The sequence below is a fragment of the Rossellomorea sp. DUT-2 genome, assembly GCF_052665285.1.
In genome coordinates, this window is sequence record NZ_JBQPEO010000002.1 from 573,278 (window position 1) to 630,579 (window position 57,302).

Consider the following 57,302-nt stretch of genomic DNA (forward strand, 5'->3'; position numbering starts at 1 on the left):
TCTAATCCCCTTCTGAGACCAATTCTTAAGAATGGCTTCAACATATCCCCATTTCTTAGTCCCTTGCTCTACAGCAATCTTCATGGCCTCCATTACCAATTCCTCACAGAGATCATCACACCAAGACACAATTTTTTGCGGTATATAACCTCCTAAAATCCCAAACCCTTCTTGCTCGTAAAACTGAAACGGATTGAGCGATGCAGGTGCATCATCTACTACATCTTCTTTTAGTTTCGTTTTGTTTTGTTTATGTTTAGGTATGGTCAACTGTTGGTCATCGGATTGGTATCCATATTGGTATCCGGATTGGGTATCGGATTGGTATAGCGATTGATCAACTGAGTTGACCAATGACTTTACCTTATAGATGGGAGCCTTCCCTTTCTTTCCTTTTTCGTACTCAATCAATTCATTTTCGATAAGCTTTATTCGAGCATTAACCAGCCCTTGTTTAGAAAGGCCAGTTAATTTCTCTACTGTGGAGTTGGGCGCATTGAATCGTTCTTTCCAGCCAGCCATATTGTTTATAGCCATCAGTGTGTGCCATAACGCAATTGCGCTGGTATTAAGATCGTTCAGTAGCAACCAATCCTTAAAAGCTTTGAGTTCCTTTAGATAATTCAAGTCATCACCTCTATGCTTGTCTTACGTATGAAATTGCTGCTGAAATGGATTCCCTATCTTCTTGGTTCGTTGCGTCTGACAAAGCATTCTCAAGCCATGTGAGCGTATTGTTTTTTGTAACATCCGTTTGATAAGGTCTGAAGACAATACCTCCATGATCCAGAAACATTTCTAGTGGGGTGCCACTATTCAATCCCTGTGTTTTTCTAATCTCCTTTGGAATAACCACTCTACCCAATTCATCAATCTTTCTCACGATTCCAGTTGCCTTCATAGTGCCTCTTCCTTCCATACACATATTGCTTTGGGTATACTCATCTTTCTCTATTCTCGTGATAACCGGATGTTCAAGCATTTGTTTCACCTCCTAATATTGGTAATGCACGAAAGTTGCTTTCACATTCATTCACGTTATATAATTCTTTTTGCGCATAAAATAGTGAGATGCAGTAAGCTTTGGTGCCAGCCTTAGCTTCCTGCTTTTTTTGTTTTGTTTCTAAGTAAAAGTGTTTTTTCAAATGAGGAAAGCTTTAACCATTCACCTGCTTTAATTTTCAAGTCCTTCACCCCTTTCTAGCTTCGATTCATCATGACGTTCACAAATGTTTGAGTAATATGATGTAATTCATCGTGCTTTACTTTCTTCTCTGCCAATCTATCAAGCTCTTTAATCGAGTTAAGTAGATCTACCGCTGATAACATGGCTTCTTTGTATTTTCCTTCTTCCATTCTTTCCTCAATTGCCTGAATCGAATTCCAGGAGCATCTTTGATGTTGCACTGCCTTACGTAAATCTTCATTTTTAAATGTTTGAGTGATCACTTTTGTAACCTCCGTGCTTTTAGGGTTAATCTCCATTGTTTGAAAATCTGTATCATCGAGAATTGATATTCTTTAGATATTAGAGCGACAAGGTTGATCATACTGGCTGCAGCATCTAATACTTCAAACGCAACCTTTTTCATTTCCTCTCGCTCTGTATCGCTTTGAGATCTTACTGGTTTGTACCAACATGCTTTTTCGAGATGTTCTAGAGCTTCAAGTGATTCCTTTTTGACCAGAAGCATCATAGCTGTTGGATGATGTTCAATGAACTCTCCGTTTAGATAGGGTATAGATACATCCCCAGCTGATTCGTTCCATCTAACGAAATAGTATTCTTCATCGTCGATTGCTTCAGCTGTTAGAGCTCTTAAATCTCTAGGGAAACGCTGTCTCCCCGTTTCGTACTTTGCAATGCTTTCTCTTGAAATCGGAAGCTTTAACGATAGTTGGTGTTGTGTTATACCTTTGCGCCTTCTCGCACTAGCAAGCTCCTCCCCTTCCATGACTTTCATAAGGGTTGCTCCTTCCTTTACCTATATATGGATTTCAATGTTCGGGCTGAGTTCATAAAATGAAGTTAACTTGCTTTTTCAGATTTTTGTTTGCGTTCTTCAATGATTCTTGGAACTGATGTTTTTAAGAAGTAGCTTAGGATTTTTTTGATTGTTTCATCTGATGGTTGGTTCATTTAGATCACCTTCTTAACATTACACGAATTGTGACATTCATCTTCAAAAAAAATCGTCCATTCTAAATCAAGTACTTTCGAAATCTTTTTAGCATTCGGAACAGATGCATTTCTTTCTCCACTTTCAATCATTGCATACGTGGATCTAGCTATTTTTGCTTTGGCAGCAACGCTTTGTTGAGTCATTGATTTTTTCTTTCTAATATCTATTAACCATTGCCTTGTAATGTGCTCACCCCCCTTGATGTCACGTTATGTGTAATTTAAGTATATGTCACATATTGTGTAGTGTCAATATAATATTACACTTTTTGTGTATTTTATTTTTTGTCACGAAATGCGACGCTATAATTAACGTTATAAGACGAATATGGACGAAAAAATAGGTTGGAGGAGTTCCAATGTTAAAAAATAAACTAATTGAACTTCGAAAAGATAAGAAGCTACGCCAAGAAGATATCGCAAAAATATTGGGGATTGCCCGAACTACTTATGCTATGTATGAGCAAGGGAATCGTGAGCCTGATTTTGATACATTAAATAAAATCGCTGACTTTTTTGAGGTTACAGTTGATTACTTACTTGGACGTGATCAGAAAAATAAAACTAAAGAAGATACTCTTGAGGAAGTCAACAAACTCGTTAAGGAGTATGGCATAGAGCAATTTGGTTTCTTTGATATTGAAAAGTGGAAGGATCTTTCTTCTGAGGATATTGAGGAGATTAAGAAGCATTTTGAGTATGTTGTGTTCCAGGCAAAACAAAGAAATAAAGAGGACTAAAATAGCCACACAAAAATGCTCAGAGAAGATTCTCCGAGCTTTTTTCAGTAGAATTCAATTAAATCCCCCTTTCGTATTATAAGGTCAGCCAGATATTTCTGGTTGACCATTTTTTATATCATATGATTACGGTAGCCGGGGTAGAACGGAAGCCCCCGTGAAGTGCGACATAAACTGAAAATGTTGTCGAACTTTTTGTTTTATATTTTATTTATTACGGTAAACGGTAGTGGTACTATTATTTTACATTTTTCTATATTTTTGAAAACAGGAAGCTTTTCGAAAGATTGGGACGCAAAGCTACAGGTCTAAGGTTATAAACAGCAATGACGGCTGAGTTACCTAGAATAGTACATATTTTAGGAGGGTAAAATGTTGACTACTGAAAATACTTGTGAAAATAAACTAGACAAAGAATGGATTGAACTCATTATTGAGGCTCGTAACCTAGGAATTTCTATCGATGAAATTAGAGAATTTCTAAATAGATCATCTCGTACTCTATGAGGTCTAGATGTTTTATATTTGCTTCGCTCTATGGATCACATACTCAATAAAAATTTAATTTTGTCGGTGAGGTTGCTACAATTCTAGAGGAAATTAAGAAGCATTTTGAGTATGTTGTGTTCCAGGCAAAACAAAGGAATAAAGAGGACTAAAATAATTGCACCAAAAGAAGCTCAGAGATATTTCTCTGAGCTAAGGAATATTTTCTATTAGTAGAATAAAGAATAATTCACACATTTTAATGGTCCAGAATGGAGTCCATTATAAAAAGAATATCGTCAAATATCCTTTTATTATAAATATTTTATTAGCTTCGTTTAATAATCGTACAATTTAAATTCATTTTCTATTAAAAAACTCATCAATTTCCTTTTTAAATGAATCGAATTTATCATTGTACTCCTTCATCGATAACCCTACTGGCATATAAATAGTGAAATACCTATCGTACCCATCTTGCCAAGCTGTTCCAGTACTTTCTCCAACTTGAACCCATGTTAAGTTGTTGTGTTCAACATATTTACTGCCAGTTTCAAAACAAGGCATCTTAATTGCCAATTTTTGCTCATACATAAAAGGGAAACCTGAAGAATTGCCAACAATCTTTCCTTTAAATTTATATTTTATATATACCCCTTTTATGATCGTCTCAGCAAGCTTGTTGGGGATACGTGACCAATTTACAGTCTTATGTGAAGAACCCTCTTGCAATTCCCTTAGACTTTCAATAGTTTTACGAGTAGTTAATGCAATTTCACCTTTATTTTTATTATATTTTTTATAAAAATTTAATACTATTACCGCTGCCATTAAATAATCATTACCTAATGAATTTAATTGTCTATTAAATAATTTCGCATGTAGCTCAGTCAATTCCTGATGGACTACTCTAATAGCATTATCTACATCTAACTCTTTTTCTGTCATACTTTCTAGTTCTTTTTTAAATGATCGTTGCATACCATTATGTTCAGTAATAAAATGTTCTTTGCTTAATATAATTTTCGTTCCTTTAAATGATCTACTAATACTTGATACAGGCTCACCAGCATGTTGGGCATAATTCCTTAAATTGTAAATAAACCTATACTCAAAACACCTATCATATATTTCAGATAAAGCTAAATCAAAGAATTCCCCATAGCTTTTTTCCTTATTTCTACTTAAAAAAGTTCTCCAGCGATCAATAAAACCTTTATAAGCACTCAAATAATTATTTAACTGTCTTATAATTTTATTTGTAGACCCTTTTTCGTCTTCTACACACTTTATGTATTCATTAAATTCCTCGGTGATTGGTTGCATAAAATTTATTTCTTTCCACAGAGAATTAAGTTTTTCGCATGCAACATTAATTTCGTTTCCTTCAATTTTTTCTATTTCTTTTAATATAGTAACTGTACCTTCATTTATTTCCAAAACCCACATCTGATTCATTTCATCCTCCTTATATAAAATTTATTATAATTAATAGGTTGTATAAAGTTCTTATTGGAAATTTAGATAGTCTAGGTTATTTTAGCAAAAACACTACTAATCTACTTTTAACCTGTAAAAAATATAGGTCAAATCATATAAGATAAAAGACTACTTGATTTCAGTAGACCTTTTATAAACCTGAATGTAGTTCACTTATATATTATTGTTTTAGTTCCTTTAAATTCAGTGTCATTCGCACCTGGGAAGGCTGCTTTCCATAATTCAAATACATTATGATTAGATGCCTTACCATTTTTATATAATTTAACGATATGAAATCCATATTCGTCCCCACACCTTTTAAGTGTTCTTTTAGATCGGTGTGAATACACCTTTCCGGATTCGGAGATATCATATAGTCCTTCATAACCTATAATCGGTTTATACAATTCCTTTCTCATAATTCTCCTCCAGTATCTTAGTTTAGAAAAGCCCCTATTCTCCACTGATTCCATTGATTTTTCTTCTTGCTTCTCCCCGGAACAACACAGTAGTCATTAATAATTGTTTCTTGTCCAATAAACTCTATCGGCAACTCATTATAGTTACTTAAGACAAATGAGGCGATAAACCTACGTGCTTCTTGAATGCCATTTACTAATTGGTTCAACTGGATTGATTTTCCGTTATAAACTTTATCTACAGAATAATTCATTGATAATTTACTTCCGGTAATAATGAAATGTAACTCGTTTTCCTTGTTTATATGACTAATAATTTGTTTTGGCATACCAGAGGACCGCCTTTTTGATTTAAAGCTAGGGATTACTTCAATAAAAGATTGGACTAAATAGGAGAGCACCGAGTCACTTAACTCGATTTTTTGCAAACTATCCTTAACATCATTCCAGTTGTATTCGAGAACTTCAGTATCTTTGCTGGATAATAATTTCTTATGTGCTGATATTTGCCCCTTATCCAACATTCCTCTTATTTTAAATTCAAATAGTAAATTAAAATTCTCACCGCAAATCCATGCATCAGGTATAGATCCTGAGTTATCTTCTAAATCAGAGGAAGAAAAGCTGTTTTTATATGGTGCGATTCCAATTACATACTCTAGTAATTTTGGGTCTTGAGGACAAAATTTCTTTCTTACCTTGGCAAAAGTGTTATTAAAATTTAAGTTATCGGATTCATCCTTCAGTAGATTTTTCAAAAAAGGCTCTATGATTTGATAGTTATTGTAACTGAGAATGCTCATTAAAATATGAGTATAATGATCTTCTTCTTGTCCTTGGTATTTAAAAAGATTCATGTACTCCTCCGTGTTAAATCAGATATACGTTAAATATAGCACAAAATAACTACTAATCTAATAATTACCTGTAAAAATATAGGATAACTTATTCTAGTACATACAAAAAACCTCCCTCAAGAATGAGAGAGGTTAAATTTTAATTACTGACCATACCAAACCTTATTATTCTGTATCTGAGTATTATGTGCTGGATGCCAGTAATCGACAGAATAAGAATAATCATAGTTCATAATACAACGAATTCCACTTCCTTGTGCATCATGACCTAACCCGTAGTTATGAGAGAACTCATGTTGAGCTGCTTTAGATGTGTTTGTCACTCCTTGGTCTAAGTTAACGCTGAATGCCGTTCCTGGATCTGAAGAATAAACGTAAGCAATTCCTCCAGCATCAAAGTTAGCATCCTTTGAGAAACCTACTACAAAGTCGTAACTGTAACCTGACCAATCCCTGCTTAGGTCTGCTAAAATTTGTGAGCTGTTTCCACCTTGTGAAGTCCAATTCCCTACTGCTTGTACTTGGAAATCAATACCGTGATCTCTAATGAATGCATCATCTGCGTTTTCGACGATTTGTTGCACTCTGCTTTGCCAGTCACTATATGTAGCACGGTACTCTTCGTCTGCTACTGCAAGAACTGTTACAGTTCTATTGGCTGCAGCTGCTGCTTTTTGAACAGATTGCTTTTCTTTTGAAAGTGTACTTTTGGTAGTCGATGATTTTTTCACTTTCCCTTTTTCATCTAACTCTACTACTTTAGTAGACTTCTCGATTTTAGCAGGACCTTTATCAGGTGCATATTCCTTGGCCTTTGGTAATGAATCGATGTAAGTAGTTGATGGGGCAGCGTGGTCATGATCGTGATGGTCTAGGTCTGTTGGCTGTACCTTTGCTAATCCAATGGCAGGTGCGACACAAATTGATAAAGCTAGAGTAGTGGAAGCAATTTTTTTCAAGTTCATAGAGAACCCTCCTTTTTTGGTATAACTAACAAATTCGGGGGATTCTTCCTAATACCTTTTAATTAGAGGTTGAGAAAGTTCGGGTTAAAAGCCCTATGAGTATTCGAGGTATTTCTACTAATTTGGTGAAAATTTTCGTTGTTTCACTAATATCTTCAGAATTAAATTAGTGAATAATAATCAGTTTGAAATATCTATCATCAAATCTAATAATTTCCTCTAATTAATAACTACCATTTTCTTTATTTTAAGCCAATATTGAAAATTTTCGTGATAATATTATTTATATATTATTGTTTCGGAGGTTTTAATTTGCTTTTCCCCGTAATTGAAGGACCTGTTTCTAACAAAAAACATGCTATTAAAAACTCTAAAGTGACCGAATGCGGGATTCCTTATCCTGATTTTTATGAAGATGATAAAGAGGCGATGAAGGCAATTTATTTTAGAGAAGTTAATGAACTTTCATGTCAGATGTGTAAAGAAAAAATAGAAAACCTTTTAGAAAATTAATTTTACAGGACTAATAAACTACTTTATTACCCCTTTCCATATTGGAAGGGGTTTAAAATCGTTGAAAATACGAACGTATGTTTGTATAATATTACCGAGGTGAGCAAAATGTACCAATTATCATACAGGACCACCGGGTTAGAAGATTGGGTTTCTCGGTTCTATTCTAGGATCGGAATAACAAATCCAGATTCAATTAGTGAGGAACGAATATCTAGGTTCCTAGGCATTTATGTAAAGAAGAAACCTATCCCGAGCAGCTTCCATGTAATCGGTAGATATCAAGACATCGTAATTGATAGTAGAGAACCCATTGAAAAGCACAGGGAGATTTTCTTCCATGAATTATGCCATATCCTTAGACACTCTGGTGTTCAAACAATTATGCCTGCTTCGTTTAGAGAGCTCCAGGAATGGGATGCACATCATTTTACTCAGTATGCATCTATCCCCTATCACATGATTAAATACATTCCTATCAATGATCGAGATGTGATTAAAAAAATGTCTGATATGTTCTTGGTATCTCCAGAACTATGTGAAGAACGATTAGAACAAATTATTCGAAGGAATCAAATTCAAAGAAGCATTTACTAAATTACCAATCTCTCTATTTTTTTGTTCTTAATTTACAAGTATTTTAGTTTTAAAGGAAGTGGTTATATGAAAGCAGCAGTATATGTCCGTGTTAGTACCACTGAACAAGCATCCGAGGGCTACTCTATTCGAGCACAGACAGACCGTTTAAAAGCTTACTGTGTATCCCAGGGATGGGATATATTCGAAATCTATATCGATGATGGCTACAGTGCTAAAGATACGAACAGGCCAAACCTGGAAAGAATGATAAAACATATTGAGCAAAACTTGATTGATTGTGTCTTAGTTTATCGACTGGATCGTTTGACTAGATCCGTACGGGATCTATATAACATTTTAGAAACATTCGATAAATACGATTGCAAGTTCAAATCAGCAACCGAAGTATATGATACGACCACTGCAATGGGTAGAATGTTCATAACCATAGTGGCTGCATTAGCCCAATGGGAACGAGAAAACACCGGGGAAAGAATTCGCATGGGTATGGAACAAAAAGCACGTGAGGGAAACTGGGTAATTAATCGATCTCCATATGGTTACGATTTAGATAAAGAAAACAAGACGCTTACCATCAATAAAGAAGAAGCTCTTATTGTAAAAGATATATTTGATTACTACCTTAAAGGGAAAAGTACAATTAAAATTGCTGTAGAATTAAATCGGTTAAATATCCGAACAAGGAACGATGCAATTTGGAGTGGTTTTAGAGTGAACTATATCCTTTCCAACCCTCTATACATTGGAACTATGAGATATAACTTTAGAGTAAACAAGGAAAATTATTTTGAAGTGGAAAATACTCATCCTCCTATCATTTCGAAAGAAACTTTTGAGAATGTTCAGAGGATTAAAGATAGTAGAAGTACATCACATCCAAGGGCAGCTACAAGTAAATTTATTTTTTCGGGTGTAGCAAAATGTGCACGCTGTGGATCCCCTCTATCCGGTAAACATGGTTATTCGAAAAGAGGAAATAAAGAATATCGTTCTCGAGGCTATATCTGCAACAGGAAAGTTGTTGGAGAATGTAATCAACGATCTATGGCAGAACGTTATATAGAAACTCAGTTCATTAAGTATCTAGACTCATTAAGAATTAATCCAGGTATAGTAGAAGACATTACTTATGAAGATGAGATTGATGATAGCCAAGATAGAATGGACTTATTAAATAAAGAATTAAATGAAATTGATAAACGGAAGAAAAAGTGGCAATATGCTTGGGTAAACGAAATGATTAGTGATGAAGATTTTTCTGTTCGAATGGGAGAAGAAAAAACTAAAGAGGAAGATGTAAATAAGCAGCTATCTTCTCTTCAACCAGCTGGGGAAAAAATGAACACTGAAGACCTTTCAGAAATTCTCCTAGACTTAAAGTCAAACTGGAATCAGCTTGATGCATTGGAGAAAAAAATGTTGCTTCAGATGTTCACCAAAAAGATTGTGGTTGACCGGGTTAGTAATCAGTTGAAACCTGATTGTTTGGAGATTAGAGAGGTTGAGTTTTATTAAATTTAAATGCTCAAAACACCTAGAAATGTCTAGGTGTTTTGTTATTTTCTTCTTCCATTATACCTCCCTATTGGGAGGTTTCACACTTATTCAACAGGCCTGTCCTTAAATTGAGAACTTGAACTCAAAATATTTATATTTTTTGTTAGACATATCTGTAGAATTTTTTAACGCTCTCCAGTTTTACCGAGTTTTATCATTGCATGGGTCAGATAACTGAATATTGCAAGCAGAAGGCTAAAAAATAAGATTAGAACAAGCCATTTCGTAGCGACATCATCATAAGTGTTTTCCAGATATGGAAGCAGAGTGCTCGGGTAGCATATTCCTACAACTGTCGCATAGCCAAGGACTATCAAACCACTCATAACATACCTTGGTCTTCCATAACCTTCGAGAATCTTCTCTTGTTCTTCTTTTTGTATCTTCAAGATGTTCACTTCATCCTTCAGCTGGTCCCGTTCTTTTTCTTTGTCTCCGTAATTGTTAGTAGGTTGTAAATTCCTCTTATAAAAATTTGCTGGTTCATAATTCTGTAAATAATCTATCGGTGACTTAGGTTCCGATAAGATATCTATGATGACTTCAAAAATACGTTTGTACCAAAGTATTCTGTCAGGGTATTTCAACTCTCCATGCTGCAAATTAAATTCTTGAAAAGTCGACACAGGGTGTTTTTCATCTACACTGTCGAACATTTCTTGTTTGATCTCTTTCAATTGCTCAAAATACGGCCTCAGTTCATCAATCGTCAAACGATCATATTCTATTTCGTGAACAATATCCTCAAGTTCTTTCCCTTGGATCATTAATTCGATACTATCATCATCGATTACAAAATCGTTTAAATCATCTTCGAACAGATACTTTTCCAACCCATCAATCAACTCGTTTTTAGTACCAATATCATTGTTAATTTCACGAAGCCTTCGTTTTATTCCGCTATGCTCACTGGAAATCGAGATGACTCGACTCACAAGAAATCCACCAATGATAGCCACAAGTGCAGCAGTAGATGAGATAATCGTCGTTAATAAACTAGTTAAATCCATTTTTGTCTCCTTTCTATTGAAATTTTAACCAAGGATAATATAAATATCTCTTTGCCTAAACAAGTTAAAAACATTACAAATAATAAAGGCATTAAGTATATTAAAGTTCATTTATCTCCGTTATATTTTCAGGTGAAACAAAACCATCTTCATTTAAGAAAACCATAAAATTTTTATCAGGATCCCAATATCCTGTCTTTTTAAATAAAACATACTCGATTGCCTTTAGTACATACTCCGAAGGATTAAAATAATTGATATCCTCAAAGTTCACAAGGAGTGACAGTTTCATCGGTTTAGCACTTGCTTTCCATTTTTCAATTAATTCAGGCATATGAATAATTTTGCTAATATCCCATATGAATTCTGGACATTCTCTTATATGTCTTACATTTGAATTATTTTCAGCATCTTCCTTAATCAAGAAACCATTTATACATTTATCTGAATTAAAACGATGAAAAAGCATCTCATCCTTAAAGCTTTTTCCCATAAAATGAATTAAAGGTGGTGCCCCTTCCTCATATTGAATACTAATACCAGAATCAGCAAAAAAAGAAGAAAAAATATCATTTTTAATTATAGATTCTATATTTAAGATTCCATTTTGTTGAAAACTACTTTCATCTATCCCAGAAGTAAGGTGGAACATAAATAATTTATCAGGAAGAATATCATCTTTACGTAAATTAAAATATTTTAATACGTCTTCTATATAAATATTATTATATTTCCATAATTTATCTATATTGCTAATTCTGTCCTTATTGCTATCAATAAACATAACCAGAGTTTCTTCGTTAGTTCCAAATAAATCAGATAAAGATTTTAAAGTTGTTTCAACTGATGAACAATCTAGTATTCTCAATTTTTTTCTCCTTAATTAGTTTTTTAAATACGATAATAAACCATCAATGTGTACCCAATTTTTTCAAACCCTTTTATAATAATTGCAATCATCCAATAATTCCTATTTTTCAGCAATACCCTTCATCCATTAAATCGGCCTTTAGTCGAAGATACTTCTAGGTTACATATACATATTTAACCTTAAATATCTGCATGGTTCTTTTAATATGACTGAGTGACCAGTTAAGCTCGCCCTTATTGCAATCTCCGCCGTTTCCCGATCGCGGATCTCCCCCACCATGATAATATCCGGGTCGTGTCGTAAAATCGCTTTCAAGCCGGTGGAATACGTTATCCCGGCTTTTTCATTCACTTGTATTTGTACCATATCCTCATACATCTTCTCCACGGGATCTTCCAGTGTGATCACATTGCGATTCAAGGCTGCCGAACAGTGGTGAACAAGGGAATACAAAGTCGTTGTTTTCCCACTGCCGGTCGGTCCTGTGAATAAAATGAGACCATGAGAATACATCAGTAGTGCGAGTAATTTTTTTGCAGATGAAGGATACAGGGACATTTTATCGATTGGTATTTGATATTTTTGGGGGAGTATTCGAATGACGAGACTTTCTTTTAAATGAGTGGTTGGTAAGGTAGATATTCTGAGAGATAGAGGTGTATTACGAACGGTAAGACTGAAGGAGCCACTTTGCGGCTTTCGTTTTTCTCCAATGTCCATGGAAGCCATGAACTTTAAATGGGCTATCAATCGTTCTGCCTGATCCGGATCAATCGTCTGGAACGGTACTAATACCCCGAGCTTTCTAAACTGAATCAAGTAATCTTTCGTTCTGGGTATGACATGAACATCTGTCGCATCACTGCTGAATGCTTCTCCAATCATCACTTCCGATAGGGATTCTACTGAGTGAAATATACATGTGCACCACCTTTCTGTTTTTCTAACTTAAGATATACGACATTAATTTACAATATCCTTCTTTTTCTTTTAAATTTTTCTCGCCAAATACTTAAGGATAATTGAAATCATTTCTTCCACGACTAAATTCAAACCCAGTCATTCACACAATCACCCCACGCCCATATACATAAAAAGAATAGAAATCATAAAATCGAAAGCGGTGACAATATCCCATGAGTAAATACATGGATTACACCTCTCCGGAAGCTCAATTCTTTTTTGATGTTAATAAAAATCCCTTATTTAAAAAAGACAATCAAAATCTAATAAATATCTTAGGGGTAAATCAGTTGAATACGTTGGATAACTCTTCCCTGCTTGATATCTATTTAAGTAAACATAATTTCGTGGAACCACACTACCATCAGAACGCAGCTGAACTAGTTTATTGCATTTCTGGTGGAGCTGTTGTTTCCATGCTCAATCCATATACTAAGGAAGTCTTGAATTTCCGTATTTCACCTGGACAGGTGGCAAATGTTCCACAAGGCTGGTGGCATTATGAGGAAGCAACGAAAGATCAAACTCACCTTTTAGCCATATTTAATGCATCTACCCCTGAGGTGATATTGGGCTCTGACATCTTAAAATTCACCCCTTCAAGCGTCATGGCTTACAATTATTGTATGGATGAATCCGAGTGGATCAAAACGACAGAAAAAGTGAAGCCAAGTACTTACATCGGTCCTGGCTGCTTAGAACCAGAAAGGCATTTATCTCAACGACAATCCCATTTCACCTATTCCCCTTACCATTATCAATATCAGCCAAACCCTTGTTATTATCGTCAGTGTATTCCAAAAACCTTTTAAAAATCCTGGAGGAACTTTTTTAAAATACAAATGAATAGAATGGCAAAATACAACCATACTATATTTTGTAAAGACGACAATGGGCTATAGCCAAGCGGTAAGGCATCGCACTTTGACTGCGACATGCGTTGGTTCGAATCCAGCTAGCCCAGTATTAAAAGCGGAGGCGGCTTGCTTAGCCCCGACAAGCACAACTGGGAAGTCCCAAAAGGCGTTTTTTGCCTTATGGGACTTTTCAGTTGTGACCTCGAGGGGCTAGCCGCCGGAGCTAGATATTAGAAAAGCGGAAGCGGCTTGTTCAGAGGCGACAAGCATTGAAAACGGCAGGCACTTTTCAAAAAGTGCCTGCCGTTTTCAATCCATCCTATTTTTCATTATGCATTCAGCTGCTTTTCTTCAACGGTCTGTTCTTGTTCGCAAGGCTTTGTAATCCTTCTGGATTGTATCCGACCACCAGCTTTTTACCGTCTGTTAATAAAGGTCTGCGAAGAAGTTTTGGCTCTTCAATAATTAATTTAATCACTTCTGATAGAGGTAAATCGTTCACATCTTTGCCTAAGTCTTTGAAGGTTTGGCTTCTTGTAGCCAATATTTCATCAAGTCCATCGGTGGTCAGGGATAGTAGCTCCATTAGTTCTCTATGGGTAGGTGTCTCTCTGAATAGATGTCTTTCATCAAAATCAACGGAATGGGCAGTTAGCCATTTTTTGGCTTTTCGGCAAGAGGTACAGCTTGGATAAGTAAAAAATGTCAGGTTATTCACTTTCATGACCTCCTTAAATTTGAGCTTGCATGTTCATAATACGTTAAACATATTGTACATTAGTTGTATAACCTTTGTATAGTAATATCCCTTGGAAAATTGTGAACTTTTTATAAACAATGAATGAATCAAGCTATAATAGGCTTTCCATTCATATCCATTCTTTTTCTTGAGGCTTATAATAGAGTTATTAACCACAAAATTGAGGTGTTCCTTGAATGGATATGACACTGAAGGTTACAAGCGTCCTGTCAGACCCGACCCGGTATTCCATTTACTTGTACATTAGTGAGAGAAAACATGAGCTTTCAGTTCAAGACATCGCCGAAAAGTTTCATATTCACCCGAATGTTGCCCGTCTACACCTATCAAAACTGGAAGAGATTCGAGTCTTACAATCAGAATATGTCAAGACCGGCAAAGGCGGCAGGCCAGGCAAACGATATATTCCTTCTGAAGAAGTCGTCCAGTTATCCTTTCCTCCTCGTGACTTCCGTTTACTTAGCGATCTCACCATTGCCTCATTAGCAAAGCTCGGAGAAGAAGGGTTCAGGGTTTTGGTGGAGACAGGATATGAGTACGGTAAAAGCTTGGTGGACCACTACCTTGAAAGCCGTAACCTATCCTTAGTTGGAGTAACACAAGCTGAAAAGGTGCATGTTTTATCACAAATAGCCAAATCGATCGGCTTTACTTTAGATGAGTCAATCAGTGATGCGGACCCCATCAGGTTCCACTATGATCATTGCCCTTTTAATGAAAATGCTCAGCTGGAACCCGTGTTCATATGTGGTTTACACAACGCGTTATTAAAAGGTATGTTTGAAACTCTATACTCTGTGGAAGAATTTAAACAAGAAGAAAATATGATAAATGACTGTTCCACGTGTAGATATCACGTAATCGTCACAAACTAAAAGCAAACGGATATTTACTTTTATGGTAGTATTCATTTATAATATTGAATGATGGACTTAGGGTGCAAAGGAGGGTTACATATGGATCGTATGTTTAGAGTTCTTGGATTTTGGACTGGTATATTTGCTGTAATGTTCTATCTTGGTGATATGACCACGACATCATTAATCTTTTTAGGCCAAACAGGATTCTTCATTATGCTTAGCTATTTAAAACTGTCCGAACGTATGTATATTTACATTTTCGGTGCTTACTTAACAGTGTTCTTTGCTGGATTTACTTATTGGACGACCTTTATGATGACTCCGGGTGCAGGAGGACACTAAAAAAAATTCCCTTTAGCCATAAGCTAAAGGGAATTTTTTTGTGCAATTTAGAACCCATTTAAAAATGGATTTGAATCCATCTCACCTTCAATCGATGTTTCCGGACCGTGACCAGGTAGAACCGTCGTAGTCTCAGGTAACGTTAACAACTTTTCATGAATGCTTGCCAGCAGCTCTTTATGATTTCCTCCAGGCAAATCGGAACGCCCGATACTACCCATAAATAACGTATCTCCTGCTAATACAATTCCACTTTCTTGTACATAATAAGAAATACTACCAGGTGAATGACCAGGCGTTTCAAATAACTGCAACTGAAAATCACCAATGGTCAGATGTTTTTCATTTGTTAATATGTAATCAGCAGGCTTAAGTCGGATCAGGTCACCCATCATGAACAATTGTGACCCGTTTAATGCAGGATCCAGTAACCACTTAGCTTCTTTCTCGTGGACATATACCGGAATGCTATAATTGTCACGTACTTGATCAACTGCTCCAATATGATCAAAATGAGCATGAGTAAGGAGAATGGCTAACGGAGTTAACGAATGATTCTCTAACCACTGAATCAGCTTCTCCCCTTCTCCACCCGGATCCACGACCAGGCATTCATTTTTTGTGTTCCATAGAATATAGCAGTTGGTTTGTAAGGGTCCTAACGGAATTTGTTTCCACTGCAACGTCTCCACCTCCAAATGTGATACTATTATTGTAGCAGAACTTATCACATCATAAAAACATGGTGGATAGAGCGCCATAGAAGTGTCAAATTTTTGACCTCGACAAACAGAGGAAAAAAATATAAAATGTTAATGAGTGCATTTATGTACATATGGTTATCAGGTAGTAAAACGCATTTTAATGAAAGGGGTCATATAAATGGGTCTTGTAATTATTACAGCATTGGTTACATTATTAGCTTTGTTTGCGGTAGTAAGCACTTTCAAAAACAAGAATGCTATGGGAATTCTTTTCTCACTGGCAACATTAGGCGTTTTTGGTTGGTTTACAATTATGACTGTCCTTCACTCTGGTTACCCAGGTGGGCATTAATTAAACAAATGAATCATCATAAAAAAGCCTTCCGTTTCATAACGGAAGGCTTTTTTACTTTTAATTAGGGTACCCGAAGGTTATGTAGGCACTAAAAAGTACCCTATAGACCTTTAAAATGGGTACGTTATAATAGAAATAAGTTTAAGACGATCTGGATAATAGCCAACATAGCGGTCTATCCTATATGGAAAGAGTGGTTCAGGAACGGAGGTTTATTCATGAAAAAATATAATATCCCTGTAGAGGCTTCCTTAGAAGTCATCGGAGGCAAGTGGAAAGTTGTGATTCTCTGTCATTTGATCAAAAGCAAGCGAAGAACCAGTGAATTGAAGAAACTAATGCCTGGAATCACTCAGAAAATGCTGACGCAGCAGCTGAGAGAGCTCGAAGCAGATGGAGTCATCAATAGAATTATTTACAATCAAGTTCCCCCGAAAGTAGAATACGAATTAACGGAGTATGGATGGTCGTTAAAAGGACCTTTAGATATGCTCTGTGCATGGGGAGAACAGCATATTGAAAAAACCTATCCTGACAAAAGCGAAGTGTTGGTGGATAGTGAGGAAGCATAGTTCAGCAAACAATGGGGTGAGTATCTTTAAGATACCCACCCCTTATTTGTTGATTATTGTTCTAGTTGACGCTGTACAGAAGAGAGTTTCCCTTCCATTGTCGACTTCTTATCACGGCGATCATCGATTCGAATATTTGTTGCTACACGTTTGATCCCCTGTTGGAAAGGTGATTCATGAATGTCTTGTATGACCTGAAACAAAACGGGAAGATCCCCCTCGATGATGGTATTCATCGGAGTTAGTTGAAAACGGATTTCCCCTTTTCCCTCATACTCTTTAAGTATTCTATGTAAATCCGCTACATAGGAACTTACACTTGGTGATTCCGTCCCAATTGGAATGACTGTTACATCAACGATTGCCATTATAGATCTGCTCCTTCTTCTTTCAGTAGTTGAATGATGGTTGAGTCCGTCAAATCGATTACTTTCTCAAGTTGATTTCCATATAAACAATAGTCCCCATTTGGTGAACACTGAATAGGTTCTAATGGCAGATCCTCAAAGAGAACATTTTCTCCTCCAGAAACCGTATCCCATTCTTCTAATGAGAATGTCCCAGAGTAAGTATCAAAGGAACCCGGTTCATTTGCCACGAAAGTAATCAACTGACCCTTCCCTTCTATCATATCATAATGAGGAATTAACCAATCAGAATAACGGCTCAACAGATCTACTGTAAATTCTGACTGAACCTCACCATTTGCAGTAATGAATTGATACGTAAACGGACCTTCTTCTTCCCGAGAAAAGATAGATAAAAGAGAATCCTTAAATTGATTGAAGTGGACGCTTGTATCCACAATCATTTCCTGCCCACCACCCTGAATATTCTGGGATATGAGTGGAGCCGCAACGCTGATTTCTTCCTTATTCCAATCTTGAAAAAGAATGGAGGATTTCGATTGCCACTGAACAAATGGCTGCTCTACTTCAATAGAATCCATTGATCCCTCTTCTACATCAATATGAAAGACTTGAAAGCTCCAATCTTCGCTGAAGCTGGTCATGAGCAAAGCATTTTCATCAAACTGGTTCCAAGAATGAGTCAGTTCGTAGGATGGGATGTTTTCCTGAAATAGCACCTCTCCTGCCCTGTCTATTATCGTCACCCGGGCTGAATACGAGGCAGGTGCAGAATGTATGAGTATTTTTTTCTTATCGGGTGAGATGCTTGCACTCACAAATGACGAAGGAATACTATAGATTTTCTTATTGCTTCCATCATAGAGATTATAAATATATAAAGAGGATAGATCATCATCATTTTGTACGGATAGAATCTCTGAATCTGAAAGCCAGCCTATGTTTTCTACAAAACTGTCTTGAGCAAGAATTCCTGCAACGACTTCCTTGTTTTTAGTCTTCTCTTTCACGGGGGGAGAAGTTTGAGTTTGTTCAGTTTGACAAGCTGACAGCCACAGAATACTTAACAGAAAAAACAGCAATACATTTACCTTTTTCTTATTCATAATCCTTCTCCCTCCCTCCATTCTTTTCATACTAATTAGTACGTTTCAAAGCAGAAAATGTTTCAAAATTATTAAAAAAACATTACAAAAATTCAAAAAAGTGATGACCAGATGTTCACTCGCACACCATTTGGGTCACCACGATCGGTTATTCTTTAAATAGGATGATGACTTATTTTACTCCTGATTTTCACTTTGTACAATAGTTATTTATGGAACCTGTCAAAAGATTTTTCGATTCATTTTTTATGATAAGTCGAATTTCATACAGTCTTGTCGGGGCTGAACGAGCCGCCTCCGCTTTTGTTTCATCCAGCTCCGGCGGCTAGCCCCTCGAGGTCATAAGGCAAACCTGCCAAGAAGGCAAAGAACGCCTTCCCGGCAGGTTCGCCTTATGCTTGTCGGGGCTGAGCGAGCCGCCTCCGCTTTTGTTAGTACCATCGATAGATGGATACAAGGAAGATTCCGAGCATGTCTTGGTAGATTTCGTTGAATTGAGAGAGGGGCAGAGGATTTATTCCTTTTCCTAACTCGATGGTAAACCCCGCTTTCTTGAAATCTTTAATGAACCAATCCTTGTAACCCGCGTAGCTATCTATATACCTGACAGATTCATACCCGCTTACTCTGTTAAAATCTTCTGAAAGCCTAGAAGCTTCCGGCGGCTCCAAGCCCTCATAGCCCCAGTAGAATTCCTTCCCTTGAGTGTGGAGGGCAAGCAGCCGGTCGAACTTTTCCTGTCGGGCCAGTTTTACCATAGCGACTGCTTCAGGTTCTGAAAGAGGCTTATATCCTGGGAAATCTCTCGGAGCTGGTGCTTTTTCTTCTTTTCTTTCTTTCTCTACCTCCCATTTGGCTGGGAATTGGTTATTCAGGTCTACTCCTCTTATATTAGCTTTCCAGCCAGTAAAGTCGGAACTTCCCCGATTGATTTCGATTAATTCTTTTCGCTTGTCTTTCGGCGGTCCATTCAAGACGAGATCTACCCCATCCGGATTAACCATAGGTACAAACGATATCGTCACCTCCCCATATATAGGAAGGGTTTGAATTCCTCTCATGAGATTTCCATTCGTTAACGATAATAAATAGTCATTTATGAACGTCATTAGGATGGAGGTGGTTATCCATTCATTTGCATGAAAAGATGCATTTATGTGAACCTTTTTCTTTCCTGTTCCAACTCTCATTTCAATGAGGTCTTTACCAAGCACACTTTCGCCGACCGAGTTTAATTTGATGAACGGATAAACCTCTTTTAATTTTTTCACATCTTCTTCGAAAGTTTCTGAGCTATAGGCTTGTTTCCCATTGACTATTGGATATACCACTCTTGCTGGTAGAAAAATGCTTGACCCTATTTGTAAATGGTTAGGATTAACTCCTTCGTTCAGTAGGAGTAAAGCGTCTACTCCTATATTCCGCTTCTCGGCAAGCGTCCAAAAGGTATCTCCTTGATTTATGGTATGACTTTCTTTTCTGAATCCAGGGAGTTCTATCTCTGTCCCAATCTTCAATCCATTCGGATCAACGGAAGGGTTCGAATCAATAATTAATTGGATTGGAATATAAAACAGCTGGCTATAGTACCAAAGAGAATCGCCATTACGAACTTTCACTTTCATGAAGGAACCTCCCTATACATATGTCCTTACTTACATGTATGAATGGTTCTATAATTCATGACAAAAAAAGCTTGCGAATCTCTTCGCAAGCTCTTTTTTACTTATTCATCATGGTCTTCGTTTTCACCATAAAAGCGGAGAAGGTCTCCGTTAATGATCTTATCGGAGTATTCCAGTTCCTCATTTACACGCTCTTTGTATGGCTCACAGTATTTCATATCCGTTGTTTCTTCGGATTCTTTATTCCAGCACTTTTCACCTGCAAAAACATAGTCCTTAGTGATGAATCGACCGTCACGCAGAATGGCCAGGTCTTCTTTCTGACTGGAGAACATATCAGAACCGAACTGGATATCCTCCTTCGTGTCGATTCCTAAAAGATGCATAATCGTTGGTTTTAAGTCAATTTGCCCGGAAACTTTAGAAATGGTTTTTCCATCCTGTCCAGGAACATGAATGATTAAAGGCACCTCTTGAAGCTGTGTACTTACAACTGGTGTAACTTCTTTACCAAGATATTGGCTCATGGCCTTATTATGATTTTCGGAAATGCCGTAGTGATCTCCGTACATCACGATAACAGAGTTTTCATATAAACCTGATTCCTTTAAGTCTGTAATGAAGTTCTTTACAGCTTCATCCATGTAACGGACCGTTTGGAAATAACGATTGACCGTACCGTCATTGGATGTATAAGGATCGATAAGCTTATCTTCTTCATCCAGTGTAAATGGATAATGGTTCGTCAGTGTGATCATCTTCGTACTGAAAGGTTGAGGCATCTCTTTCATATGCTCAACAGATTGCTCAAAGAACGGAATATCCTTCATACCCCAGTTAACAGAATTTTCTTCCGTTACCTCATAGTCGGGTAAAGAATAGAAACGTTCATATCCTAAGGAATCATACATAATGTCACGATTCCAGAAGCTTTTATTATTTGCATGCATAGCGGTTGTATAGTATCCATTTTCTCCAAGCTTTTCCGTCATGGATTCAAACTCATTTCCTGAATGAGTGAAGAATACCGCCCCACGGTTCAATGGGTAAAGGGAATTATCGAGTAAAAACTCGGAATCAGACGTTTTCCCTTGCTGAGTCTGATGGTAGAAATTATCGAAGTAATAGCTTTCTCCAATAAAGTCATTCAGGAAAGGTGTAATTTCCTGACCATTCATTTCGCTATTAATGACAAAGTTCTGTAGTGATTCAAGTGATACGATGATCAAGTTCTTGTCCTTTGCCACACCAAACATTTCTTTATCAGGTTCGATGTAACTTGCACGAACATAGTTATCAATATCCGCTAGTTCACTGCCGTCTGCCATGGCTCTTTGAGCGGAAGACTTTGATTGTAAGAAAATATCATACACATGGTAATTATACGTTCCAATATTCTTTACTAACATTTCACGATCGAACGTTCTTGTCAGCAGCTGTGGTCGTTCCGATTCTGCCAAGCCAAGGTTAAAGAAAACAAGGGCCGTGGCAACCAGGAAATACGCACGTCGATTGGCTCTGCTATAGTTTTGCAGTGAGAACCATGTTGGCTTTAACTTGATGAACAGAATTAACACAATGACATCTGTAAAGTAGAATAAATCCTTCCAGCTCATAATGGCGCTGGCACTCGTACCTAAATCAGAGAAATTGCTGGTTTGAAACAGGACGGGGAGTGTCAAAAAGTCATCAAAGAACCGATAGAAAACAACGTTTCCATATAGGATAAACGAAAGGACGAAGCTTGCAGCGATAATATAGCGGGTGCGAGACTTATCCTTCTTAAGAAGTAATCCTACTCCGAAGATAAATAGTAAGAAACTTAGTGGGTTGATGAAGAGTATAAGTTCTTGGAGTGTATTTTCTATCTTTATATCAAAACTAGTTTTATAGACAATGTACGTTTTAACCCAAAGGAGCAATGCAGCGATGATAATAAGTGAAGCCTTTGGTGTCTTTTTCAAATTCATTTAATCAACCTCCTTGCTACAAACGGTTCCTTCGTATGTAACAAATTCATGTAATATTTGTAATGGTAAAATTAGGTAATATCAGACGTGCAACCTTGACCTATCTTAATACTTTTTTTACAAAACGTCAAACTTCAATTCACATCAATCATGTATAATAATTATTTAAGTCTTATTCTCTTACCCATCCTATTAGACGATTGAAACCGTTGAAAGTTTCAAAATAACTATATTTTTTAAAAACGGTTCCTTCGTCCCTGAGTCATAAAGACTAGTCGTGATCTTTAGTAGAATCACAGAAAAAAGAACCCTCCTTTGCAGGAAAGCTCTTTCTCTACTGATTATGCAAATTTATTTCATCAGATCTTATTCTTTACCAACCATGCTGCACCGATAACACCGGCGTCATTTCCAAGTGTAGCAATGCTCAGGTTTGTTGAAGTACGGACGGTAGGAAATGAGAATTGCTTGAAATATTTTACGACCGGGGTTAATAAGATCTCACCCGCTTTGGAAACTCCTCCACCGATGACGATCTTTTCAGGATTCAGGGCATTCCCTAAATTCGCGAGGGACAACCCTAAATAGAAGGCTAATTGATCAATGACTTCAAGGGCAAGTTCATCATGCTCTCTTGCTGCATCAAAAATATCCTTTGCACTGACTGTCCCATGGGACTCTCTTATCCCTCGCAGAACAGACGTTTTCGGTGTCGCATCCAGTTTTTCATTTGCGAGACGAACGACTCCAGTAGCAGAAGCAACCGTTTCTAAACAACCGGTCTTTCCACAGTTACACTGGAACCCACCTTCAGGAACAACGGTAATATGCCCGATTTCACCACCTGCACCTTTCACTCCGTGCACGATATCTCCATTGGTTATGACTCCCCCACCAACACCTGTTCCAAGGGTCACACAGACGATATCCTTCCCTCCGTCTCCTGCACCTTTCCACATTTCACCCAGTGCTGCGCAGTTTGCATCATTATCAATAACGGCTGATAAACCTGATTCCATTTCAAGTAAATCTTTTAATGGCGTATTTTTGTCCCATCCTAAATTAACGGCTTCGTAAATAATGCCTTTCGCCATATCGACAGGTCCCGGCGCACCCATTCCGATTCCTACCAGTTTATCTTTTGATTGATCTAAGTCTTCAAGCTTCTTATCAATCGCTTTAGCAATATCTACAATAATATTTTTGCCGTTCTCTGATTTATCAGTAGGGATTTCCCATTTATGTAAGAGCTCACCGTACTTATTCAAGAACGCGATTTTCGTCGTCGTTCCTCCTAAATCTACACCAACCAACCATTTTTCTGTCATCTTTATCACCTGTCCTGTTTTTCTTTTTCAATTTCTATTTCATGTCGCAACAAAAACAAAGCTGTTTGAAAATCCCGCGTTCCAATCAGCTGGGATTGATAAAGTTCTATTAGTTCGCCTTCCATTAGTTGCAGGTCAGAAAGACGATGCCCAACATAGATAATGGTTCCATAACTTTTTAATAACTGTTGGATATCATAAATCGTTTTCATATCATACACCCTGCTTTCTATCATTCACATTAAAGTATAAGTGAAAATCACCATCTTCTCAATACGCAGCTATCAAATATCCTTTCTAGGTTCTTTTCAAGAAGGTTGTTGTTATATTACAAAGATGAGCTATGACTTTGTCAACCAGAGTGTGTTGGATGGTGAGGGGAACTGCTCCGCTTTCCGCGGACGTTCGGCCGAGCCTCCTCAGCTTCGCTTCCGGGGTCTCGGCACGCCCGTACTTCCGCAGGAGTCTACGCAGTTCCCCTCACCATCTTTAATAGGTTTTTCATGACAGAGTTTAATAGTGAGAGAAACAATTATAATGAAAACAGCCTTTCTAAGAATTTGGTTACGACTTTCCAAACCCTGGGGCATGATTAGCAATCGAGAAAATAGCCTTCCAATGTTCCACCAAATTATATATATCTTCGTTTTCATTTGGTGTTAAAACCCACCTTGTAGTGTTTTTGTATTGTAGGAAGTTTCTTTTTATGAACAAACTTTTTACAATATGAGCTATTTTTGTGATTGCTTCTCAATATTTATAGACAGTTAGAATGTAGTAGCACAGAGTGGATTGTAGCGGAAGGCACTTGACTCCTGCGGGAAATAGAGGAAAAGTCGAGACCCCACAGGGCGAAGCCCGAGGAGGCTCGACTTCCTCCCCGCGGAAAGCAAGTGCCTGGAGCGGAAAGAAACGGTCAATATTTTGTTCGCAAATCACTGATACAAGAAAAAATTATGAACAGAGCCTATCTAAATAACAAACAAAAAAAGACCTCCTTAATGGAATATTCAATAAGGAAATCTCTTCAACTTATATTAACGATCGGGATCTTTCGGGTGTAAGAACCGCGGTCGTCTGTTTTTCAACGGCATAGGCGAACGCAGGAATACGTCACGGAATGCTCTTAAATTAAACGGAATAAATGGCCACATATACGGAATATCAAAGGAATTCATTCTTGAAAGCATGATAATCCATAGCAGGATACCCACCACAAATCCGTACACTCCGAATAATGCAGTGCAGATCAATAAGAAGATCCTGACTAACCGGTTGGCTAAGCTCATCTCATAGCTTGGCGTGGCAAACGTCCCGATTGCTGCAATGGCCAGGTAAAGGATGACTTCGTTAATTAAGAGACCAACTTCCACCGCCACCTGTCCAATCATTAACGCAGCAACGAGACCAAGGGCCGTAGCTAACGAAGAAGGGGTATGAATGGCTGCCATCCTTAGAATATCGATTCCGATTTCAATGATTAAAAATTGAAGGAACAACGGTACTTCCCCAACATCATTTGGCCCCACATAACTCATTGCTTCCGGCAATAGTTCAGGATGAATCGCAAATAGATAATAAAACGGCAGTAAGAAAATCGAACTCCACACAGCGATAAACCTGACAAAGCGTAAGTAGGCTCCAACTGAAGGCTTATTTCTATATTCTTCTGCATGCTGGAGGTGATGCCAAAAAGTTGTCGGTGTAATCAAGACACTCGGTGAGCCGTCCACCATAATAATGACGTGTCCTTCATATAAGTGCGCAGCTGCTGTATCCGGCCTTTCCGTATAACGGACCATGGGATATGGATTCCAGTGGCGCCCGGCAATAAACTCTTCCAGCGTCTTCTCTCCCATGGGAAGACCATCTGTGTCGATCTTCGATAGGGCATCTTTGATTTTATGGACTAAATTTGGATCGGCAATGTCTTCAATATAGCTGACGACTATATCTGTTTTGGATCTTCTCCCAATTTGCATATATTCCATTCGAAGCGAAGGATCGCGAACTCTCCTTCTTGTCAACGCTGTATTGAACACAATCGTCTCGACATACCCGTCCCTGGAACCCCTCACCACCCGTTCTATATCTGGTTCCTGCGGTCCTCTGACTGGATACGTTCTTGCATCAATCATAATGACCTTGTCAATACCATCCACCACAAGGGCTGTGGGACCTGCCAATACTAAATCGATGACTTGGTTCAGATCATCTACTTGCTCGATCTCTATGTAAGGAATGTACGTCTTCAATAATTTTTCTAACGTGTCTTCTTCTAATTGTTCAGGACTAAGTCCTGACAAAAGCTTCATCAGATAATGCATAATATCATCTTTAACAAAGCCATCCACTAAAAACATCGCCATTTTTCTCTCAGCATACTCCAAATCCAATTGAATGACATCAAAGCTTTTGTCTACTGCTAAGGTATCCCTTAGATAATTGGTGTTTTCTTCAATCTGAGTAGAGACAGGCTTTTTCTTTTGATTTGTCATTAGCCTTCACTCCCAATACATTTACATGAATTTCCATCTTTACCATCCTAGACAAAGCAACTAGAAAACATACATCCTATCATATTGATATCATGCGCTTCATACTATTTACTAAATGGACATACTACTGGAGTGAACGAAATGAAGCAAAGACTAAAAGAAGCCATGCCCTTTCTTGTCATCATGTGCATTGTTGCTCTTGGGATTCAATATGTTTACAAGCCCCAAACCGAGGAAAGCATTATTTTTTTTCCGATAAATGAACATGTTTCCTATGAATCTGCCACTACCATTCTGATGCTTCAGCCCGAGAAGAAAAATGATCATTATGAGGTGAACTGGAAGGTATCTTCAAAGCTTGATACACCTGCCTATTTACGTCAGGATGTCGGCTTTTTATTTATGAACGGAAGACTAAAAGGGCTCATGAACGAATGGGAACAGGACACCGATCAAATTGTTGAGGAATCAACCATAAAGGGAAAAGAAAGTAGTCTCCTTGAAGCTGTGTCTTTCCACTATTCTGAAATTCATGAAACGGAAACAGATTTTACGAGTGCACAGAAAATGTCTGAAGATACACTGTATGTGATTGATTCGAATTTCAGCCCATTAAATGCCTTCCGACAACCCGGTACAGATGCAGAAAAAGAATGGAAAAACATTCTGGACAAAGTGACTTCCCAACAGCTGGACTATCAATGGGAAAAGGCAGTCGAAGCCATGAAAATCCCAATGGAAGACTATACATCCTTTCCATTAACTCAACTCCCTCAATTAGAAGATCAACCTTTGGAAGGATTTACCGCGCAAGAATGGGAACGTGTTATAGGAAACCTATGGGAAGGACTTTATAAAAACTATTATTTAGGAATTAAAAAAGAGGATGGCTCTGTCATTGAGTCGATAGACAGTTCCATCCCACTTATATTAGTGAAAAAAGATCGAAAGGAAGTTCTCGTGTTACTGATTGATAAAAATGGAGAAGCTTCTTTACTTAAACAACAGATTTCCATTTAAGTGTTCTCCTGTAACTCTTTATAAAGTTTTTCATACTTTTCATCCTGCCTATTTATTTCATAGGCTTTTTTTGCATGAACAAGAGCTTCCTTTCTGTCACCTGAGTCGATCAGAATTAACGCAAGATTGTAGTGAGCTTCATGAAACTCACCATTTTCCTGGATTGCAGCTCTCAAATGATCTTTCGCTTGTGCTAATTTGTTCATCTTGATTTCAGCATATGATAAGTAGAAATATGTCTGTGCATTTGGTGAGCCTTCTTCAACCACCGGGATAAGAATATTTTCCGTTTCCTCCCACTGTTGATTGGAAATCTTTTCTTGAGCCACGCCATTCACAGTGTTAACGTCCCAAGAGGTTGGATCTGCACCTATCCCCCTCGACACAAGAACCCCAACAAGTAGGATGCTTCCCGTCAGAAATAACAATTGACGAAGTGGGCGGTGAGCATTCGGCAAGCTGACCATTCCTGCTGCGAGAAAACCTCCCACCAATCCACCTATATGACCTGCATTATCAATTCCCGGGAGTGTAAACCCCAGGACTAAGTTCAACAGGATCACCGCAATAATATTGGTACCGATCGTTCTAAAGAAAATCTTCGGATATAATACACCGAAATACAGCAGTGCACCGAAACAGCCGAAGATCGCGCCACTGGCCCCTGCAGAAAGATTGGATGTGAAAAGAAAGCTGGCTAGAGAGCCCGTGATTCCCGATATCATATAAATGAAGATGAATCTGAGTCGTCCGAACATTTTCTCGACTGCCATCCCCAGATAAAATAGGGCCAGCGTGTTCATAAGTAAATGCAGTATTCCTATATGCAGAAAGATCGGGGTTACAAGGCGCCACCACTCTCCTTCAATCATGAGGGGATTGTACTTAGCACCGAACTCAATCAGTGTTTGTGGATCCTTGCTTCCACCATTTAGTTCAAGAATGAAGAACATGATCAATTGGATTGCAATGAAGAAGTAGGTAAAGAACGGCTTTCCTTTTTCAAACAGCTGCCTTTCCTTTTGTATCTGTTTGGAAGAAGAAGTCATGGTCATGCTTTTTATCCACTCTACATTGGCATCCAATATTTCCGGGGGGAGGTCCCATTCCCCGCTATTGAATAAAGGGTCATTCCTAAGCGTTTCGACACTTTGATCACCATGAAGAAGAAGTGGCTGAACGGATGTCCTTTGATTGTTCAGGGGTTCCTGGAATAAATCCGGCTCTGCATCTACAGGTGGATAAGTGGAGACATAGATATTCTTCATTTGAAGTTGCCTTTTCCCAAGGGATTTTCTGATTTTCTCCCCATTCATGGAGGTCAATTCCATATCCCGCTTGACCCAGTTTCCCCAATCCAGATCTTTCCGGACCAGTCGAATGACGTTCGCTTCTTTCTTACCGGTATTCTCCAGCCATATTTCATCCTGATTGGGAGAGAGATTAAGAATTCGATAGTGTTTATCTTCAACGAGATGATAAGCTATCTTCCAAAACAAATAATGATAACGTAAATCCACATCATCCACTACTTTCTTTTTTTAAGAAATCCTATTCTACCCCTACTATACCGAACCTTTTCTTAACCTGTAAAACAAAAAAGACTGTAAGGGGGATTTTCCCCCTTACAGTCTTTTTCAATGTTATCCTCTGAATGCACCTTGAATGAATTTAGAGCGAATACCAGGTATCCCCATGGCTGCTTTCACAGCAAATTTTCTAATGAGAAAGTTCCCTAGAAATACATTTAACAGTCGATATCGATTCGGAATTAGAAAAAGAACCAAACCGCCCAGCACTAACCATTTTGTCCATCCGTTCATGATGATCCCTCCTGATAGTAGTTTGGATCATTATAGAGAAGCTTATTCCACTAAATTACAAGGAAACAATACTTTCTTTCGGTACCGTCAATAGAATATGAGCATAAATAATCCTGCAAAAAGACTCGACATAGCATTCACAGTCTCATTATTCATGAGAGGAAGCCCTTTCGTTTTTTCTGTGTGATGTCCACAATGAACGGATGACTCTGTTCGAAGATCGCAGACCGGACAACGGTACTCCAACTGAATGAACGCGCCAAGTACTGTATCCAAGATGTTTCCTAAAAACCCGGAAAGGAGAAGGAGGAAGAAGAGAGAGACATCCCCGACGTTCAACAAGATCAATGAGGCCATTGAGATAAGGGCAGATCCAAATATAGCCGCTACCGTACCGGTGATGGAAACTGCACCCGACGTGCCTTTGGGAACTCTCCTGAACGTTCTTATGGAAAACGGCATTTTATGACTGAGAGGACCTATTTCTGAGGCCCATGTATCAGCGTTTGCCCCAGCGATTGACGCAATGAAGGCCAGGGTCCAGACTTCGTTTCCCGTCACACTGAATAATATGGCAAAGAGGGCTGCAGGACCTCCGTTCGCCAACACTTGCTGCCAGTCCCTGATGGACGTTTTCGCTAAGCGCTCCTCAATCCCTATCTTGCTTTTCTTAAAAAGACGTGACCATATGCTTGATGATAAGAAGAACACGCCTAAAATAAACAGCCCCTCAAACCCATATGAATAGCCAATAGCGAGGCCCATCATTATGGCCATTACAGCGCCTGAGAGACTTAAATTATTGGTTTTCCACCCTGCTATGGCGATGGAGAAAATAAAAAGGAGAAGAATGAGATACTCAAGAACCACAATCGATCCGTCCCTTTTCCGTCAAAATCGTTCCAACGGGTATGTCGAAAGATTCGATTGGCAATGTGTCGACCATTTGCTCCACAAAGGCAAGGGACATTGTCAGTCCCGGATAGCTAGAGAGTAACCTGTCATAATATCCCCCACCAAACCCCAGCCGGTATCCATTTTCTGTATAAGCCAAACCAGGAACGATCATCATTTCAATAGCGTCATTATGTACAACTGATGACTTGTCGGGGTCTGGTTCATACAAATCAAAATAGGATGGTTCGAGCTGATGGAAATCATGAAGCTCATAGAAGACCAAATCACGGTTTTTTGGAAAACATTTCGGGACTACTACGGATTTTCCTTCCTCCCATCCCCGTTTGATGATGTTCCACGTATTGATTTCCGGAGGCTTTGAAATGGTCACCGCGATAGTGGTACTGTTTTTCCACTCAGGAGACTGAAAGAGTAATTTTTCAATTTGGAAACACTTTTGTTGATACGATATATGATCGATCGACTTCAATCTTTGAAGCTGAAGATTCCGCAGTTCTTTTTTTCCCATATTAGATATCCCTCCATGCTTACTATACAGATATTATTTTAATGGATTCTCTATGTAAATGCGATGTTGAGACAGATATGAGCATAAAAAAAAGCAGCGGATAAAATCCGGCTGCTTATTTCGTTTCGCGGTGAAGAGTCACACGCTTTAATTTCGGGCAATATTTTTTTAGCTCTAAACGGTCTGGGTTGTTACGCTTGTTCTTAGTTGTAATATAGTTACGCTCACCAGTTTCTGTGCAAGCCAAAGTAATGTTTACACGCATTATTGTTTCCCTCCAAACATATACATCTTCTACTATTCATACGACTTTTCTATAATATCATTTTTCTTTCGGAAATGCTAGTCCGTTTTTTATTCTATCACTTAAATTTGAAACCTCTTCTTCAAAAGCACCTTCAATCGCATACACTTTGCCTTGTTTCACTTCAAAAGGCTTGAATGAGAAGTCTAACATATAGACCATCATATTAAGGCCATTGGTGATCGGATAGTAGTAAAGGCTTCCGTTACTCAGGGATTTTTTCCATAGTTGTAAACCTTTTAAATTAAGGGGATAGATGGATTTCTTAACAGAGCCCGCGCAGGAAACAATATTCGTGATGGCAACACGTTTACCACTGTAATTCCAGAACGTATCCTTAGATAATGATAAGACCCCAACTCCATCTTCTTTACAAGCGAGCCATTCAATGAGAAAAAAAACCTTAAAATGTCTGCTTTCCTTTGTGGTATTTTCCATTTCGAAGGCAAAGGATTCTCCCCACCCTTCAATATGTTCGTGAATTTTCACACTTATGCCGGTAAGAGAGGTTAGTTTCTCTGAGTTAAGGGGTACATATTCATTATTCCTGTTCCAGGCTATTCCTTGAATATGGAACTTTTCATTCGGATTCTCCTTCATTAGCCTCTACACCTTTTGCCAGATTTTTATTTTCTTTCCATAATATCTGGCAAGCTCCCTTGCCAGATTCCGTCTGTCAGCTTTGGAATAAATGATGAATCCTCTTTTTGAATCACTGATGATTTTCGTTCGGCCACCATCTCTATGATCAAAAACGATTTCTTTCTGACTGGAGGAAGACGGAACGGTTTCCAGTAATTTAGCAAGGACGATGGGTTTTTTTCCATTTGGACACGATACTTGAAGTCTGGTGATAAAAGGCTCTATAAAGTCTTTAGAGTGGTGGGAGCCTTTTATAGAGGAGGGGGGAGAATATTGCCCCCTCATGAGATCATCACGTGCACATTTATATTCTTCCGGGTTTCCGATATCTCTCCAATAGGCACTTGTTTTGAAGACATAGACTTCCTCATTGTTCGTAAGCAGTTGAGGAATGAAATCCTGACCGAAATCCCTCGCTCCTAAGTGAGCATAGCGATCAAGCAGTCTTGGATCTAACATATATACCCCGGTGTTCACCTCATTTCCTACCCACTCTTCCGGCTTTTCGATAAAATTAACCAATTTACGATTTTCGTCTGTATGACAAATCCCATATTCTTTTGGATTCTCTACTTCTTTTGAGACCACGGTCATTACCGCTCTTTTCTCATAATGGAATTCAATGACTTTATCTATTGGAATATTCGTGAATGCATCTCCACTTAACACCAGGAACGGTTCACGAAGTCTGTGCCTGGCGAGGAAGACCCCTCCTGCTGTTCCAAGGGGGGATTTTTCCTCCAGATAGGTAATGTTTACATTGAACCGTTTCCCATCACCGAAATAGTCTTTAATCGTCTCGCCTTTGTAACAGGTGGTGATGAGAATATCTTTAATTCCATATGACCTGAGGAGGTTGATGCTGTATTCAAGAATTGGCTTATTCAGAATCGGAACCATCGGCTTTGCAATCGACATTGTATAGGGTCTTAACCGCTTGCCTTCTCCACCTGCCAATATCACGGCCTTCATCTTTTTATGCCTTCTACTTTTGATTGAAGAAGCACATCATCGTATACGTGGATGGTTTGTTCAGCGATCCGGTCCCAACTAAACATGGATTGAGCCATTTTGAAACCGAGATTCCCTAATTGCTCCGATTTTGAAGGATTTTCAATTAATGAGACCAATTGTCCATAAAGGCTTTGTTCATGATTGGGCTCAAATAATAAGCCGGTTTGTTCATGTTTAACAATTGATTTAAGTCCTCCTGTATTGGATGCGACCACCCCTTTACGGAAAGCCATCGCCTCCAGGGCAACAATACCGAATGGCTCATAAAGGCTAGGGAAAATAACCGCTAAACAATTTTTCAAATAATCATTCCGCTCCCTATCAGAAATGTATCCGATGAAGGACACACAATCACCGAGGTCTTCATGGGCTACCATTTGACGATAATGCTCTAACATAGGGCCTTTTCCAGCTATGATAAACGAGATGTTGAATCCTTCTCTCTTTAACTGTGAGGCTACCCTGATAATCGTGTCGAACCCTTTCTCATGAACCATCCGTCCGATTGAAAAGAAATAAGGAGTGGATGGCTGTACAAAGCTATAAGGAGAGGATTGATCGAGTTTCTCCAATTCCACCCCATTAGGTATCACAGCGACTGGTGCTTCGATAGTAAATAGGCTCTTGATCTCCTCTTTCATATGCTCACTGCACACAATAAGATGGTCGGATGCACGAATGAGAAGCTGCTCTTCCCGGTGAATCTTGTGTTGCAAATCTGTGTAAATCCCCTGATTCCGTCCATGTTCCGTTGCATGAATGGTCGTTATGAGAGGAATCGAATAGTACTCTTTCAGTTTTATTGCTGAAGTGGACACAATCCAATCATGGGCATGAATATGAGTGATTCTTTCATCTTTTAAGAGATCATGAGCGTAATGAATGAACGCCTGATTTAAATCAAATACCCAAGTGAAGAAGTCTTCTTCATAGGGATGCAGGGGATGCACACGGTGAATCGTAACCCCTTCCATTTTCTCAAGTGACAGGGCATCATTTGCTTTAGTCGTAAGAACGTGCACCTGTTTCCCTTTTTTCACAAGATTATTAGCCAGGTCATACACATGCCTCGAGAGTCCCCCCACGATATTCGGCGGGTATTCCCACGAGAGGACCAGAACGGAATCCTTTTTCACTGCTTTCTCTTCTACATTGCCTGCAAAGAGCTTTTGAAGGATTTCATCAGATGGGAATGGAACGACCCTTTTACGATGAAGGAATAAATGTTCATCAACCTTACTCCCCGTTACCATATCAAGTAAGCTGTCAAAGTGAATAGTCGTCAAGCCAGACTCAATATTCGTCCCTTCCATGCTCGCAACCCATTCCCGCATTAGTTGATGTGCGACCTCTGTCTGTTCTTCAGATGAATACAGATCGTCCAGTTTCTCTTCCATACGATGAATGATTCGGATATTCTTCATGGCCGGGTCTGATAGAATCGGGCTCTGCTTCTCCATCCCAAGATACCCAAAACCTACTCTGGAAAGAGCAGTAGAAGATTCCACCTTCTCCTCTAATGAGTGTGCGCTCTCTCCATTCATCCATTCATCGTAGCTAGAATGATCCTCGATGAAAACAACGGAGAGTGAATCGACGTTCTCTTCTAATGCTCCGATTCTTCCTTCTGAAACCGGTATTAATTTTAACCCCCTTGGTGTTCTTATGACACCGCTATCCCTCTCTTTTTCACTATGTTCATACGAGAAGGAGGAAATAAAGGTGAATTCGATTCCTTGCTTAGTAAGGTATAAGTCAATTCCAGGAACATATGCTGCCCGCGGTAACCAGAAAAACTTCGGAATCATTTGGAAATACTGCTTATACAACAACGTACTCATACGCACCTGTGATTCAATCGCCCTCGGAGTCCTGTAATGTGTCAGTGGAAATGAGCTTACAGTCGTAGGAATAACGGTAGCTTTACCTTCTACCACCAGACTCTTATAGGCTTGTACGAAATTCATGTCATGGGTCGACCACTGAGAATAGATCAGCTGCCATTTACTCTTTTCATGCGGCTCTGCTTGTAGAAGATTGGATTGAATGATTGAGTGGGCTTTCTCCTTAAACTCTTCACTCATAAAAAGGGAGAAGAGGGTAGGGTTCATCACGACAGGTATTGCGGATGCTCCGTTACGCTGCAGAAGATCTAACAAAGCACTATTTTCGAGAAGGATGGATGTCAGTAGATCTTCTCGTTCGTTACATTGTGAAAAAGCCATTTCGTTAAATTGTGGATATATCATCACTGCCGAAAGTCCTTTCATGCCTTTTCCTCCTGATTCATTACATAATACGAATAGGTGCTCACATGCTCCACCCATTTCGGTTCTTTAATTAATCCTTGCTCATATTCAAATAACTCTTTCATACTATGATACTCCTGATGATGGGACGTTCTTGGGGTATGTAGTACATTGGAGCGTGTGAATGCAACAAAGTCACCGGACGGTAAGCGTAATCCAATTTCCATACAGTAGCTTCTGTTTTCCTTTAGACCATTTACAAACCAATCACTCTCTGTATGCGGAACATATGAATCTGAGTATGCGTGATGATTATGCCCGTTAAAGGAAATCGATGTAATATCATATAAACGAAGGACAAAAGATTGAGGGTCAGCATTCATTTTAAAATGGCTTTTCACATGGCGAATCCATTCTTGTGTAATATTCCAATAGCAATAGATTCTGGATGACGTAGAGAACATGATCGATAATTCAGTGGCACGCGGGTTTTTCGCACGGGGCTTAGGCATCTTTCTTCCAAAGGAAGCTCTTCCTACTCGTTTTTTCGGTACTTCCGGCTCAATCACTTCTACAGGGGCACCCACATTTACAGTAGGATTCCCCTGAGCCTTCTGATACTTCACCCATTGATATTGAACTTTCCCAACGGTCGTATTCAGCTCTTTGGCAATTTTCCTGAATGACACTCCTTGTTCTTTTAACCGAATGATTTCTGTGATCAAAACAATTCCTCCTAAAGAGTAACCAAATATTATATAAATTCAATCTAAAAATTATGACAATTATCTATAGATTCATCGTAACACCCTATTCAAAAACCTACAATAAACGCATTTTGTCGTATCTTGTTAAACGCGGTGATAGTGGGATTTATCATGCATTTTTTTTACAAATTATTATGCTGAAATGATATTAAAGCGATTACATTATCGGAACGACAAGATTCTTTCATAATTACCCAATGACATTCGACAAAATATTGGTTCTTTCCACAAATTTATCCTTCCATCATATAGAGATAAGCCATTATCTATGCTATAACTAAAGGAGAATAATACTGCATGAGGTGATATAGTGGATTTACTATTCATTGGATTAGTAAGCTTCTCTATCCTATTACTAGTCATTTCGTTTTTTCAACGGGATCGGTATCGTGATATTGAAAAAGACATGGAAGAATTATCAATGAATGTTCTTCAGGAGCATTATCAGTTGAAGAAGAGAATACGAGTACTGGAAGAAGAGCTGATGTTGGATGGTGACGCCATATTAAAAAGAACGGCCCAAATCAGGAAACCCATTCATGAGGTCGTGAAAAATCAAGTCATTGCATTATATCAACAAGGTATACCTGTCGAACAAATCGCAAAACAATCCGCACTTTCTAAAACAGAAGTTCAGCAACTCATTTCGAAACTGTAACAAAACATAAGAAAAGCTGTCCGAAAAAGGACAGCTTTTTTTGGTAGTGTCTATTCATTCAAGTCGTAACGGCGACCTTTCACTAGATAGAATACACCTTCTGCAATGTTTGTAGAATGATCCGCGGCTCTTTCAAGATAACGGCAGATGAATGAGAGCTGAGTAATCTGAGCCGTGAATTCAGGTTTTTCTTTATTGAGAGTCAGAAGCTCTACAATCGTTTCACCATATAAGTCATCCACCTTATCATCCATATCAGCGATTCTCTTTGCTTTCGCCACATCTTCTTCGACAAATGACTCTAATGTAAGCTGAATCATATCAGATGTGATGGCATGCATTTCTTTAATATGATGAATCGGTTTAATCAGAGGTTCATTACCGATACGGATCGTTGATTTCGCTACATTCACAGCGAAATCTGCGATTCTTTCCAAGTCTGAAGCAATTTTGATCGCAACGATGATTCTTCTCAAATCAGTTGCCACTGGTTGTTGCTTAGCTATAGTCAGAATAGCTAAATCATTGATTTCCTCTTCCAGATCATCGGCTTTTTGGTCGCCTTCGATAATGGCAAGCGCCGTATCAACATCCTTCTCTTCCAATGCCACAATACTTCTCTCAAGTGCAATCTTTGCAATATTCCCCAAATCCATTAGTTTGGTTTGCAACTCTTTCAAATTCGCATCAAATTGTCCTCTTACTGCCATGTTTATGCCCCTTCCTATTTCAACACTTTATCTTCTCAATAGTAGGAATTAAACACCTATTGGCATTTATCCTTCTTCTCATGTGAATTATCCGAAACGACCGGAGATATAGTCTTCTGTACGCTTATCAGATGGAGTAGAGAAGATTTTATCTGTTTTGTCAAATTCAACTACTTCCCCGTTCAGGAAGAAGGCTGTGCGATCAGAAATACGTGCAGCCTGTTGCATATTATGAGTAACAATAATAATACTGTATTCTGTTTTTAACTCTTGAACCAGTTCTTCAATCTTTAATGTAGAAATCGGATCAAGAGCAGAAGTAGGTTCATCCATTAGAATGACATCCGGCTCAATAGCAAGACATCTTGCTATACAGATACGCTGCTGCTGTCCACCTGATAGTCCATATGCATTTTGATTCAGACGATCTTTCACTTCATCCCAAATCGCTGCACCGCGTAAGCTTTTTTCAACAATTTCATCAAGCATTTTTTTGTTTTTGATTCCGTGAATGCGTGGTCCATATGCAATGTTATCGTAAATCGACTTCGGAAAAGGATTTGGTTTTTGGAATACCATTCCTACTTTTGTACGCAATTCCTCAACGCGGTATTTACTGTCAAAAATGTTGCGATCGCGATAGATGATATCACCAGAAGTCTTTACGCTTGGAATCAATTCGATCATTCGGTTCAATGTTTTGATATACGTTGACTTACCACACCCTGAAGGTCCAATAATTGCCGTAACTTCATTTTCCATGATATCCAGGTCGATATTCTTTAACGCATGATTCGTACCATACCATAAGTTCAATTGTTTCGTTTGATATACCGCTTCTTTTGTTTCTTTATGATTAACCATGTTACTTTCTTTTGATTTGATCGTTTGCATTTCGAAAGCCTCCTTCATCCAATAAAAAACCAATTAATAACTTATTAATATCTCTTCTGAAACTTATTACGAATTAACACTGCAATCGAGTTCATTATTAGTAGTAAGCCCAACAGGATGATGATTCCCGCAGCTGCCACATCATGGAAATCTGCTTGTGGTCGTCTTGTCCAATCATAAATTTGCATTGGAAGTGCTGTGAATGTATCCAAGATGGAACCTGGTGTAAATAGTAATATCGTTGGTACACCGATAACGACGAGGGGCGCTGTTTCTCCGATTGCACGGGAAAACGCTAAAATGCTTCCTGTCAATATCCCGGGTATTGCAGCTGGTAATACGACTCTGGTAATTGTCTGCCACTTTGTAGCACCCATCCCATACGAAGCATCCCTTAGCTCTCTTGGTACCGAACGGATCGCTTCCTGTGCCGCAACAATAATTACAGGAAGTATGAGCAAACTCATCGTCAAACCGGCTGCCAGTACACTTTGACCAAGAGCAAAGGCCCGGGCAAAGATCGTTAAACCTAAGAGACCAAATACAACGGATGGAACACCTGCAAGGTTTGAAATATTTACTTTGATAAATTTATTGATCTTGTTTTGTTTAGCATATTCTTCTAAATAAATGGCCGTTCCCACTGCCAATATGAACGAAACAATGACTACAACGAACATCAGCCATATCGTTCCCATAAAGGCGGCATAAATTCCCGCTTTTTCAGGGAACCTCGATCCTACGTTTTGTAAAAATTGCAAATCCAAGTATCCAATTCCTTGAGTGAATACCCGATATAATAATACAGATAATACGACTAAGCCAAATAAAGTCGCCATTAAGAAAAGCCCTTTAAAGACGCTATTCACCATTAGTCTGGATGACATCTTTTTTAAGACATTTTCCTGATTGATATACTTCATGATTAATACTCCTCTCTGAATCGCTTAGAGATGTATTGAGCAAGCAGGTTCATACCTAGTGTGAATAAGAATAGTGTGAAACCTACTGCATAAATACTATAGTAAATCGTCGTTCCATATCCTGCATCTCCTGTACTTACCTGAACGATATACGATGTCATCGTTTGGATGGAATCAGTAACATTCCAAGAAAGGTTTGGAGAAGCACCTGCAGCGACCGTTACAATCATGGTCTCTCCAATTGCACGGGAGATGGCAAGAACAATCGATGCAACAATGCCTGATACAGCAGCGGGTAAGACAACCTTAAGTGCAACTTCTAATTTAGTTGCCCCTAATGCCTGTGCACCTTCACGTATGGAATTCGGAACAGACGACATCGCGTCTTCAGATAGGGAAGCAATCATGGGAATAATCATGATCCCAACTACAATTCCAGGGCTTAATGCATTAAATATACTTAATTCAGGTATAAATGACTCCAATACAGGAGTAACAAATGTTAGAGCAAAGAATCCAAATACGATTGTTGGGATCCCTGCTAATACCTCTAATATCGGTTTGATGAATCTTCTTGAACGATCTGTTGCATACTCACTCAAATAAATGGCGGAAGCAAGTCCTATCGGTACTGCTACCACTACAGCTATTCCGGTAATCTTCAATGTTCCTGAGATTAAAGGAAGGATTCCGTAACTAGGATTCTGATTAGAAAATGGAAACCATTCTGTTCCTGTTATGAAATCAAATACGGATACTCTTGTAAAAAATGTAAATGTTTCAAAGATAAGAGTAAATACGATACCTATAGTTGTTAATACTGAGACCCCGGCTATTGCAAACAAGATCCATGGGATAGACTTTTCAACAGAACGATTCAAGCTTTTCCCACTATTTTTTGATATCATCTCTGCAACAGAATATGATGATTCTTTTGAATTTGAAGCCATAAATTGCAAACCCCTTTCATCCACATGACAAGATGAGAAGCAAGTAATCGCTTCTCATCTCTTCATTTTGACTTTAACAACGATTAAAACTTATTTAAGACCTTCTAATTTTTCAGTAGCTTCTTTAATTTTATCTTCTGGAAGACTTACATAGCCTACTGCTTCTGCCATTTCAGCAGAGTTTTCCAGAGTGAATTTCATGAAATCATATACAGCTTCATTATCTTTAACAGAAGAGTTTTTAGCATATACGAACAATGGACGTGATAGTGGAGTGTATTCCCCGCTCTCGATTGTTTCGTTATTCGGCTCGACTCCGCCGATTTTAACCGCTTTAAGTTCTTCTTTATTTGCAAGGTAATAAGCATAACCGAAGAATCCGATCGCGTTTTTATCACCGGTCACACCTTGTACAAGAACGTTATCATCTTCAGAAAGCTGAATGTTTTGTTTAACCATATCTTTTTCTTCTAAAATTGCTTCGTTGAAATAATCATATGTTCCTGAGTCAGTACCAGGAGAATAGAATTTCACTTCTTCATCCGGCCATTCAGGATTGATATCAGACCATTTCTTTGTCTTTCCATCTTCAACCCAAAGCTTTTGAAGATCCTCGACTGTCATATCTTTTGCCCAGTCATTTTCTTTATTAACAACGATTGTAAGACCATCTTTAGCAACTTCAAATTCAGTGAAATCTATACCAGCTTCTTCCAGCTTTTGCTTTTCTTCGTCTTTAATTGGACGGGAAGCGTTTGAAAGATCCGTTTCACCTGCGATGAATTTTTCAAATCCACCACCAGAACCGGATACACCGATCGATACTTTTACATCAGGTTGTGTAGCTGCATACTCTTCGTTAACAGCTTCCATGATTGGAGCTACAGTCGATGAACCATCCATTTTCACACTGCCGGATAGTTGTTCTCCTGAACCATTCTCTGCTCCACCTTGAGCACCACATGCTCCTAATATAAGAGCTGATCCGATCATTGCTGACATTGCCAGATACTTAAAGCTTTTCATTCCTAAATTCCCCCTAAGAAACTTGGTTGTTTTGTCCTACGAGTAATAGATTAATAGATGAGTGTTAATGAGGTTTTAACCGTTTGTAAAGGTTTTGTAAATTCGACATTTTTCTTCATCTTCAGACCCTTCACTGTACTTGAAGAACCTCATCAAATCCTTATTAAACATAGTATTAGACATACATTTGCAAATTATGTAGTTCGCTTAATAAAACATCAAATATTTATAAGATTTAACCCGGATTCCCGCTTTCATTCTAATAATGTTCTTTTGATCTTGAGTAAAAAGACTTAACACCATAAGAAAAAAGCTGATTTCCAGAAATTCATTTCGTGGAAATCAGCTAAAGTCTGCTTAGTTATTCTGTTCTCTTTCTTCTTGCATTTGTTCTTCTGCCTCTTCAGCGTTTTCTACTTTCTTGTTAACTGAAGTAGGGTCCTTCACTTCTTCTGCACGTTTCTTCTTCAACTCAAAGTACTTATCCATCACTCGTTTAGAGATGTATTTATTCACGTAAGGATCGGCTACTCCGCTTGCTTGGATATGAGAAGCGGGAACCATTGTGGCATAAGCCACTTCAGGGTTATCAAATGGGGCGTATCCGATAAGAGTCGTGTTGTAGTTCAGCTCTCCATCCACATACGTCTCAGCGGTACCCGATTTACCTGCCGCATTATATGGTGCATCCTTAAATTGATCATACGCCGTACCATCCGGATAGTGGTACACACGATAGAAACCTTTTTGGACGTGCTCGATTTGAGCTTGTGTAGCTCCAATGCGATTCAGCACATTCGTCTCTTTTTCAAACAGAATAGGTCCCAGGCTTTCCAGATCATTGGTTGGCTCTCTTATTTCTTTCATGATGTGTGGTTCCACCCGATAACCATCATTAGCAATCGTAGAGATATACTGAGCTAATTGCATCGTTGTATACGTATCAAACTGTCCAATCGCTAAATCAAGTAAGAAACCTGGAGTGGTGTCTGTTCCTGTCAGTCCGGAAGACTCACCAGGCAGATCGATTCCTGTTGGCACACCTAATCCAAATTGAGCATAATGATTTCGGAGAACGTCAAATGCCTGTGGATTATTAATCATGGTTTCGTTCGGAATATATTCTCTTCCGGCAATTCTAAACGCAATTTTCCACATATAGGAGTTCGAAGATTTCTCAAGGGCGAACAAATCGGACATCGGAATTCTTCCCGATCGATTGAACCATGAGCTTTTTTGTGGGTCATTACCAATTTTAATCGGTTCATCGACAAGCACTTCACCTGGAGTCAAGTTCCCTGTCATGTAGCCAGTTAAAACAGTGGCACCCTTAACCACCGATCCAACTTCATAAGAAGATGTAAAGGTTCCTAACGCAGCGTCCCTCATCTCGTACTTGCCAGTTTCAGTGTTCTTCACATACTGTTTTCCGGCCATAGCTAATATTTCCCCTGTATTAGGATCCATCATGACCACGTAAGCACGATCCAGGTTAGGAGACTCACCGCGATTCACAATCTGTTTTCGTAATTCTTCTTCTATTATCTTTTCGACTTCACGCTGAAGCTCCATATCGATTGTCAGAACAATATCTTTTCCCCGTTGACCTTCTTGAACGAGTACAGATTCCAACACGCTACCGCCTTTGGTGACGTTTTTGATTTGTTCCTTTTGACCTTGAAGGACATCTTCATATTCTAATTCAACGTAACTCTTCCCTACACGATCATTCCGGTTGTAGTCTTTCGCTAAATAAGAATCTACCAGGTTCTTCGGCAAACCTTCCCTTGAAGAAGAAACGTTCCCGAGAATCGTCCTCAACGTATCATCAAATACGTAGGATCGCTTCCAGTCTGTAGTGGTATTGATGCCGGGAAGCTCACTGAGATGTTCACTGATGACGGCGAATTCTTCCGGGGTGACCCCTTCATTTTTCACAATTTGCGGATTTAATGCATATCCGCTGGAGAACTCACGATAAATCGCAATGATTTCTAAATCTTTTTCAGTCAATGACGCTAACTCATCTTTTGTGATCCGATCCAGTCTCATTTGGTACACTTTCGCGTTCACATCGTCTTCAGAGAAATCTTCATTGTTCTGAAGCTTTTTTATTTCCTTTTCTGACACCTTTTTGTCTGCTTGTTCTTTATTATTTAATAACCAATAATCTTTCTTGTCTCTTTCAGTCACTTCTTTTGTATCTTTTTCAATGTACTCAGAAAGCTTGGAAGCAACCTCCATCATCTCTTCGATCTTGGTGTTGTTTGCACGTGTATACGTAATCGCATTCAGCGGAACATTATCCACGATCACATTGCCATAACGGTCATACATTTTCCCCCGTGGCACACCTGTATTGACGACAACATCCTCTGTTCTTTCTACTTCCTTCTTGTAGCTTTCTCCGTTCACTATTTGAACGAGTCCCAGTCTAAGAACCAGAAGAGAAAATAATAAGAACACGGCAAAAAACAGCAGATTCATCCGAACGGGAACATGCGTCTTTCTTTTTCTCTTATTTCTTTTCAATCTTTCCAACCCTTCCTCTATGTAAAAATATCTTTATATCGTTACCATCCCTTCTTATTTTATAGAAAAGTACAAGGATAATCTAGACATAAGCAAAGAGAGGAAATCTTTCCCTCTCTTTGCTTTAATATCCTATATGGGCAAGTCCACTTTTCTCACGAAGAAATAAATGAGGGTATGACCCGCTCCAAGCATTAGTAAGAGGATGGGGATACTCTCTTCGTGATTGAAGAATGTGACGGCAATTATAAAAGCTGTGACTGATACAATCCTTCCCAGATTCAAGAAAATCTCCCTCACGACAATATACTCAATTCTCATTTCAGCGGCGTTCCAGCCCGTTCCGATTACATCATATGTCATGGAAATATAGGGTACCAGGAGTACCGGGTACGCAATGGCAATCACCCCGGCATAGAGCAATAACTTCGTGTAAGTGACATCAAACACAATCAAGAATATTGCCAGGTAGAGAAGGATTCCACCTAATAAAATGGCCTTTTTCCGAAACTTTTTTTTAATCACGCGCGATGCAATGTAATAGCCAACGAATGCGATCCCTGAGTTAATGAGACCGAATGTACCAATGGCAAACTCACTTCCCGTGCTGATGAACACAAACACAGAAATAATGAAGATAAACGTTCCTTCCCTCAATCCCTGGAAGAAGTGGGCGTTCGTAATGTGCCGCCAATTATCATTGTTTTTCCTTTCTTCCAGAATTCTGAGGAATAGATATCTTCCGGAGGCAGGTCGCCTTTTAAGAAAGAAGCTCATAATAACGGCAATAGCAAATAGCAGGAGAGATAGACCGAACACAATGGTATATCCTTTAAATGAAGTAAACCTGGAAATGATGAAACCTGCGAGGATCGGTCCGATCATTCCTCCAGCTGACGTTAGCGTACCGAGGAAACCATTGAAGAAATCTCTCGTTTCAGGTTCCGTGATTTCAAAGGTCAGCACATTAAACGCTAACCAGTAGAAGCCATAGCCGATCCCGAGCAACGCCCCCAATACAACCAGAAAATCTTCCGCCGACTCCCCGAACGCCAATACAGATATGTAAAATAGAGCCAAAAAAATAACCCCGAAGCGTAACACGATCACCCGGTCTACTTTCTTTGCCAATCTTCCAGCTAATATAAACGTTATTGGCTGAAAGATGACCACTGTTAAATTATAGATACCTAGGTCAATGAATTCACCTGACTGCTTCCACAAGTAGATGTTTACAAATGTGTTTGAGAGCGCAATACTCAATGAATATAATCCACCGATCAACAGCAGAAGAGTAAGATCTTTCGTTAAATCAATATCGCCTAATAACTTTTTATATCTACTCATTTGAAAAACTCCCCTTTAACGTACCCCTATCTTTTGAAAAAGGGAGGAAAGTTATACAAAAAAAAGAGAGGTTCTTTAAAGAACCTCTCTCCTCTACGAGTAAAATTATTTAGCAGCTGAATAACGCTTCGCTACTTCATCCCAGTTTACAACGTTCCAGAACGCACCGATGTAATCAGGGCGACGGTTTTGATAATTCAGGTAGTAAGCATGCTCCCAAACATCAAGACCTAAAACTGGAGTTTTGCCTTCCATTAGAGGGCTATCCTGGTTTGGTGTGCTTGTTACTTCTAATTCACCGTTGTTAACTACTAGCCAAGCCCAACCTGAGCCAAAGCGGGTAGCAGCAGCGTTAGCGAACTCTTCTTTGAATGAATCAAAGCTTCCGAACTTGGAAGAAATAGCATCTGCCAACTCTCCAGATGGAGCGCCTCCACCATTCGGGGATAATACCGTCCAGAATAGAGAGTGGTTAGCATGGCCGCCACCATTGTTGCGTACTGCAGTACGAGCACCTTCAGGAACAGCGTCTAAGTTAGAAACAAGATCTTCAATGGATTTGCTTAGTAAATCATCGTGACCTTGAAGTGCATCATTTACTTTCGTAACATATGCGTTATGGTGTTTCGTGTGATGAATGTTCATTGTGTCCTTGTCGATATGAGGCTCTAAAGCATCATATGCATAAGGTAATTGCGGTAATTCGTAAGCCATTATAAATTCCTCCCTATGTATAGTTTCCTGAACAATGAATTCAGGCCGTTTCAGTATAAGATTACCAAAACTACTATATCTGTTCAAATATTTTGCCTTCTAATCTTTACTTTTTTCTTACAAGAATAAATTCCCCTATATTTTCATCTCTAGTCATAAGAATGGATTCGCCCCTCAAATAACAAAAAAGAAATAGACAGCCATGACAATCTGGATGATTCCTTTCGTCACGACACTGGAGATGAATCCAACGACGGATCCAACACCTACTTTTACGGCGGTCTTTAGATTGGGTCTATGCACGACCCATTCACCGATGATCGCGCCTAAAAACGGGCCAATCAGAATCCCGATGACAGGAATGACAAATGGCCCGACAAGCAAACCGATCGTACTTCCCCATATCCCCGCTTTTGTACCACCAAATTTCTTTACCCCTATGAGGTTCGCCATGTAATCAGCACCGAAGAGAAGAATCACAAACAGAACCTGCACAGTCCAGAATAACCAGCTAAAGGGTTCGAAGCTGAAAAACACGCCGTATAAAATAAAGCTTCCAATCAGAAAGACGACACTCGGCAAGATCGGATAGATTAATCCCACAAAAGCTAAAATCATTAATATGATGATAATACCCCAATAAAAAATTTCCATCTTTTAACACCTCTCATTCAGTATAAAAAAAACTGACCCATTTGACAAATATCAAATGAGTCAGCACTTGTCTTACTCTACTTCTAAAACCGCTTCGGCAATATTGACGGCATGATCACCGATACGTTCTAGGTTACTGACGATATCGACAAACACGATACCTGCTTGTCCCGAACATTTTCCTTCGTTCATACGCAGAATATGCTGTTTGCGAAGCTTTCTTTCCATTTTATCGATCTGATCTTCTTTTTCCGCTACTTCCCTTGCGATATCAGTATCGTTCAAGTCTAAAGATTTCAAGGCTTTTTCCACTGTTTCAATAGTTAGACTAAACATTACTTCAAGGTCGTTCATTGCATCATCTGTAATCTTAACCTTGTTGGCTTGTTGGTATTCAATCAGTTCAACGATATTCTCAAAGTGATCTCCTACGCGTTCGATGTCGCGTACGGTATCCATCAATATAGAGTGTCTTTCAGATTCGTTTTCAGATAAAGAAGCTGAAGATAAATCTACCAAATAATTTGTGATTTTCTTATCAAGATTGTTAATGGCTCCTTCAATTTGATAAGCTGCTTCAGCATTCTTAGAGCTCTTTGACTTTAAGAATTCATTGGTTTCTTCTAATCCCTTAACTGCGAATTTACCCATGCGAAGGACTTCTTCCTTAGCTTGTCCTAAAGCGATAGAAGGTGATTGTTCAATAAACATTGGATCTAAATGTTTAGAGTTATAATCAACAAGTGAATCCTGCCCAGGGATCAATTTCGTTACAATCACTGCTAATAGAGCGATGAAAGGGAACTGGATAATCGTATTCGTTATATTAAATGAGCCGTGAGCAAAAGCGATTGTCATCGGTTCATTCAGGTTAAATGAAGATTGTAAAAACAGAACAAACTTAGTGAAAAATGGCAATATGATTAAAAAGATTGTTGAGCCAATCAGATTAAAGAGCACATGGACTGCTGCAGCCCGTCTTGCAGCAACTGAAGCACCTAAAGCTGCCAGAACTGCCGTAATGGTCGTTCCAATATTATCCCCAAATAAAATAGGAAGTGCTGCCTGGATGTCCACTAAATCTGAGCTGTAAAGCTCTTGTAAAATACCGATTGTAGCAGATGAACTTTGAACAATCACAGTGAATAATGTACCGATAACAACTCCAAGAATAGGACTGGTACTCATACTAACTGTTAAATCATGAAAAGCCTCAAGTGAACGAAGTGGTTTCATTCCTCCACCCATTAATTCCAGTCCATAAAATAATGCACCGAAACCAAATATCATCTGACCTAAATTATGCACTTTCTTGTTTTTAAAGAAGAATAACATGACGGTACCAACTGCAATGATAGGTAATGCGTATTCACCGATATCAATTCCGATGATAAACGCTGTTACCGTTGTACCGATATTCGCACCCATGATAACACCGATTGCTTGTCTGAGCGTCATGAAGCCTGCACTTACCAGCCCGACCACGATAACCGTCGTACCACTGCTGGATTGAATCAAAACCGTTACAAAGATACCTGCAAGCACACCCATGAATGGGTTGGTCGTGAACTTATCAAGGATTTCTTTCAAGCGTTCACCGGCAGACTTTTGAAGTCCGTCCCCCATATACTTTATCCCGAAGAGGAAAATCCCTAGTCCTCCAAAGAACTGAAACAACATCTCTTGCCAATTTAATTCCATTTTTTCAACCCCTACTTAAATTTTCGACATTAAACAACAAAAACCCCATATCATTTTTAATATATTATAGAGCAAAGGTAAATACTTTTTACTCCAAATTTACAATAGGTTAATAAAACTCGTCTTTTATTACAATTATGTTACAAAATATAATTATTACAAATCGTTCATATTCTCCATACTTGATGAAGAAGAAAGACAAGCATAAAATAGAAAGGGTATGCACGAAAGGAGAAAATTTTAAATGAATGTATTTCAACAATTGTATAAAAGTATCTATTCCCCAAAAGACATTGCAACATTCCGCTTTCAGGGAATCGGCAAGACGATCCGTTACATATTCTTACTGGCACTAATATCTATTTTACCAGTGGCTTTACAGTTTATATCGTTTGCAACCAGTGCCATCGACAATGTAAGAGAATCAATGGAATCTGAATTTCCACCCTTTACAATCGAAAATGGTTCGTTATCTTCCGATCAAGCAGATCCTATCACACTCGAAAAAGAGGGTATCACCATCATCTTTGACAGTACAGGCGAACTCAAGGAAGAAAAACTTGACGCAAATGATGATACGATAGCCTTTTTGGAAAAGGGTTTTGTAGTCATCAATCAAGGAAATGTTCAATCTTCTTCCTATAGTTTATTTGGAGATACGGCTCTTACAAAGGATGGCTTAATCGAACTATTGGATTCGTTAATAGATATGAAATGGATTCTCCTTCCCGTAGCGTTATTTTTTCTCTACTTATTCACTTCCGGAATGACGTTCTTGAAGATCACCCTCTTCGCCATAATCGGTGTTACGTTTGCCAATGTCCTTAAACGAAATGTTAACTACCGGCAAAGCTTTCGGATGACCGCCTATTCCGCGACGGTTTCCACCTTATTTCTTACCCTAATGGAAATGCTGCAAACCTATATTCCTGCAGCTCCGATATTGGATTGGTTTGTGATCACCGTCATTCTTTACTTAGTCGTGAAAGAGATTCCTCAAAAGAGGATCCGGGCATAATAAGAATCCCTGTCTCACCCGGAGACAGGGATTTACCTTTTACACCATTTTTATAAGGACCATTCGGCTTCCTCCCTATAACTTGAATTGCCTGCTTAGTTCCTTTAGTTGGTTAGAAGCATTCAATAGCTTTTCTCCTACTTCATGGGTATTCCTTACCTTTTCGTACTGCTCTTCAAAGGCAGCAAGCATTTGCTCCGTTCCCGCTAACGTTTCTTGTGACACGGAAGAGAACGCCTCTGTTGATGATTCCACCTTTGGAAGATATATTTCTAAGTAGCCTAAATCCGCCTTCATATTTTGCAGATCCGTGCTGACACCATCTATTTCATTTTTCAACAGATCAAACGATTCTCGTGTCTCAGTAGCTTCTGATACGTAGTACTGAAATTCTTTGAAAAATTGATCGAATTGCCTGGAAGCATTCAAAGTGATTGACTCCATTGTATGAATGGTTTCCCTAATATTCTTCGTAGCATCTGATGATTGATCTGCCAGTTTTTTCACTTCATTGGCGACAACAGCAAATCCACGACCGGATTCACCTGCCCGTGCCGCTTCGATCGTGGCATTGAGGGCAAGCAGTTTCGTTTGTTCAGCAATTTGATTAATCAATGAGATAACAGAGACGATGGAGGATGATTGATCATGGACATCTTGAATGATCTTATTCATATGCTTGAAGTCGCCGGACACCCTGTTCAACCCCACTACCATTTTATCAACCTTATACTCCCCATCCCCCGCGGATTCGTTCATATCCTTTGTTTTCTGAAAGACGGAATTCATTTTCATAAATATGGATTTTACAGTGATATTCATTTCTTGGAAGTGGTTGCCACTTACTTCAGAAGTACCCGCCGTCTGTTCTGCCCCCTCTTTCACCATTCTCACAGTTTCTACCATATACTCATTTTCTTTCAATAGTTCTGATGAAGAGGATTGAAGCTTTATCCCTGTAGAAGATAAACTGTCTGTTGTTTGATGAATATTATGTATTAAGTCTCTCATTTTCAATACCATCGAATCAAAACTTTTTTGAAGGGAAACAATTTCGGGTAGCGTCGTTTCCACAGGGACGTTTGCTGAAAGATCCCCATCTCTTATTTTTTTCATCGACTCTCGCAATTTTGCGATTGGGGAGGTTAACCGATTCACCAATAATAGGACAATGATAAAGGCAATCCCTACGCTTAGACCAATCATAACCATTGTATAGGTAGCCATTGACCGAATGTCCTGCATATATTCTTCCTGAGGAACAACAATTACGTATTCACCTTGCAGCTCCTGAATCGAATGAAATGCTAACGTATAGGCCTCACCCTTGATGGTGGTTTGAATGGTCCCTTTTTCAAGATTTTCAATTTGATCAATAAGTGGTTTCTCAAATTGCAATTCAGAACGTTGACTTACTGAAAAAGGAACTGCTTTCGAATCTTTGATAAAAAAGAATTGTGCCTCTATACTATCTTGGATGAGTGCAGAATCCTGCTTCATAATCACATCGTCCAGTTTTTTTTCAAACTGTTCCTGTTTCCCAACATAAAGGAGCATCAAACTTTGCGCTATATCACTCATCGATGTCACTTCACGGTCCAATCGCTGTTCCATTAAATGGATCGTTGCCTGCTTGGACTTTATATAGGATATCCCCCCAATCGCTGAGCCTGTAATGGCAACCAGGAGTAAAATGACAATCAATAATCGATTCTTTAATGATAACTTGGTAAATGGAACGTTCATTTTCACCTTATTAATCCCCCAAAGCCATTCTCGTTTGAACTTTAGTATTTTCGACAAAATTATACACCCTTCCCTAATCATTCCACATTTCATTTTCTCAAAGGAAGATGAAGGAAATGTAAAGATGGAGTAAAGGTTTATTGAATTTTAGGAAGAAAGACCCCCTTCCTTCGTTTGGCTATAGATAGAAAAAGAATCATGCTTAGTAAAGAAAAAGCAAATGTAATCATATACATTTCCATCACATTCTCTTTCCATAAGCTGTATGCAATAGGTCCGAGTGCAACTCCTCCGAACCTCACAGCACCATAAATACTGACAATAAGTCCCCTTTCATGCTCCGATACACTCCCCGTAATAAAGGTGTTGATGACCGGCAGCGTCAAGCCTAATCCACCAAAGCTTACCGTTATAAAGAACATAAGAGAACCGAGCGATGAAAAAAAGATCAGAAAGCCTAATGGGACCGACATCATTAACAACCCACATTTCATATACGTCCATCCCAGTTCCTCATCGGTCTTTAACCTCCTCCCACACCAGTAAGAGCTAATGGTCATCCCGCCAAGTGGAAAGATAAATGTAAATCCTTTGAAAAAGCCGTCAATATGAAAAGTATTTTCAATATGGTAGGAAAGGAAGAAGAGAATGCCGAATAATAAAAATAAGCCTATCCCTCCAATCGCATAAAGTGGAAATAATAAACGTCCCTTTGAAATAAGGATGGAGTACAGGTTCTTTTTATCAGCCTTGTGATCATCTTCTTTTGTTTCAATCGTTTTTCTGAGGCCAATTAAAATCACCACGCACAATACTGGAAACACCCAAAATGCATGATTCCAATGGACAAGGATAGCCAATGTGGCACCAGTAAGGGGTGCGACGACCTTTCCTATCCCATTAAACACTTCTAACGAGCCTAACATCCTTGATCGCTCCTGTCCCTGAAAGATGTCACCGATCAAGGCCATGGCCAGAGGTGTCGTTCCAGCGGCCCCCACACCTTGTAATCCTCGGCCGATCATGAAGAGTTTAACAGTTTCATTTACTTCTCCGCTCACAACACATAGGACACTTCCCAGAATCATGATCCATAGAGAAACAATGATTAATCGTTTACGACCAAAGCGATCAGACAACATTCCCACAAACGGAATCACCACTGCTGCAGGTATGGTGAATGAGCTTAAGATAAATCCGGACCAGCTGCTATTCAAATGTAGATCCGCTTCAATACTCGGGAGAATGGGAATAAGCATAGAATTTCCCAGTACCATTAGTATGGGCAGTAATCCGATTACCAGTTGGAGAAGCTTATTCGTCATGATTCGTAACCCCTTCATAGTCAGATTCATTCTAAAATACCGGGAGGAAAGTATATATGAAAAGAATGGGTATTTTCTTTGGTATTATCATTCTTCTTTATAGTGTCTATTATGATTTAAATAAGGGAACCTTAAGGCTGCTTTATAAAGAATCCACTGTCGCCACAGTCCAGCCTCAGGTTAATCAGGCATCTCCAACCGCGTCTCAGGAAATTCCTGAGGAAGATCCCTCATCCATACCTTATGTGGAAATGGAGGTCAAGCCCGGTGATACAGTCTTAAGTCTTGTAGAAGACATTCTTGATGGTTCTATACCTGTTCCCATCGAACGTGTGATTACCGATTTCGAAGAATTAAATGATGTGCCGCCCGCAAAGATCCAAATCGGGAAAACCTACAAAATCCCAAATTATCAATAATCCAAGCATTCAAAATACACCTATTTCTTGTCATTTCACACAAAACACTGTTACAATAGCTTCGTATTACTTATAATGAAACTTTGAGAACCTTTCTAAAGGAGCGAATTACACTTGAGTGAAATTATACATCGTTCAAAAACACGTCCGGTCAAAGTCGGAGATTTAACTATTGGCGGTAACAATGAACTTGTTATCCAGAGTATGACCACTACAAAGACACATGATGTTGAAGCAACGGTTAAAGAGATTCACCGTCTCGAAGAAGCAGGTTGTCAGGTTGTCCGTGTAGCTTGTCCAGATGAACGTGCTGCAGACGCGATAGCTGATATTAAGAAACAGATTAATATTCCACTTGTTGTCGATATACATTTTGACTATAAACTAGCCTTAAAAGCCATTGAAGGCGGAGCCGATAAAATTCGGATCAATCCAGGAAATATCGGTCGCCGTGAAAAAGTGGAGGCCGTTGTCAAAGCAGCGAAAGAAAAAGGGATTCCAATTCGAATCGGGGTAAATGCCGGAAGCTTGGAAAGAAAAATCCTTGAAAAGTACGGATACCCAACGGCTGACGGAATGGTAGAAAGTGCCCTTCATCACATCAAGATCCTGGAAGATCTCGATTTTCATGACATAATCGTTTCCATGAAGGCATCTGATGTGAACTTGGCCATTGAAGCATACACGAAAGCGGCTAAAGCATTTGATTACCCTCTTCACCTTGGAATCACTGAATCGGGTACATTGTTTGCAGGAACTGTAAAGAGTGCAGCAGGTCTGGGGGCGATTCTAAGTCTTGGTATTGGTAATACACTGCGTATTTCCTTAAGTGCTGACCCTGTTGAAGAAGTGAAGGTAGCCAGAGAACTATTAAAGTCGTTTGGATTAGCTTCAAATGCTGCTACCTTAATTTCGTGTCCGACATGCGGCCGGATCGAAATCGACTTAATTTCAATAGCGAATGAAGTGGAAGAATACATCTCCACCATTAAAGCACCAATCAAAGTGGCCGTCCTGGGATGTGCAGTAAATGGACCAGGTGAAGCCAGAGAAGCCGATATCGGTATTGCCGGGGCTCGTGGTGAAGGACTATTATTCCGAAAAGGAAAGACTGTCCGGAAAGTTCCTGAAGAGACGATGGTTGAGGAATTAAAGAAAGAAATCGACAAGATTGCAGAAGAATATTTTGCACAGCAAGAAGCAGAAAAGAATGAACAAGAAGTTTAAATGCATGTAAATTAAAGAGGGCTGATCTTGATCAGCCCTCTTTTTTTCATTCTTGAAACGCTCCCAATTTCAAGAAAAAGTGTTATTTTTAAAAGAACGGCAGTACAAATAATCCAATAATTATCGATACGGCCCCAATTCCGATTGCCCAGGCACCGAGCATTTCTGCTCCTCTTCTTCTTGCCACGAATCCAAGAACAATTCCCGCAGCTCCCATGATTACAGGGAGAATAAATAAGGAAAGAATGGATAGAGCAAGTGCAGAGTATCCCAATACACGACCTGATGTTGTCGTATCTCGGGCGGTATCCTCTTCAAAGTCGCGGCTTACACTCATTGGAGCAGCAATTTCTGCTGCTGTTTCTTCACGGTATTCTTTACTCACATCTGTTTCCGGATTGTCGTAATACACGTCGATATCTTGTAGATTTCGATCAACGCTGTTTAATTCGCGTCGTTCATCATTCATACAGCAATCCCTCACTTTCTGTGTTTGGGAGCCTTCTTATTGTGTGTCACTTCACTATATTTACTATGCTAATGTTTGTCATTTTTGTTAGCTTACCTTCACTTTTCAACCCATCGATTGCTTTTTGAAAACATCGTTTATCTACTGGTCAGAAATGTGATAAACTTGAAGGAGTTTTTATAAAGAGGAGCATGATAAAGAATGAAACGTTTTGGAATCGATATTGATGGGACAGTTACGTCACCTGAATCTTTACTACCTCACATAAATGATTATTTTAAATTGAATTTAACCTTACAAGACATCACCCAATACGAGCTGACAGAAGTTCTGAATATTTCACCTCAAACTTTCGGGAAATGGTTTAAGGAAGCAGAACCAACCATTTACAAAGAATCCCCACTAGCTCCCGGCGCAAAGAAAATATTGGATCAATGGAAAGAAATACATGAGCTTTATTTTATTAGTGCAAGAAGATCCGATCTCATCCAATTAACGAAAGAATGGTTTAATTCACAAGATTTGATGTATCATCACATCGAATTAATTGGCTCACATGACAAAATTTCAACAGCAAAAAAACACGGTGTCGATATTTTCTTTGAAGATAAACATGATAATGCTGTAGCGATTTCTGAAGAACTATCGATTCCGGTTCTGTTATTTAACACACCATACAATCAAAAACCGATCCCTGATGGAGTCATTCGCGTAAATGACTGGCAGGAAGCGAACTCTTGGGTTCAAACCTGGCTTCAAAATGAATCATAGGAAAAAGCCTCTAATCGTAAGAGGCTTTTTCCATTATTTATTGAATAAAATTTTAAATTTCTCCACCCGTTTCCGATTCACTTTAAAATCATAATATCCGAGACGTGAACCTGACTTGATATGTAGAAGGTTGGTGCTTTCATCAATATAGAGTTCCAAGTCATCTTTGAATCTCAACCACTTTGATGTGAAAACCGCATGTACATAATGCGACTTTTCTTCTTTGATCTCTACATGATCGAACTTGCTTAGGGTACTTCGGATCCTCGTCTTCACATCCTCTGTGCTATCACTGATGGGAAGTGGTGCTATTCGATGATATGATGTGAGATCAATTGTGCTTACACAGTTTTTTTTATTCGTTGGGCAGTGCGTAAAAGGGACTGTTTCCATGGCTGCATCTCCTCTCCATTCCTTCTCTATAATTGCATTTTTTCCCTCTTTTACCTTCCCTTAAACTCTGGACATTCCAGTAAAAGAAAAAAGGCTTACAAGATAAGCGAATTTATTTATGAATGGTAGTGTGAAGCTTGGACCGTTCCTTTCCGCTCCAGGCACTTGCTTTCCGCGGGGAGGAAGTCGAGCCTCCTCGGGCTTTGCCCTGTGGGGTCTCGACCTTTCCTCTATATCCCGCAGGAGTCAAGTGCCTTCCGCTACAATCCACTCTGTGCTAATACATAAAAATAATCATCTCTATTATCAATCAAGCCTCAAGGTTCTAGAAAAGCTTAAAAATACTTTAGAAAGACGGTTTTCAATTTAGATGTTTTTTACACCTTTTAGCTCTGTCACAAAAAACCTCTTAGAGATGATGAGGGGAACTGCGTAGACTCCTGCGGAAGTACGGACGTGCCGAGACCCCGTTCGGCTAAGCTGAGGACGCTCGGCCGAACGCTAACTGCAAGCGGAGCGGTTCCCCTCACCATCTAGCACACACTTGTTGACAGAGCAACAAGCAGATCTTATGTAATAAAACAAAAAACTTTACGAAGGGAGCAAAAAAAGAGAGACCCTGAAAGGATCTCTCTACTGACATTGAGGGCATTTACCATATATTTCGAATTTATGGCCGGATATATCATACCCTGTATCCGTTAAATTTTCTTTAAGTGTTTCCATGGGACATGTGTGAATTTCTTTCGTTTTCCCACAATCCATACAAATGAAGTGATGATGATGGTGATGACTTTCGCATGTAAATCGAAAATGTCTTTCACCTGAGAGTTCAGTCTCTTCCAAGATTTCAAGTTCAACAAACAAACTCAAATTACGGTAGATGGTATCAAAACTGAGCCCCGGGTAATCAGCCTTCATGTTTTCTAATACATCCCTGGCCGTCAAATATTTATTCGAGCTGGAAAACAGTTCAAGTATTTGCTCCCGTTTTCCCGTATGCTTATATCCTTTTGATTTTAACAGGTCCATTGCTTCCGTTACATTCATTTCCTACACCTCAACTTTAGAAGAATGACTCGACGTTCTTATTTTTTTCATCACAATTGTAATGAGAAGGATTAAAATAGCCGTCATGACAATCGTACCACCTGGTGCAAGATTCAAATAGAACGCACTGATCAATCCAACAATAACAGAAATTTCACCGAAAACAAGCGAAAACCCAATCGTTTGCTTAAATCCATTGGCAATCCTGATACTTGCAGCAACCGGTAATGTCATAAGAGACGAAACCAGCAGGATCCCGACGATGCGCATGGAAGCGGCAATCACAAGAGCTACCATGACCATAAAGATAAAGTGAATCGCCTTTGCGGGGATACCTGACGCCTTTGCATGATCTTCATCAAAGGATAAAAGAAACAATTCCTTATACAGCAAGATAATCACACCGATGACAAGGACGCTGATTCCTCCAATCAGATACAAATCCCCTCTGCTGACTGCGCTGACACTTCCAAACAAATAACTAAATAAATCTGTATTAAAACCGTCTGCCAGAGAAATGAAGATGACCCCTATCCCGATTCCGCCAGATAGGATGATCGGAATCGCAAGCTCCTGATAATGCTTATATAACATACGCAAACGCTCAATGAACAAGGAACCCATGACAGAGAATACCATTCCCAAATAGAGTGGGTTCAAACCGGAAAAAGCCGGTATCGTTTTACTTAAATACAGGCTCGCTGCAATACCTGACAGTGTGACGTGACTCAAGGCATCCGCAATTAAAGAAAGCCTCCTTACGACGATGAATGCTCCTAATAAAGGGGCGATGATTCCAATGAGAATCCCCGTCAGAAATGCATTTTGTAAAAACTCATATTGAAAAATAGCTTGAAGCATTGTCTTCCCTCCAATCGATTATGAATGATGATGTTCATGCTCATGATTTAAGAAATGTACATCATGACCATAAAAAGAGGAAAGCTGATTTTCTTTTAGCTTCTCAAACTCTTCTGTTTTGCCATGGAAATGTAAATGTTTATTTAAACAAGCGACATGAGTCACTTTGTTCGAAATCGATCCTATGTCATGAGTGACAAAAACGAGTGTAATCCCTAAATCTTTATTTAAGGTTTCTAACATATCATAGAAGTTTTGGACGTTTTGACTGTCCACTCCCACTGTCGGTTCATCAAGAATCAATACATCAGGCTGGCTGACGAGCGCCCGGGCAATAAACACCCTTTGCTGTTGTCCTCCTGATAATTCTCCAATATTACGTTTTGCGAATTGACTCATCCCAACCGATTCTATTGCTCCATGAACATCTTGTTTATATTTAGATGAAATCCTCTTGAACAAACCTGCTTTTTTCGCTAATCCGCTCGCCACCACCTCATAAACCGTGGCTGGAAACCCTGTATTGAAGCTATTGGCCTTCTGGGAAACAAACCCTATGCGATCCCATTGTTTGAATTTATGCTGGGGGATCCCAAATAGCTCGATATTCCCTTGTTTCACTCGTAAAAGGCCCAGAACAAGCTTTAGTAAGGTCGATTTTCCTGAACCGTTAGGTCCG

62 protein-coding genes, 1 tRNA gene, 1 pseudogene and 1 riboswitch (2 of these 65 running past the window's edge) are annotated in these 57,302 nt (G+C 39.0%); of the genes and pseudogenes, 17 read left to right on the forward strand and 47 right to left on the reverse strand.

All coding sequences use genetic code 11. From position 1 onward, the window contains the following. From ACOSV2_RS08680 to ACOSV2_RS08700, 5 genes are all read right to left on the reverse strand, one after another. Positions 1-627: the 5' portion of a DnaD domain-containing protein gene (locus ACOSV2_RS08680; RefSeq protein WP_428974768.1), read on the reverse strand. It extends 231 nt beyond the left edge of the window; only the first 627 of its 858 coding nucleotides appear in the window; the start codon lies at positions 625-627; its stop codon lies beyond the left edge, outside the window. Between the two features lie 10 nt (positions 628-637). Then, positions 638-982, reverse strand: coding sequence for an AbrB/MazE/SpoVT family DNA-binding domain-containing protein (locus ACOSV2_RS08685; RefSeq protein ID WP_428974769.1), 345 nt, complete (start codon positions 980-982; stop codon positions 638-640). Between the two features lie 218 nt (positions 983-1,200). Beyond that, positions 1,201-1,449, reverse strand: coding sequence for a hypothetical protein (locus ACOSV2_RS08690; protein ID WP_428974770.1), 249 nt, complete (start codon positions 1,447-1,449; stop codon positions 1,201-1,203). Next, positions 1,446-1,964 (reverse strand): helix-turn-helix domain-containing protein, encoded by a 519-nt coding sequence (locus ACOSV2_RS08695; protein WP_428974771.1) that lies wholly within the window; start codon positions 1,962-1,964, stop codon positions 1,446-1,448. The genes ACOSV2_RS08690 and ACOSV2_RS08695 overlap by 4 nt, the downstream gene beginning before the upstream one ends. Positions 1,965-2,140: 176 nt before the next feature. Next, positions 2,141-2,386, reverse strand: a complete 246-nt coding sequence (locus ACOSV2_RS08700; RefSeq protein ID WP_428975088.1) for a helix-turn-helix transcriptional regulator — start codon at positions 2,384-2,386, stop codon at positions 2,141-2,143. Between the two features lie 155 nt (positions 2,387-2,541). On the opposite strand from ACOSV2_RS08700, the gene ACOSV2_RS08705 reads away from it, so the two are divergent. Together ACOSV2_RS08705 and ACOSV2_RS08710 are read left to right on the forward strand one after the other, a co-directional pair. Next, entirely contained in the window at positions 2,542-2,922 is a 381-nt protein-coding gene (locus tag ACOSV2_RS08705; protein WP_428974772.1) for a helix-turn-helix domain-containing protein, read from the forward strand. A 259-nt stretch (positions 2,923-3,181) separates the two neighbouring features. Further along, positions 3,182-3,268, forward strand: a riboswitch (cyclic di-GMP riboswitch). Positions 3,269-3,294: 26 nt separating this feature from the next. Further along, a complete protein-coding gene (locus ACOSV2_RS08710; RefSeq protein ID WP_428974773.1) occupies positions 3,295-3,429 on the forward strand; it encodes an anti-repressor SinI family protein in 135 nt (44 codons plus the stop codon). Positions 3,430-3,768: 339 nt separating this feature from the next. Here the strand turns inward: ACOSV2_RS08710 and ACOSV2_RS08715 are convergent, their stop codons facing one another. The 4 genes from ACOSV2_RS08715 to ACOSV2_RS08730 all read right to left on the reverse strand — a co-directional run bounded on the left by ACOSV2_RS08715 (position 3,769) and on the right by ACOSV2_RS08730 (position 7,131). Continuing rightward, entirely contained in the window at positions 3,769-4,866 is a 1,098-nt protein-coding gene (locus ACOSV2_RS08715; protein WP_428974774.1) for a hypothetical protein, read from the reverse strand. Between the two features lie 191 nt (positions 4,867-5,057). Beyond that, positions 5,058-5,309 (reverse strand): NUMOD4 domain-containing protein, encoded by a 252-nt coding sequence (locus ACOSV2_RS08720; RefSeq protein ID WP_428974775.1) that lies wholly within the window; start codon positions 5,307-5,309, stop codon positions 5,058-5,060. 17 nt (positions 5,310-5,326) lie between these two features. After that, complete coding sequence (locus ACOSV2_RS08725; RefSeq protein ID WP_428974776.1) at positions 5,327-6,166, reverse strand: hypothetical protein; 840 nt, start codon at positions 6,164-6,166, stop codon at positions 5,327-5,329. A 143-nt stretch (positions 6,167-6,309) separates the two neighbouring features. Beyond that, the gene (locus ACOSV2_RS08730) at positions 6,310-7,131 is read right to left on the reverse strand and encodes a zinc-dependent metalloprotease (protein ID WP_428974777.1); all 822 of its coding nucleotides are present in this window, start codon (positions 7,129-7,131) and stop codon (positions 6,310-6,312) included. Between the two features lie 312 nt (positions 7,132-7,443). On the opposite strand from ACOSV2_RS08730, the gene ACOSV2_RS08735 reads away from it, so the two are divergent. The 3 genes from ACOSV2_RS08735 (at position 7,444) to ACOSV2_RS08745 (ending at position 9,759) form a co-directional block, all read left to right on the forward strand. Further along, positions 7,444-7,644: a hypothetical protein gene (locus ACOSV2_RS08735; RefSeq protein ID WP_428974778.1), complete on the forward strand. Its 201-nt coding sequence runs from the start codon at positions 7,444-7,446 to the stop codon at positions 7,642-7,644. A gap of 108 nt (positions 7,645-7,752) precedes the next feature. After that, positions 7,753-8,241 carry an ImmA/IrrE family metallo-endopeptidase gene (locus ACOSV2_RS08740; protein WP_428974779.1) on the forward strand — a complete coding sequence of 163 codons (489 nt, stop codon included), beginning with the start codon at positions 7,753-7,755 and terminating at the stop codon, positions 8,239-8,241. A gap of 66 nt (positions 8,242-8,307) precedes the next feature. Next, complete coding sequence (locus ACOSV2_RS08745) at positions 8,308-9,759, forward strand: recombinase family protein (RefSeq protein WP_428974780.1); 1,452 nt, start codon at positions 8,308-8,310, stop codon at positions 9,757-9,759. A 167-nt stretch (positions 9,760-9,926) separates the two neighbouring features. Here ACOSV2_RS08745 and ACOSV2_RS08750 read toward each other — a convergent pair whose 3' ends face one another. From ACOSV2_RS08750 to ACOSV2_RS08760, 3 genes and pseudogenes are all read right to left on the reverse strand, one after another. Beyond that, positions 9,927-10,811: a hypothetical protein gene (locus ACOSV2_RS08750; RefSeq protein ID WP_428974781.1), complete on the reverse strand. Its 885-nt coding sequence runs from the start codon at positions 10,809-10,811 to the stop codon at positions 9,927-9,929. Positions 10,812-10,911: 100 nt separating this feature from the next. Continuing rightward, the gene (locus ACOSV2_RS08755; protein ID WP_428974782.1) at positions 10,912-11,679 is read right to left on the reverse strand and encodes a hypothetical protein; all 768 of its coding nucleotides are present in this window, start codon (positions 11,677-11,679) and stop codon (positions 10,912-10,914) included. Positions 11,680-11,886: 207 nt separating this feature from the next. Further along, positions 11,887-12,600: pseudogene (locus tag ACOSV2_RS08760) on the reverse strand (ATPase, T2SS/T4P/T4SS family); the annotation flags it as partial. Between the two features lie 218 nt (positions 12,601-12,818). On the opposite strand from ACOSV2_RS08760, the gene ACOSV2_RS08765 reads away from it, so the two are divergent. Together ACOSV2_RS08765 and ACOSV2_RS08770 are read left to right on the forward strand one after the other, a co-directional pair. Next, the gene (locus ACOSV2_RS08765; protein ID WP_428974783.1) at positions 12,819-13,457 is read left to right on the forward strand and encodes a cupin domain-containing protein; all 639 of its coding nucleotides are present in this window, start codon (positions 12,819-12,821) and stop codon (positions 13,455-13,457) included. Between the two features lie 80 nt (positions 13,458-13,537). Beyond that, positions 13,538-13,609 (forward strand) — tRNA-Gln (locus ACOSV2_RS08770). 230 nt (positions 13,610-13,839) lie between these two features. On the opposite strand, the gene ACOSV2_RS08775 is transcribed toward ACOSV2_RS08770, so the two are convergent. Further along, positions 13,840-14,220, reverse strand: coding sequence for a Spx/MgsR family RNA polymerase-binding regulatory protein (locus ACOSV2_RS08775; protein WP_397553401.1), 381 nt, complete (start codon positions 14,218-14,220; stop codon positions 13,840-13,842). A 218-nt stretch (positions 14,221-14,438) separates the two neighbouring features. On the opposite strand from ACOSV2_RS08775, the gene ACOSV2_RS08780 reads away from it, so the two are divergent. Both ACOSV2_RS08780 and ACOSV2_RS08785 read left to right on the forward strand, forming a co-directional pair. Then, positions 14,439-15,137, forward strand: coding sequence for a helix-turn-helix transcriptional regulator (locus ACOSV2_RS08780; RefSeq protein WP_428974784.1), 699 nt, complete (start codon positions 14,439-14,441; stop codon positions 15,135-15,137). A gap of 81 nt (positions 15,138-15,218) precedes the next feature. Then, complete coding sequence (locus tag ACOSV2_RS08785) at positions 15,219-15,464, forward strand: DUF2626 domain-containing protein (protein WP_113970494.1); 246 nt, start codon at positions 15,219-15,221, stop codon at positions 15,462-15,464. A 47-nt stretch (positions 15,465-15,511) separates the two neighbouring features. On the opposite strand, the gene ACOSV2_RS08790 is transcribed toward ACOSV2_RS08785, so the two are convergent. Beyond that, the gene (locus tag ACOSV2_RS08790; protein WP_428974785.1) at positions 15,512-16,147 is read right to left on the reverse strand and encodes an MBL fold metallo-hydrolase; all 636 of its coding nucleotides are present in this window, start codon (positions 16,145-16,147) and stop codon (positions 15,512-15,514) included. A 199-nt stretch (positions 16,148-16,346) separates the two neighbouring features. Between ACOSV2_RS08790 and ACOSV2_RS08795 the strand changes: the two genes are divergently transcribed. Next, complete coding sequence (locus ACOSV2_RS08795; protein ID WP_148969664.1) at positions 16,347-16,520, forward strand: DUF2759 domain-containing protein; 174 nt, start codon at positions 16,347-16,349, stop codon at positions 16,518-16,520. A 221-nt stretch (positions 16,521-16,741) separates the two neighbouring features. Continuing rightward, positions 16,742-17,095 carry a winged helix-turn-helix transcriptional regulator gene (locus ACOSV2_RS08800; protein ID WP_113970497.1) on the forward strand — a complete coding sequence of 118 codons (354 nt, stop codon included), beginning with the start codon at positions 16,742-16,744 and terminating at the stop codon, positions 17,093-17,095. A gap of 53 nt (positions 17,096-17,148) precedes the next feature. Here the strand turns inward: ACOSV2_RS08800 and ACOSV2_RS08805 are convergent, their stop codons facing one another. The 7 genes from ACOSV2_RS08805 to ACOSV2_RS08835 form a co-directional block, all read right to left on the reverse strand. After that, on the reverse strand, positions 17,149-17,463 hold the full coding sequence (locus ACOSV2_RS08805; protein WP_428974786.1) for an MTH1187 family thiamine-binding protein: 315 nt from the start codon (positions 17,461-17,463) through the stop codon (positions 17,149-17,151). Further along, entirely contained in the window at positions 17,463-18,569 is a 1,107-nt protein-coding gene (locus ACOSV2_RS08810; protein WP_428974787.1) for a YqgU-like beta propeller domain-containing protein, read from the reverse strand. Before ACOSV2_RS08810 ends, ACOSV2_RS08805 begins: the two co-directional genes overlap by 1 nt. A 431-nt stretch (positions 18,570-19,000) precedes the next feature. Beyond that, entirely contained in the window at positions 19,001-20,194 is a 1,194-nt protein-coding gene (locus ACOSV2_RS08815) for a M14 family metallopeptidase (RefSeq protein WP_428974788.1), read from the reverse strand. A 101-nt stretch (positions 20,195-20,295) separates the two neighbouring features. Then, positions 20,296-22,164: an LTA synthase family protein gene (locus ACOSV2_RS08820; protein WP_428974789.1), complete on the reverse strand. Its 1,869-nt coding sequence runs from the start codon at positions 22,162-22,164 to the stop codon at positions 20,296-20,298. A 359-nt stretch (positions 22,165-22,523) separates the two neighbouring features. Beyond that, positions 22,524-23,492 (reverse strand): ROK family glucokinase, encoded by a 969-nt coding sequence (locus ACOSV2_RS08825; protein ID WP_428974790.1) that lies wholly within the window; start codon positions 23,490-23,492, stop codon positions 22,524-22,526. A 5-nt stretch (positions 23,493-23,497) separates the two neighbouring features. After that, complete coding sequence (locus ACOSV2_RS08830) at positions 23,498-23,704, reverse strand: YqgQ family protein (protein WP_428974791.1); 207 nt, start codon at positions 23,702-23,704, stop codon at positions 23,498-23,500. An 825-nt stretch (positions 23,705-24,529) separates the two neighbouring features. Continuing rightward, the gene (locus ACOSV2_RS08835) at positions 24,530-25,990 is read right to left on the reverse strand and encodes a spore germination protein (RefSeq protein WP_397552194.1); all 1,461 of its coding nucleotides are present in this window, start codon (positions 25,988-25,990) and stop codon (positions 24,530-24,532) included. Between the two features lie 141 nt (positions 25,991-26,131). On the opposite strand from ACOSV2_RS08835, the gene ACOSV2_RS08840 reads away from it, so the two are divergent. Further along, positions 26,132-27,010, forward strand: coding sequence for a hypothetical protein (locus ACOSV2_RS08840; protein ID WP_428974792.1), 879 nt, complete (start codon positions 26,132-26,134; stop codon positions 27,008-27,010). On the opposite strand, the gene ACOSV2_RS08845 is transcribed toward ACOSV2_RS08840, so the two are convergent. The 9 genes from ACOSV2_RS08845 to ACOSV2_RS08885 form a co-directional block, all read right to left on the reverse strand. Then, positions 27,007-28,530 carry a rhomboid family intramembrane serine protease gene (locus tag ACOSV2_RS08845; protein WP_428974793.1) on the reverse strand — a complete coding sequence of 508 codons (1,524 nt, stop codon included), beginning with the start codon at positions 28,528-28,530 and terminating at the stop codon, positions 27,007-27,009. The genes ACOSV2_RS08840 and ACOSV2_RS08845 overlap by 4 nt on opposite strands. 123 nt (positions 28,531-28,653) lie before the next feature. Further along, on the reverse strand, positions 28,654-28,833 hold the full coding sequence (locus ACOSV2_RS08850) for a hypothetical protein (protein WP_113970508.1): 180 nt from the start codon (positions 28,831-28,833) through the stop codon (positions 28,654-28,656). Between the two features lie 87 nt (positions 28,834-28,920). After that, positions 28,921-29,703: a DUF92 domain-containing protein gene (locus tag ACOSV2_RS08855; protein ID WP_428974794.1), complete on the reverse strand. Its 783-nt coding sequence runs from the start codon at positions 29,701-29,703 to the stop codon at positions 28,921-28,923. After that, complete coding sequence (locus ACOSV2_RS08860) at positions 29,693-30,259, reverse strand: 5-formyltetrahydrofolate cyclo-ligase (protein WP_428974795.1); 567 nt, start codon at positions 30,257-30,259, stop codon at positions 29,693-29,695. Before ACOSV2_RS08860 ends, ACOSV2_RS08855 begins: the two co-directional genes overlap by 11 nt. A gap of 115 nt (positions 30,260-30,374) precedes the next feature. After that, on the reverse strand, positions 30,375-30,524 hold the full coding sequence (gene rpmG, locus ACOSV2_RS08865) for a 50S ribosomal protein L33 (protein WP_064091498.1): 150 nt from the start codon (positions 30,522-30,524) through the stop codon (positions 30,375-30,377). A 57-nt stretch (positions 30,525-30,581) separates the two neighbouring features. Next, positions 30,582-31,163: a hypothetical protein gene (locus tag ACOSV2_RS08870; RefSeq protein WP_428974796.1), complete on the reverse strand. Its 582-nt coding sequence runs from the start codon at positions 31,161-31,163 to the stop codon at positions 30,582-30,584. Between the two features lie 6 nt (positions 31,164-31,169). Continuing rightward, positions 31,170-32,177 carry a nucleotidyltransferase family protein gene (locus ACOSV2_RS08875; protein ID WP_428974797.1) on the reverse strand — a complete coding sequence of 336 codons (1,008 nt, stop codon included), beginning with the start codon at positions 32,175-32,177 and terminating at the stop codon, positions 31,170-31,172. Next, entirely contained in the window at positions 32,174-34,489 is a 2,316-nt protein-coding gene (locus ACOSV2_RS08880; RefSeq protein WP_428974798.1) for a glycosyltransferase family 4 protein, read from the reverse strand. Before ACOSV2_RS08880 ends, ACOSV2_RS08875 begins: the two co-directional genes overlap by 4 nt. After that, on the reverse strand, positions 34,486-35,193 hold the full coding sequence (locus ACOSV2_RS08885; RefSeq protein WP_428974799.1) for a DUF4912 domain-containing protein: 708 nt from the start codon (positions 35,191-35,193) through the stop codon (positions 34,486-34,488). Before ACOSV2_RS08885 ends, ACOSV2_RS08880 begins: the two co-directional genes overlap by 4 nt. Positions 35,194-35,545: 352 nt before the next feature. Here ACOSV2_RS08885 and ACOSV2_RS08890 point away from each other — a divergent pair, with 352 nt between their 5' ends. After that, positions 35,546-35,893 (forward strand): helix-turn-helix domain-containing protein, encoded by a 348-nt coding sequence (locus ACOSV2_RS08890; RefSeq protein ID WP_428974800.1) that lies wholly within the window; start codon positions 35,546-35,548, stop codon positions 35,891-35,893. A gap of 50 nt (positions 35,894-35,943) precedes the next feature. Here the strand turns inward: ACOSV2_RS08890 and phoU are convergent, their stop codons facing one another. The 10 genes from phoU to ACOSV2_RS08940 form a co-directional block, all read right to left on the reverse strand. Then, on the reverse strand, positions 35,944-36,603 hold the full coding sequence (phoU, locus tag ACOSV2_RS08895) for a phosphate signaling complex protein PhoU (RefSeq protein WP_428974801.1): 660 nt from the start codon (positions 36,601-36,603) through the stop codon (positions 35,944-35,946). Positions 36,604-36,690: 87 nt separating this feature from the next. Then, the gene (gene pstB / locus ACOSV2_RS08900; protein ID WP_428974802.1) at positions 36,691-37,497 is read right to left on the reverse strand and encodes a phosphate ABC transporter ATP-binding protein PstB; all 807 of its coding nucleotides are present in this window, start codon (positions 37,495-37,497) and stop codon (positions 36,691-36,693) included. A 44-nt stretch (positions 37,498-37,541) separates the two neighbouring features. After that, positions 37,542-38,420, reverse strand: coding sequence for a phosphate ABC transporter permease PstA (pstA, locus tag ACOSV2_RS08905; protein ID WP_428974803.1), 879 nt, complete (start codon positions 38,418-38,420; stop codon positions 37,542-37,544). A gap of 2 nt (positions 38,421-38,422) precedes the next feature. Beyond that, a complete protein-coding gene (gene pstC / locus ACOSV2_RS08910) occupies positions 38,423-39,328 on the reverse strand; it encodes a phosphate ABC transporter permease subunit PstC (protein ID WP_397552211.1) in 906 nt (301 codons plus the stop codon). Between the two features lie 132 nt (positions 39,329-39,460). Continuing rightward, on the reverse strand, positions 39,461-40,396 hold the full coding sequence (locus ACOSV2_RS08915; protein WP_428974804.1) for a PstS family phosphate ABC transporter substrate-binding protein: 936 nt from the start codon (positions 40,394-40,396) through the stop codon (positions 39,461-39,463). A gap of 357 nt (positions 40,397-40,753) precedes the next feature. Further along, positions 40,754-42,949, reverse strand: a complete 2,196-nt coding sequence (locus ACOSV2_RS08920; protein ID WP_428975089.1) for a peptidoglycan D,D-transpeptidase FtsI family protein — start codon at positions 42,947-42,949, stop codon at positions 40,754-40,756. A gap of 111 nt (positions 42,950-43,060) precedes the next feature. After that, the gene (locus ACOSV2_RS08925) at positions 43,061-44,275 is read right to left on the reverse strand and encodes an MFS transporter (protein WP_428974805.1); all 1,215 of its coding nucleotides are present in this window, start codon (positions 44,273-44,275) and stop codon (positions 43,061-43,063) included. Positions 44,276-44,380: 105 nt separating this feature from the next. Continuing rightward, positions 44,381-44,989 carry a superoxide dismutase gene (locus tag ACOSV2_RS08930; RefSeq protein WP_044339644.1) on the reverse strand — a complete coding sequence of 203 codons (609 nt, stop codon included), beginning with the start codon at positions 44,987-44,989 and terminating at the stop codon, positions 44,381-44,383. A 174-nt stretch (positions 44,990-45,163) separates the two neighbouring features. Beyond that, positions 45,164-45,643: a DUF456 domain-containing protein gene (locus ACOSV2_RS08935; RefSeq protein WP_428974806.1), complete on the reverse strand. Its 480-nt coding sequence runs from the start codon at positions 45,641-45,643 to the stop codon at positions 45,164-45,166. A gap of 72 nt (positions 45,644-45,715) precedes the next feature. Next, the gene (locus tag ACOSV2_RS08940; RefSeq protein WP_428974807.1) at positions 45,716-47,344 is read right to left on the reverse strand and encodes a Na/Pi cotransporter family protein; all 1,629 of its coding nucleotides are present in this window, start codon (positions 47,342-47,344) and stop codon (positions 45,716-45,718) included. A gap of 244 nt (positions 47,345-47,588) precedes the next feature. Here ACOSV2_RS08940 and ACOSV2_RS08945 point away from each other — a divergent pair, with 244 nt between their 5' ends. Then, positions 47,589-48,362, forward strand: coding sequence for a DUF1189 domain-containing protein (locus ACOSV2_RS08945; protein WP_428974808.1), 774 nt, complete (start codon positions 47,589-47,591; stop codon positions 48,360-48,362). 75 nt (positions 48,363-48,437) lie between these two features. On the opposite strand, the gene ACOSV2_RS08950 is transcribed toward ACOSV2_RS08945, so the two are convergent. Together ACOSV2_RS08950 and ACOSV2_RS08955 are read right to left on the reverse strand one after the other, a co-directional pair. Continuing rightward, positions 48,438-50,165, reverse strand: a complete 1,728-nt coding sequence (locus ACOSV2_RS08950; RefSeq protein ID WP_428974809.1) for a methyl-accepting chemotaxis protein — start codon at positions 50,163-50,165, stop codon at positions 48,438-48,440. A gap of 80 nt (positions 50,166-50,245) precedes the next feature. Further along, entirely contained in the window at positions 50,246-51,433 is a 1,188-nt protein-coding gene (locus tag ACOSV2_RS08955) for an MFS transporter (protein WP_428974810.1), read from the reverse strand. Positions 51,434-51,489: 56 nt separating this feature from the next. Here ACOSV2_RS08955 and ACOSV2_RS08960 point away from each other — a divergent pair, with 56 nt between their 5' ends. After that, positions 51,490-51,852, forward strand: coding sequence for a hypothetical protein (locus tag ACOSV2_RS08960; RefSeq protein WP_428974811.1), 363 nt, complete (start codon positions 51,490-51,492; stop codon positions 51,850-51,852). 123 nt (positions 51,853-51,975) lie between these two features. Beyond that, positions 51,976-53,079 carry a flavodoxin-dependent (E)-4-hydroxy-3-methylbut-2-enyl-diphosphate synthase gene (gene ispG / locus ACOSV2_RS08965; protein ID WP_324748471.1) on the forward strand — a complete coding sequence of 368 codons (1,104 nt, stop codon included), beginning with the start codon at positions 51,976-51,978 and terminating at the stop codon, positions 53,077-53,079. A gap of 88 nt (positions 53,080-53,167) precedes the next feature. Here the strand turns inward: ispG and ACOSV2_RS08970 are convergent, their stop codons facing one another. Next, positions 53,168-53,548, reverse strand: a complete 381-nt coding sequence (locus tag ACOSV2_RS08970; protein WP_113970527.1) for a DUF4190 domain-containing protein — start codon at positions 53,546-53,548, stop codon at positions 53,168-53,170. Between the two features lie 201 nt (positions 53,549-53,749). On the opposite strand from ACOSV2_RS08970, the gene ACOSV2_RS08975 reads away from it, so the two are divergent. Further along, entirely contained in the window at positions 53,750-54,319 is a 570-nt protein-coding gene (locus ACOSV2_RS08975; RefSeq protein ID WP_397552174.1) for a hypothetical protein, read from the forward strand. Positions 54,320-54,352: 33 nt separating this feature from the next. Here the strand turns inward: ACOSV2_RS08975 and ACOSV2_RS08980 are convergent, their stop codons facing one another. From ACOSV2_RS08980 to ACOSV2_RS08995, 4 genes are all read right to left on the reverse strand, one after another. Then, complete coding sequence (locus tag ACOSV2_RS08980; protein WP_428974812.1) at positions 54,353-54,712, reverse strand: DUF1499 domain-containing protein; 360 nt, start codon at positions 54,710-54,712, stop codon at positions 54,353-54,355. Between the two features lie 633 nt (positions 54,713-55,345). Further along, entirely contained in the window at positions 55,346-55,762 is a 417-nt protein-coding gene (locus ACOSV2_RS08985) for a Fur family transcriptional regulator (RefSeq protein ID WP_428974813.1), read from the reverse strand. A 3-nt stretch (positions 55,763-55,765) separates the two neighbouring features. Continuing rightward, on the reverse strand, positions 55,766-56,623 hold the full coding sequence (locus ACOSV2_RS08990) for a metal ABC transporter permease (protein WP_428974814.1): 858 nt from the start codon (positions 56,621-56,623) through the stop codon (positions 55,766-55,768). Positions 56,624-56,641: 18 nt separating this feature from the next. Further along, on the reverse strand, positions 56,642-57,302 hold the 3' portion of the coding sequence (locus ACOSV2_RS08995; protein ID WP_397552171.1) for a metal ABC transporter ATP-binding protein. The gene runs 116 nt beyond the window's last position; the window shows 661 of its 777 coding nt (coding positions 117-777); its start codon lies off the right edge, out of view — the gene reads right to left on this strand; the stop codon is at positions 56,642-56,644.

Excerpts from the sequence above, each read along its gene's own strand:
- ACOSV2_RS08970 (WP_113970527.1), bottom strand. The coding sequence starts at position 53,548 with ATGAATGATGAACGACGCGAATTAAACAGCGTTGATCGAAATCTACAA.
- ACOSV2_RS08930 (WP_044339644.1), bottom strand. The coding sequence starts at position 44,989 with ATGGCTTACGAATTACCGCAATTACCTTATGCATATGATGCTTTAGAG.
- pstA (WP_428974803.1), bottom strand. The coding sequence starts at position 38,420 with ATGAAGTATATCAATCAGGAAAATGTCTTAAAAAAGATGTCATCCAGA.
- ACOSV2_RS08795 (WP_148969664.1), top strand. The coding sequence starts at position 16,347 with ATGGGTCTTGTAATTATTACAGCATTGGTTACATTATTAGCTTTGTTT.
- ACOSV2_RS08720 (WP_428974775.1), bottom strand. The coding sequence starts at position 5,309 with ATGAGAAAGGAATTGTATAAACCGATTATAGGTTATGAAGGACTATAT.
- ACOSV2_RS08875 (WP_428974797.1), bottom strand. The coding sequence starts at position 32,177 with ATGAAGGCCGTGATATTGGCAGGTGGAGAAGGCAAGCGGTTAAGACCC.
- ACOSV2_RS08935 (WP_428974806.1), bottom strand. The coding sequence starts at position 45,643 with ATGGAAATTTTTTATTGGGGTATTATCATCATATTAATGATTTTAGCT.
- ACOSV2_RS08945 (WP_428974808.1), top strand. The coding sequence starts at position 47,589 with ATGAATGTATTTCAACAATTGTATAAAAGTATCTATTCCCCAAAAGAC.
- pstC (WP_397552211.1), bottom strand. The coding sequence starts at position 39,328 with ATGATATCAAAAAATAGTGGGAAAAGCTTGAATCGTTCTGTTGAAAAG.
- ACOSV2_RS08835 (WP_397552194.1), bottom strand. The coding sequence starts at position 25,990 with ATGACAAATCAAAAGAAAAAGCCTGTCTCTACTCAGATTGAAGAAAAC.
- ACOSV2_RS08960 (WP_428974811.1), top strand. The coding sequence starts at position 51,490 with ATGAAAAGAATGGGTATTTTCTTTGGTATTATCATTCTTCTTTATAGT.
- ACOSV2_RS08750 (WP_428974781.1), bottom strand. The coding sequence starts at position 10,811 with ATGGATTTAACTAGTTTATTAACGACGATTATCTCATCTACTGCTGCA.
- ACOSV2_RS08840 (WP_428974792.1), top strand. The coding sequence starts at position 26,132 with ATGAAGCAAAGACTAAAAGAAGCCATGCCCTTTCTTGTCATCATGTGC.
- ACOSV2_RS08925 (WP_428974805.1), bottom strand. The coding sequence starts at position 44,275 with ATGAGTAGATATAAAAAGTTATTAGGCGATATTGATTTAACGAAAGAT.
- ACOSV2_RS08785 (WP_113970494.1), top strand. The coding sequence starts at position 15,219 with ATGGATCGTATGTTTAGAGTTCTTGGATTTTGGACTGGTATATTTGCT.
- phoU (WP_428974801.1), bottom strand. The coding sequence starts at position 36,603 with ATGGCAGTAAGAGGACAATTTGATGCGAATTTGAAAGAGTTGCAAACC.
- pstB (WP_428974802.1), bottom strand. The coding sequence starts at position 37,497 with ATGCAAACGATCAAATCAAAAGAAAGTAACATGGTTAATCATAAAGAA.
- ACOSV2_RS08715 (WP_428974774.1), bottom strand. The coding sequence starts at position 4,866 with ATGAATCAGATGTGGGTTTTGGAAATAAATGAAGGTACAGTTACTATA.
- ACOSV2_RS08820 (WP_428974789.1), bottom strand. The coding sequence starts at position 22,164 with ATGAATTTGAAAAAGACACCAAAGGCTTCACTTATTATCATCGCTGCA.
- ACOSV2_RS08765 (WP_428974783.1), top strand. The coding sequence starts at position 12,819 with ATGAGTAAATACATGGATTACACCTCTCCGGAAGCTCAATTCTTTTTT.
- ACOSV2_RS08805 (WP_428974786.1), bottom strand. The coding sequence starts at position 17,463 with ATGGCAATCGTTGATGTAACAGTCATTCCAATTGGGACGGAATCACCA.
- ACOSV2_RS08915 (WP_428974804.1), bottom strand. The coding sequence starts at position 40,396 with ATGAAAAGCTTTAAGTATCTGGCAATGTCAGCAATGATCGGATCAGCT.
- ACOSV2_RS08815 (WP_428974788.1), bottom strand. The coding sequence starts at position 20,194 with ATGAAAGTGAAAGTTCGTAATGGCGATTCTCTTTGGTACTATAGCCAG.
- ACOSV2_RS08850 (WP_113970508.1), bottom strand. The coding sequence starts at position 28,833 with ATGAACGGATGGACAAAATGGTTAGTGCTGGGCGGTTTGGTTCTTTTT.
- ACOSV2_RS08740 (WP_428974779.1), top strand. The coding sequence starts at position 7,753 with ATGTACCAATTATCATACAGGACCACCGGGTTAGAAGATTGGGTTTCT.
- ACOSV2_RS08830 (WP_428974791.1), bottom strand. The coding sequence starts at position 23,704 with ATGAAAACGATTTATGATATCCAACAGTTATTAAAAAGTTATGGAACC.
- ACOSV2_RS08825 (WP_428974790.1), bottom strand. The coding sequence starts at position 23,492 with ATGACAGAAAAATGGTTGGTTGGTGTAGATTTAGGAGGAACGACGACG.
- ACOSV2_RS08800 (WP_113970497.1), top strand. The coding sequence starts at position 16,742 with ATGAAAAAATATAATATCCCTGTAGAGGCTTCCTTAGAAGTCATCGGA.
- ACOSV2_RS08990 (WP_428974814.1), bottom strand. The coding sequence starts at position 56,623 with ATGCTTCAAGCTATTTTTCAATATGAGTTTTTACAAAATGCATTTCTG.
- ACOSV2_RS08860 (WP_428974795.1), bottom strand. The coding sequence starts at position 30,259 with ATGGGAAAAAAAGAACTGCGGAATCTTCAGCTTCAAAGATTGAAGTCG.
- ACOSV2_RS08780 (WP_428974784.1), top strand. The coding sequence starts at position 14,439 with ATGGATATGACACTGAAGGTTACAAGCGTCCTGTCAGACCCGACCCGG.
- rpmG (WP_064091498.1), bottom strand. The coding sequence starts at position 30,524 with ATGCGTGTAAACATTACTTTGGCTTGCACAGAAACTGGTGAGCGTAAC.
- ACOSV2_RS08725 (WP_428974776.1), bottom strand. The coding sequence starts at position 6,166 with ATGAATCTTTTTAAATACCAAGGACAAGAAGAAGATCATTATACTCAT.
- ACOSV2_RS08880 (WP_428974798.1), bottom strand. The coding sequence starts at position 34,489 with ATGAAAGGACTTTCGGCAGTGATGATATATCCACAATTTAACGAAATG.
- ACOSV2_RS08940 (WP_428974807.1), bottom strand. The coding sequence starts at position 47,344 with ATGGAATTAAATTGGCAAGAGATGTTGTTTCAGTTCTTTGGAGGACTA.
- ACOSV2_RS08685 (WP_428974769.1), bottom strand. The coding sequence starts at position 982 with ATGCTTGAACATCCGGTTATCACGAGAATAGAGAAAGATGAGTATACC.
- ACOSV2_RS08975 (WP_397552174.1), top strand. The coding sequence starts at position 53,750 with ATGAAACGTTTTGGAATCGATATTGATGGGACAGTTACGTCACCTGAA.
- ACOSV2_RS08980 (WP_428974812.1), bottom strand. The coding sequence starts at position 54,712 with ATGGAAACAGTCCCTTTTACGCACTGCCCAACGAATAAAAAAAACTGT.
- ACOSV2_RS08745 (WP_428974780.1), top strand. The coding sequence starts at position 8,308 with ATGAAAGCAGCAGTATATGTCCGTGTTAGTACCACTGAACAAGCATCC.
- ACOSV2_RS08695 (WP_428974771.1), bottom strand. The coding sequence starts at position 1,964 with ATGAAAGTCATGGAAGGGGAGGAGCTTGCTAGTGCGAGAAGGCGCAAA.
- ACOSV2_RS08870 (WP_428974796.1), bottom strand. The coding sequence starts at position 31,163 with ATGAAGGAGAATCCGAATGAAAAGTTCCATATTCAAGGAATAGCCTGG.
- ACOSV2_RS08730 (WP_428974777.1), bottom strand. The coding sequence starts at position 7,131 with ATGAACTTGAAAAAAATTGCTTCCACTACTCTAGCTTTATCAATTTGT.
- ACOSV2_RS08705 (WP_428974772.1), top strand. The coding sequence starts at position 2,542 with ATGTTAAAAAATAAACTAATTGAACTTCGAAAAGATAAGAAGCTACGC.
- ACOSV2_RS08710 (WP_428974773.1), top strand. The coding sequence starts at position 3,295 with ATGTTGACTACTGAAAATACTTGTGAAAATAAACTAGACAAAGAATGG.
- ACOSV2_RS08985 (WP_428974813.1), bottom strand. The coding sequence starts at position 55,762 with ATGAATGTAACGGAAGCAATGGACCTGTTAAAATCAAAAGGATATAAG.
- ACOSV2_RS08955 (WP_428974810.1), bottom strand. The coding sequence starts at position 51,433 with ATGACGAATAAGCTTCTCCAACTGGTAATCGGATTACTGCCCATACTA.
- ACOSV2_RS08810 (WP_428974787.1), bottom strand. The coding sequence starts at position 18,569 with ATGAATAAGAAAAAGGTAAATGTATTGCTGTTTTTTCTGTTAAGTATT.